The sequence below is a fragment of the Akkermansia muciniphila genome, from assembly GCF_018709685.1.
Taxonomy (GTDB): domain Bacteria; phylum Verrucomicrobiota; class Verrucomicrobiia; order Verrucomicrobiales; family Akkermansiaceae; genus Akkermansia; species Akkermansia muciniphila_E.
This window is the reverse complement of record NZ_JABDHQ010000004.1, coordinates 173015-227509: the sequence shown is the minus strand read 5'-3', so window position 1 is coordinate 227509 and position 54495 is coordinate 173015. Positions and strand designations below refer to the sequence as shown.

The following is a 54495-nucleotide window of genomic DNA, read 5'->3' as shown; positions in this document are numbered from 1 at the left end:
GAAGGGGGAAGGTGAGTCCATAAAGTTCATCCTGTCCATTCCGTCCACTGCTCCACTCTGAACTCTCAACATTTCTCTCTTGAAAGGAGGACTTCCCTTTTCCGGCGGATTAAAAATCCGCGATTGATGCCGGAAACCGCCAATATACCAGAGCAGTGATGCCTGGATGTTCATACTGTACCGTATAACACGATTCCGGCAGGAAAATACAGACCAGATTTTAGCAAAAACTGTCTCCTCCGGGAATGCGCAACACATACGTATTCAACGTTTAATGTTGACGGCGGATTTTTAATTCGATAGTAGTGATAAAAAGGCCTCTGTCTAGGATTAACAGGGTTTTTGTTTTCAACATACATCACTATTATGAAGCTGCATCTTCCCCTTGGCTTGCTTTCCGCCGTTCTTTCATGCATGGCTGCCGTTTTCTCTCCGCATGCTGTTGCGGAAACCTATACATGGCTGGGAGGAACGGTGGACGTTCATTTGAATACCAACTGGACTCCGGATTACGGCGGCGGCAATAACTGGTCGGCAATATGGGCCAATGCGGCGGTAAACACCATGCGTTTTGATACGGCCAGCATGACGGGAACGAATAAAGCGCTTCAGGCTTCCTTCAATACGCTTTCACTTGGGGGAATAACCGTTACGGATGGTTCCGATGGATTCAGCGTTTCCAAAAGCAACGGTTCCAACCGCACCGTTAATTTGCGCGATGGAGGAGAGGGATATACCCTGTTTGACATAGGCGGGGATTTTTCCCTGGGAGTTGCCGCCCAGGCATGGAACGGAATAGTTTTAAACTCCAGCGCCCTGTTCAAAATTGCTACCGGCAAGACCATGAACATTTACGGCGCTTTGGGGACGGCCGGAGCAGATGCCAAGACAATGACCGTGGGTGCGGACGGACTTGCGGGCACCCTCATCCTGAATACGGCGGCCCAGGCCTCCATGACGGCGGATTGGGCTATTTCCAATGGTGCGACCGTTCAGTTGAACAATGCCACGGCTTTGGGTTCCGGCGCGGTAAGCCTGAATGGGGGCAATTTGACGGCCCAGCACGACGCTACCTACAATAATGTGCTGACCGTGAGCGGTTCATCCGGCATGACCGTGAATGCAGCCACGCAGTTTTCCAATGTAAGCCTTTCCAACGCCGCCGCCCTGAACATGAATTCCGGAACGCTTGCAATTGCGAGTGGAGGAAGTCTGTCCCTGGGGGCCTCGGGAACCATTACGGGCAATCTGACGCTGGGAAACTCGTCTCTTCTGAATTTCTCCGCCCTCCCGGCTTCCGGCGCGTACCTGCTGAATGTAACCGGAACGCTGACGGTGAACAGTGAATTGCTTCTGGGGCAGGGAACGATAGAAGGCGTGGCCTGGACGGAGGGTTCCCATGACCTGATCAATGCGGGCTCCATCACCGGAGTTCCGGCCAGTTCCTTTGTTCTGGGAGATAATCTTCTGGGTTCATGGAGCACGCAGAACGGCAAGCTTACCCTGGTGGTGGAGCAGGTGGCTTTGCTTGAGTGGAAGGGCGGTGATGGAATCTGGTCCGCTACTGCTCCGGCCTCTTCCCCGTGGAAGAACGACAGCGTGTACAATAATAATTCCGGAGTCGTCATGGGAGACATTGACGGCAACGCCCTGCAGACGGTGACCATTGACGGCGCCGTCTCTCCCACGATTATTATGGTGCAGGCGAATACGACGGATTACGTATGGAATGCCGCGGAAGGCGGCGGGGCCCTGGAAGGCAACAGTAATCTGGAAAAGACCGGCAACGCCAAACTGACCATTAATACGGCCAATACCAACTATACCGGAAAAGTGATCCTTGGTGCCGGAACGCTTGAAATAGGCGATGACGCCGCTCTTGGAGCCGGCAGCCTGGCGTTTGACGGAGGTACCCTCCAGTATGGGACAGGCGTAACTGCGGATATTTCCGGACAGATTTCCGCCGCGAGCAAGAGCTCAATCAAGGTGGACACCAACGGAAATGCCGTAACATGGGCTTCCGTGGATAATTATAAAGCGCTGGCCATGGAAAAATCCGGAGACGGCACGTTGACGCTGGGCGCCGCCGTATATGCGGGTGCGCTGACGGTGGACGGAGGCTCCGTATCCATTACCTCTGAAAATGTTCAAACGAGGTTTTCCGCGGGAGTCTCGGTAAGTGCGGATGCGACCCTTGCCATTTCCAGCACTATCAACGGAATGTCAGCCGGGAACAGCGCTAACATCGTCATCAACGGCATGAGCGGAGCGGGCCGGATTGAGCTGGACAACCAGGCGGCCAAATCCCGTTTTTACATTTCCGGAGACAATTCCTCCTTTACTGGGGAACTGGTTGCCTCCGGATTGAACAATGATCCGGGCAATACGAATGATGCCCGCGACATCCAGTTTGCCACCGCTGCCAGCATGGGGAGGGGTACGGTAACCCTGAACGGACGCGGTTTCTGGCTGGAGGCTGCCAACACGGCGGATACCGCCGCCATGGCAACGATCAATGTGCTGGAGAAAGGAACCTACCTGAATGGAGGGAGCGGCAATTCCTATTATTTTGGCGGAGCGTTCACCGGAAGCGGGGAGATTACCACGGCCATGGGCGGGGCCAGCGCGTTTGGCTATCTCCTGGGAGATATGACCGGATTTACAGGAAGCTTTAATCACAGCAATACCAATAGCGTCTACACCTGGGTATTCGGCAACGGAACTGCTGCCACCCTGAATGACGGGAAACTTTTTGGAGAAGGCGCGATGCTGAAAGGTTCCAGCGGCACGGCCCAGTATAAGTTCTCCTACACGAATGACCTCGTTCTGATGAACGCCACCGTAGGCGCGGAAGGCGCCCTGAACGCCGGAGTGGAACAGGCGGGAACCGGAACGCTGGTGCTGACGCAGGACAATACCGCTACGGGGACGCTTGCCATTACCAGCGGCACGGTTCAGTTGGGCAATGGAGAGGCCACAGGCTCATGGGCCGGGCAGATCACCGGGGCAGGGACTCTGGTGGTGAACAGGGCCGGCGGCTCTCCGGTCCTGGAACTGAATGCCGCCAACGATTACCAGGGGGGAACTACCCTGAACGGCGGCACGGTGAAGACGCTGGGCGCCGGTTCCCTGGGGACCGGGAATGTTTCCGTGAACGGCGGTTCCGTTCTGGACATGAACAACCAGGCGATTGCCAACAATGTCACCATTACCAAGGGTGGTTTGCAGAATGCCGGAGCGTACGCCACTGCCGGCGGAGTAACCGTGAACGCGGAGGCCAATTCCGGGGATATTAACCTGGGCGGCCTGTCCGGTGACAAGGTGGGCGGCATTAATACCACCACGGCGGGAACGGCCATTACCGGGCTGGCAGGGAACCTGACGCTGACGGGGAATAATTCCCTGCATGTGGCGGCGAACAATACCACGTATGCCGCCGACGGGGACCAGAAGAGCCTGCTCCAGTTCAATGACACGGCCACGGGCACCGTTTCCTTCGGCGGGGACGCTTCAGACCTCACGCTGCACCTGGACATTGATACGGATATCCTGATCGCCATGCGCGAGATGGAATCCGTAGGCATTCTGCTGACCGACGGAACGATTTCCGGCCTGCCTTCCAGCGACCTGGTTGCGTGGCTCAACCAGCACCTTACGTTCAATGCCACGCTGGAAAGCCTGGGATTCGGCATTAAGGGCGTGGAGGGCGGCAGCATCATCATTTCCGGCAGGACGGACCAGATTTACATTGCGTCCGTGGACGGCTCCACCGTCACGGAGATTCCTGCCCTGAATTCCTATGCCCAGGTAATCGTGGACACGAACCTGACCCTGAACTTTGACGTGCCTGCGGCTAATACGGACAAGACCGTCATCCGCCATCTTTCCTCCGGCACCAATACCACGGGCAACCTGGTGGTCAATGCCACGGGGGACGGTTCCCTGGATATTGAACTGGCGAACGATCTGGACAATTCCGTCTTCAACGGCAGCCTGACCGTCAACGGAGACGGCGTGGACCTGATCAAGACGGGAGAAAAGACGCTGGTGCTTAATGGGAATGTCAACACCTCCAATGCGGTGGTTGCCCGGGAAGGCACGCTGGCCCTGAACGGGAGCGCCAACAATATCGGCACGCTGACGCTGGGCTCCGCCTCTGCGGATGAAGCCGCCCGCGTCGTGATCGGCGGGACAACGACGGCCACCCTGGCGGATGAAGCGGAGGGCGGGACCCTGCAAATCGCTGCGGGCGGAACGCTCAAGACGGCCGGGGATTCCACCCTGGACCAGGCGACCACCATTTCCGGAACGGGGCGCCTGAATGTTCAGGAAGGTTCCAGCCTTGCCATGGCGGGGGAAGCCGGCCTGACCGGAACCTCCGTGACGCTGAACGGAACGCTGAGCCTGTCCGGGACCGGGGAGAAGTCCATTCTGGCCCTCTCCGGCGCCGGAACGCTGGCGCTGAACGGCAACACTTTGTCCATCACCTCCGCATCTGCCGTGAACGGCTCGTTCTCCGGCACACTGGATGGAGAAGGAAGCATTGACGTTTCCGGCAAGGTGACCCAGGTAATGCAGGCCGGAAGCGCCACGTATGACCTGGGTGTGAGCGGAGGCGCCACGCTGGTGCTGAAAGGCACGGCGGCTTCCCCCACGCTGGATTACCGGAATGTTACGGTGGGTTCCTCCGGGACCCTGCGCATTGAGGCTGCCGGCAACGGAGCCGGGGATTACAATACTGCCTTGAATGCGGGGAGCGTTGATTTCCGGAGCGGCTCCATGACGGAGTTCGTTTACAACCTGAGCCAGGCGGACCCCTTCGGCTCCGCCATGCTGACGGCGGATTCCATCACCATCGGGGATGGGGCCAAATTCACGCTTGCCAACATGGCCGGCAACACGGGTCTGGGAACGTATGAAAACCTGGACGGCGTAGTGCTGATGACGGCGGGCGCCATTGACGGCCTGGCGGACGGAGAATCCATGTCCGTGGGCACTTCCGGGCTTTTTGCCGTATATTACAAGGATGCGACCATGGCCCGGGAAGGCAATAACATCGTGTTGAATGCCACGGTGCAGCAGGATAATATTTTTACTCCCGCGGCGGGTTCCCATAACTCTGCGGCCGGCTCCCAGCTATTGTGGGAGGCCAGGAGCAATTTGGACGCCACTTCCCAGCTGGGGCAGGTGATGAATGCCATCAGCACCATGATTACGGGGGATAATCCTGATCTGTCCGGTGCGTCCAGGGCGCTGGCCGCCGTAGCGGGCAGTACGGTCAACGCTCTGGGAACGGCCCAGAAGGACGCCCTGCGCGACCAGATGGGCTGGATCAGGAACCGCACCACCCTCATGGGCGTCAACCCGGCCTACATCAACGAAGACCTCCCCTACTTCCACATGTGGATGGAAGGAACGGGCTCCTACAGCAAGCTGGACACCAAGGGGGATGAAAGCGGCTACCAGCTCACCACCTGGGGCGGAACGGTCGGCATGGACGTGGACCTCAGCGACCACTTCACCATGGGGGCGGCCTTCACGGCCAACTACGGCGACCTGACGGCCAGCGCGGCGGACACGGCTGACGGCCACCTGGACAGCTACTACGCCAACCTCTTCGGACGCTACCAGAGCAAGAGATGGGCCCACACGCTCATCCTGACGGGCGGGTGGAACGACGCCAGGCTCAACCGGACGGTCAACTACGGAGAAGGCAGCTACAGCACGCAGGGCAGCACCAACGGGTGGGGCTTTGGAGCGATGTACGAACTCACCTACGACGTCTACCTCAATGAAGACAAGAGCAGCATCCTGCAGCCTTTGGCCAACGTCTCGGTGGTAACCACCCGTATGGACGGTTACACGGAAACGGGAGCCGGAAATGCGGGGCTGAATGTAGGCAAGCAGGAATGGACGACGGGAACGGTGGCGCTTGGCGGCCGCTGGATGGGGCTGGCGGGCAGCAACCTCTTCGGACGCGAGGCGCTGGTGGAATTCCGAGCCAACGTGGCCCAGGACATGGGAGACCGCCGCGGCGAGACGGGCGTGGGCTTCCTGGCCAACCCCGGCTACACGCAAACGGTGAGGGGTGCCAAGGTAGGAACGACCGCGCTTCAAATCGGAGCGGGGCTCAGTGTGCCTGTGGGAACACAGGGAACGGTGTTTGTCAACGGCAACGCGGACTTCCGGGACGGAGTCAACTCAGTGAACGGAAGCGTGGGCTACCGCTATGACTTTTAAGGAGAGTTGAAGTTTTAGAGTGGAGAGTGGAGCGGAGAGGCACCGCTCTCCATCCCTCCAGGGCCGTTCCGGGGTTATCCGGAACGGCCCTGTTGCGTTGATGAAGGGGTTTCTCCCGGAGAAGGAAGACGGAATGGACCAAGTGGACTTCATGGACGGAATAAAAGAGAAAAGGTGTTCATTTTGTCCATCAAGTCTATTCTGTCAACTATTTCCCCGGCTCAACTCTCAAACCTCAACTCTCCTCACTAGAGGCTCTTGGTCAAATATGGGCGCTGCTGTTTGCTGTTTTCCATTCCAGCACCACTTCCGCGCGCAGTTCGTCTCCCTGCATGAGGTGGTGGCAGGTGGTAGATTCCTGGCGGAACAGCAGGGATTTCATGGATTCTCCCGCATGGGTTTCCTTCTTGAAATGGAGGTGCATGCCCGTTAATTCGTGTTCCTCCTGCCAGGAGCCCGGGAGGTCTTCCAGAGCCCAGACCAGGTAGGCCGCATTGTTGATGTGGCGGTTGAAGTCCGTATCACGGCGTTCAGCCGTCCATTCCCGTATTTCCGGCTGAAGCCCGGACGTATCCACGGAAACCGGGGCGACGGTTTTTTTGCACGGCGTATCAGGGAAGGCATTAATGTGCCTGTTCAATGGCACCGGGCGTCTGCGGCGCACGTCAATGACCGCCCACAGGCAGCTCGCCGTGATGAGGCTGTTTCCCTGGGCGTCCCTTATTTCCAGATTGCGGCGGGCCAGCAGGGGCGTTTCCTGTGCGGTCCAGGTGCGGAGCTCCACCGTTTCCTTCCATCCGGGGCGGCGGCTGATGGCCGCATCCAGGCGCACTTCCACCCACGCCAGCCCGCGGGACATCACGAAGTCATAACCGAAGCCAAGGGAAGAGGCGTGGGCTTCCGCTATTTCCTGGAACCAGTGCAGAACCGTTTCCGGCTTCATCAGGCCGTCCGCCCCGCATTCATAACTGCGGACGGCGGCTTGAGTGGAATAAATTCCCTGGGCGGCGGCGTGTTCCATAACGCCTTATTTTAACTGAACCGTTTTCCGTAACCAGCCAAAAACGGGTAATGGGGCACCGGGCATGCCGGAGTTACGGGCTTGCATAAGAACAGAGCCCGGAATTTCCGGATGGTTTTTCTGGAGCACTATAGAATGCTCCGGAAGTAGGCGATAGTTTTTTCAAGGCCTTTTTCCAGGGGAATGCCCGGCTTCCAGCCAAGCTTTTCACCTGCCAGCCGGATATCCGGCTTACGCTGGGCCGGGTCGTCCTGCGGCAGGGGGCAGAAAACCGTTTTGGACGTGGACCTTGTCATTTCAATGACTTTCTCCGCCAGTTCAAGCATGGTGAATTCGCCCGGATTACCCAGGTTGACGGGGCCTGGGAAGCCTTCCGTATTCATCATGCGGACCATGCCTTCCACCAAGTCGTCCACGTACTGGAAACTGCGGGTCTGCCTGCCCGTTCCGTAAATGGTGATGTCCTCACCCTTCAGCGCCTGAACGATGAAGTTGGAGACCACGCGGCCGTCGCCAGGGTTCATGCGCGGGCCGTAGGTGTTGAAAATGCGGATGATGCGGACGTCCACCCCATGCGTCCGGTGGTAGTCCATGAACAGGGTTTCCGCGCATCTTTTGCCTTCGTCATAGCAGGAGCGCACGCCGATGGGATTTACGTTGCCCCAGTACGTTTCCGGCTGGGGATGAACGGCGGGGTCTCCGTACACCTCGCTGGTGGACGCCTGGAGGATTCTGGCCTTGCAGCGTTTGGCGAGGCCCAGCATGTTCAGGGCGCCCAGCACGGAGGTTTTAACGGTGTGGACGGGGTCAAACTGGTAGTGGGGGGGGGAAGCGGGGCATGCCAGATTGTAGATTTCATCCACTTCCATCATGCAGGGAACGGTGACGTCGTGGCGGATTAATTCAAATCCGGGGTGGTTCATCAGGTGCAGCACGTTTTGCTTGCTGCCCGTGAAGAAGTTGTCCATGCAGATGACTTCATGGCCTTCTTTCAGCAGCCGTTCGCTGAGGTGGGAGCCGATGAAGCCGGCGCCTCCGGTGATTAAAATCCTTTTACTCATGATAGCATGTCCATGCGTTTTTTACGCTCCGCCGTGCCGGGATGGAGGCGGATATTCCTGTCAGGAACGGGAGCTTTGTCCCGCCGTGCGCTGTAATTTAATGTCACATATCGGTCATATGAAGGCAAGCGCATAGCGGGATGCAGAGGATTTTCCGGGATGGAATGGCAAAGGGAGAAAGAATCCTGCCGTGAAGAGAGAAAAGTCTCCGCCGCATTCCATCCAATCGCCAGGCGAATTCCCTCTTCTTATAAAAACGCCTCCGCTCCCATCCGGCCGTTTTCCGTTCATGCCGCGGGAAATGTCTTTCCACCGTGTCCTTTGATGGCCGCGCTGCCGGGAGCAAGGGCCTCCCGTCCCTTGTAAGAAGAGTCCTTCCGCTTCAAGTATGATGGAATAGCCTGTTTCCGGCAAAGCTCTTCCGGGGAATCTCCCTTGCGGGAAAAAGCAGGGTTACTCTTTAAAAAATCATGATTTGGGAATGGTCAGCAGGAAGCTGGCGCCGCCCAGGGTGCCGAATTCCAGTTTCAGGTCTCCGCCCAGGGAGCGGGCGGTGTCCTTGGCCAGCGCCAGCCCCAGGCCTACGCCGGGTTTCCGGCTGTTGGTGGCGTCCCTCGTTCTCCGGAAGGGCTTGAAGACCAGCTTGCGGTTTTTCGGAGAGATGCCCGGGCCATTATCCCGGAAGCGGATGACGATGTTGTGACGGTCGGCATGGACGGTGAGCTGGACTTTCGCGTTTTCCCCCTTGGCATATTTAATGGCGTTGGAGGTCAGGTTGTCCATGATCTGTTCCACGGAAACGGCGTCCGTATGAATGGGGAGGATGCGGATGGGCTGGGCCAGGGCGAAGGAGAAGCTGATGCCGGCCTCCCGGAGGCGGCGTTCTATCTTCTCCGCAATGGGTTCAAAAAGCTCCTGGCAGGTGAGGGTGTCCCGCGTGCGGCGGATGGCGTTGCGCTGGAGCTTGGAGTACGCCAGCACGTTGTCAATCAGGTGTTCCAGGCGGCGGCATTCCCGCTGCATGTTGGCATAGTATTCCGGTTTTTTCTGTTCCGGGACCATGCCGTCTTCTAGCATTTCCGTGTACAGGGAAAAGGAGGTGAGGGGCGTTCTGAGTTCATGGGTAACGGCGGAGACGAAGTCCCCGCGGCGCTGTTCCAGGCGGAAGGTGCCCAGCATGAGCCAGATGACCCCTGCCGCGCCCAGCAGCACCATGCTCCAGATGAGCGTGAGCGTCCAGGTCAGCATTTTCTTGTGGTCCTGCAAGGGAACGGCTCCGGTGTCCCCGGGCTGGAAGACCAGAGGAGCGTTGGCAAAGCGGAGCGTGCCCGGCTGCCGCGCTTCTTCCGGAGCCGGGGCGGCGGGGTCAAAGGTGGACAGCCGGCTATGGGGCAGCAGCTCCGTGACCTGGGCGGGCAGCCGCCTGTTCAGGCTGTCCATGTTCATCAGGGCTCCCTGCAGGTATACGCCGCGGCTGGTATGCACCTGGCGCAGGATGTAAAAGTTCCCCTCATCTTCCACGGGAACGAAGGAGGTGACGGTTTCCACCTGGGCGGGCGTTCCTGCTTCCGCTGGCTCCGGTTCCGGGGATTCATGCAGGATTTCATTCCGGATGTCAGACCACAGGTTGCCGGTGGACGGCACGGAGGTGAGGGCGGATACCTTGGCGTTCAGGCGTTTGTAAAGGTCTTTCTGCCTGTTCAGCCGTTCGGCAAGCTGCGGGGCTAGCGCGGGGCCGCTTACATGGCCGGAGGGGGAAATCTGGAGGTAGGCCGTAACGTAGTCCGGCAGATAGGAGGTGAGGTTGGATCCCCGGGCGGCTTCCCCCGCTTCCGGCATGCCCATGCGCTGGTCATAGGGGCGCTTGTAGGCGTAGAAGGGCTGGTATTCAAAGTAGCCGCGCGCCTGTTCAAAGGTGATGAAAGAGGTCAGCAGGCGGTCCATTTCCAGCTTGGCTTCATGGGCCAGGGCCTCCACCTTGATGTTCTGTTCGGAATGGCCCGTTTCATCCGCCTGCACCAGCAGGACGCGGGTGAGCCATCCCAGCGTGCCGATGACCAGCAGCAGGCTGATTGCCAGCAGAATGATGCGTATGCGCCGGTTCACGGGTCAGGAGACGAAGGATGAATTCCAGCGGTAGCCCTGGCTTCTGAGCGTTTCCAGCGGTGCGGCGCCTGTGGCTCCCAGCTTGTCCCGCAGGCGCATGACGGTCATTTCCACGGAGCGCGTGTCCGTCAGCCGCGGGTCCACGTCCCAGACGCGCCGGAGCAGTTCGTCCCGCGTGATGACGCGGTTGGGGTGGGTGGCCATGTAGGTGAGGAATTCGAATTCACGGGCAGTCAGGGAGGTTTCCTTTCCATCTTCAAAGGTAAGCACCCGGTTGGCGCTGTCCAGGGAAGCTCCTGGAATGCGGATTTCCCGAAGCTGGCGGGGCCGTTCCGGAGACCTGCGCAGCACGGCTTCAATGCGGGCCAGCAGTTCCCGGATGCTGAACGGTTTGACGATGTAGTCGTCCGCTCCCAGCTTGAGCCCCTGCACGCGGTCTTCCTCTTCTCCGCGGGCCGTCAGCATGATGGCGGGCGTGCCGGGGCGCTCCGCAGACATGACCTGGAGTACCTGGAAGCCGTCCGCTCCCGGCATGGCTACGTCCAGCAGGGCCAGGTCAAAGTTGCGTTCCCGCACGGCGCGGATGGCGGCCAGGCCTTCCTCCACCGCCAGCACTTCATAGCCGGAGGCGGCCAGCACGTCCGTCAGGGCATGCCGGATGCTGTCGTCATCCTCCGCAATCAGAATGGTATATGCTGAATCACTCATTGTTTGATTCTATAAAACCACAATGATTCCCCTTTTGTATAGGGAAACCTGCGCCCTTTCAGTAACAATGCCATAACAGGGCCGTTCCGGGCCGGAGGTTTTTCCGGTGCGGGCCGTTTCAGTTCTGCTGCATCGGCTGGAACGGAGCCGGAAGACTGCCGGAGGGAATTTCTATGGCTTCCATGGGGCCGGGGACGATGCCTTCAAAGAATGGCGTGCCCTTGTAAGTGAGGATGATTTTTTCATGAACCATGCCTCCCGTGGTCTGGCGCAGGAAGTCCGTGTTCCGGAAAACGAGAAGGGTTTTCCCGTTTTCACCGGCTACCGGGCGGCACTGGAAGCTTCCCAGCGGGGTTCCGTCCGCGGTGGTCATTTGCACGGGCAGTACATAGGCTTCCGAGAAGGTGGGGGCGTAAACGCCCCAGAAGGAGGTGAGCCCCATGACGACGACGATTACGATGCCGACAATGATTTTCGTGGAGGTGGACATGCGGAGAGTTGTTGTCCTGAACCGCACGTCCGCCTCCTGTGCGGAAGCCGTGCGGCGTCAGCGTTGTTGTTTAAGCCATTCGGCCGCCTGGGGGGCATAATACGTAAGGATCATGTCCGCCCCGGCGCGCCGGATGGAAGTTAGAGTCTCCAGAACGGTTTCTCGTTCATCCAGCCAGCCGGAGGACACGGCGGACTTAATCATCAGATATTCTCCGCTAACGTGGTAGGCGGCTACGGGGAGCGTGACATGTTTCCGCATGGCGGCCATGACGTCCAGGTACAGCGTGGCGGGCTTCACCATCAGGATGTCGGCGCCTTCCGCTTCATCCAGCTGCGCTTCCCGCAGGGCCTCCCGGATGTTGCCGGGGTCCATCTGGTACGTTTTCTTGTCCCCCTCCTTCGGTTCGCTTTCCAGAGCGCCGCGGAACGGCCCGTACAGGGCGCTGGCGTATTTGGCGGTATAAGCCATGATGGAGACGTCATCCAGGGCTTCAGAGTCCAGCGTGGCGCGTATGGCGGCCACGCGGCCGTCCATCATGTCGCTGGGGGAGACGATGTCCGCCCCGGCGTCCGCATGGCACAAGGCCTGGCGGCAGAGAACCTCCACGGAGTCGTCATTAAGGATTTCCATGGTGCCGTCGGAGCGGAATTCCACCAGGCCGTCATGGCCGTCTGAATTGTAGGGGTCCAGCGCCACATCCGTCATGACGGTGATGCCGGGCACTTCGCTCTTGAGCGCGTAAATAGTGCGCGGAATGAGTCCGTCCGGGTTGCAGGCCTCGCAGGCGTCCGGGGTTTTCTTCCCGTCCGGAATGGCCGGGAAAAGGTCCAGCGTGCGGATGCCCAGGTCCATCAGGCGCTTGGCTTCCTCCACCAGTCCCTTGACGCTCCAGCGCGTGCAGCCGGGCAGGGAGGTGATGGGCTGGTTGGCGGACCCTTCATGGACAAAGACCGGGTAAATGAGGTGCTCCGGGGAGAGTGAGGTTTCCCGGATGAGGCCCCGGATGTTGGCGGATTTTCTGTTGCGGCGCGGCCGTATCGGTAGATTCATCATGGTATGGTAAGAAAAAGGATTGTTTGCATGCGGGATATTCCGGAGCCTGTTCCTAGGATTGCTTTGGTTCGTCCAGTTCCAGCGGCTGCTCCGTGTCCGCTCCGGTGATCATCCATCCGCTGTCCGTTTTGGTAAAATACAGGTTGTTGACGGAGAATCCGTTTTTGGGAGCAGGCCTGACGCCGATGGTGGCCTTGACGGCGGGGCTTCCGTCCCTGGTGACGGGAACGTATGCCGCCTTGATGACGGGGACGCTTTTTTCGTTCACCTCGGTGCGTGGGGCGGGAATCCGGTTCATGACCGTTTTCAACTGGGAGAGCGCATCTTCAAATTCCTTCACGGAGGCGAATTTGGCCGGGGCCAGCATGCGTACCATGGTCAGGCTGTCCCGGTTGGCCAGGGCGCGTCCGGCGGCGGTTACGGCTTCTTCCGGCGTGGGGAAGGCCAGGGAAGGATAAGTCTGGTGGAAGTCCGCGATGATGCGGGCGGTGGTGGATTCATCCGCTTTAAGGTTCCATGAGGTGAACGCGTCCGTCAGGTACATCTTGAAGACGGGGAAGCCGTCCGTGGGGTCCTTGATTTTTTCCAGGGCGTAGCGGTAGATGAGAGCGGGCTTGTCCATGTCCGGCATGCTCATGCGCGGCGGCAGAATGGTCATGGCCGCAATGCTGTGGATGTCCTTGCCGTTCTTCTTCGCGTTATTCTTATTGGCGGCTTCCTGTTCGTCCTCATCCGTTTTGTTCGGGTCTGTCTGGTCGTCCGGATGGGGCCGGAGAGGAACCAGGATGGTGTTCGGGAAAGCCATGAAACTGAGGTTGGTGGGCTGGATATAGCGGTTCTCCTCATTTCTGTCCTGAAGGCGCATGGCCTTGACCACCGGGGTGAGCCGTGCGCTCTGGGTGATGGCGGATTCCATGTAGTACGGGGAAACCAGCAGGGCCGCGATGCGGGCCGGGTCATCCCCCTTCACGGTCCGGATAAGCAGGCTCTTGATCTCATCATCGGATTTTCCCTTCACGGCTTCCACCCGGAAGCGCTTGATGTGCTCCAGGGCTCCCTTGACGGCGGCCACGGAGTATTGATGGGCCAGTCCGAATATCTTTTTCTTGGCTTCCGCGGATATTTTTTTCGCTTCCTGCCGGATACCTTCGTCAAAGGGAAGGAACGTGTTGTCAAAACTTCCGGGAGTCAGGGAGGCTTTCCACTGGCCGCCCTTTTTCACCAGGGCCACGGCGGTGGCGGCATAGACATACGGGTTGGTCCTGTCCGGCAGCATGATGTAGGCCATGGCCAGGTCTCCCTGGGTGATGATGGAGGCTTCGTCCACAAAAGGGGGGCGTTCCGGAGCGGCTGCGGTTACATAAGCCTGGACCGCCGCCATGCGGGAAAGGATGCTCTTCAGCTTGAGCGGTCCCACAAAGGGGGAGGTGGCGGGGAGGGATTTGTACGGTTCATTTTTCCAGTCCGTTTTTTCCTGAAGGGCGCGGAGCAGCAGTTTGGCCGCATTAAACGGCGTGCTCTGGTCCGGCAGGGGGCCGGCGTCCGGAGCCTTGTTTTCCGCGGGCCGGTCCATGCTGACCGGGAAGCGGACAGGCGGGGAGCCGGGCGGCGGCTGGTCGCCCCGGGAGAGGCCGCAGGGCAGGCAGAGGCAGAGAAGGGAGAGGGGAAGGATGTTCATAACCGCTAGGCGCCACTATGGCATAAAGGGGCGCGGGTGTAAATCATTCGTTGGGAGTCCCGCCGCGTCCTTGCAGTGGAAATTTGCCACCCTCTGAAAGGACAGTGAGAGGGATACGGAATGATGCCCTCGCAGGAAAGGGCTGCCGGGGCCGGGCAACGGAATGCGGCAGCGGCCTTTTTCCTGCATTTTCCGCCGCCCCATGCCTTGATTTTTTGGAGAGAGGGGGTTTTTGCATTTGCCAACAGTGCCTAAGGGAGGTTAACTAATGCGCGTATGTCCGAACACAAGGAAAGAAAGACTCTTGAAGAACGCCATCAGATGTCTGATCTGGAACGGCTGCGCCACTCCTGCGCGCACGTTCTGGCTACGGCCATTTGCCGCCTCTGGCCGGACGCCCAGCTTGCCGGCGGTCCTGCCGTGGATAACGGTTTTTATTACGATGTGGAACTGGACCACCGCATCAGCACAGAAGATTTTGAGCGCATTGAGGCGGAAATGAAGAAGGTGGTGAAGGAAAACCAGCCTTTCCAGAAGGAAATCATCTCCCGTGCGGAGGCCATGAAGATGGCTGAATCCGGGGAACTGGGCGCCCTGGGGCCCCGCAGCGAGCCTTCCCGCTTCAAGATTGACCTGCTGAACGACATCCCGGAAGACGAGGAGATTTCCCTGTTCCGCAACGGTGATTTTACGGACCTGTGCGCCGGACCCCACGTTGGCCGCACGGGGAACTGCAAGGCGTTCAAGGTCATGAGCGTGGCGAGCGCCTTCTACAAGGGGGACAAGAACCGCCCCATGCTCCAGCGCATTTACGGCACCTGCTTCCCGAACCGCACCCAGCTTGACGAACATCTGGAACGGCTGGAGGAAGCGCGCCGCCGGGACCACCGCAAGCTGGGCCGTGAACTGGGCCTGTTCTGCATTGACGAGGCCGTGGGCCAGGGCCTGATTCTCTGGAAGCCCAAGGGCGCCCTCATCCGCCGCTCCCTTCAGGATTTCATCACGCAGGAGCTGGACAAGCTGGGTTATTCCCAGGTGTACACGCCCAACATCGGCAAGCTGGACCTGTACCGCACCTCCGGCCACTTCCCGTATTACCAGGAAAGCCAGTACGCCCCCATCCCGGAGCGTGACGCCATGGAAAAGCTCAGCCAGGAAGGCGCTTCCTGCGCGGAACTGTTCAACGGTCTGGCAACCGGCACTATTGAGGGCTACATGCTCAAGCCGATGAACTGCCCGCACCACATCAAGATTTACGCGAATGACGCCCATTCCTACCGGGACCTTCCCGTGAGGCTGGCGGAATTCGGCACCGTGTACCGCTGGGAGCAGAGCGGGGAGCTGGGCGGCATGACGCGCGTGCGCGGCTTCACGCAGGACGACGCCCACATTTTCTGCACGCCGGACCAGCTGGCCGGGGAAATCCGCCAGTGCCTGGGCATCGTGAAAACCATCTTCGGCACCCTGGGTATGACGGACTACCGCGTGCGCCTCTCCATGCGCGACCCGGAAAGCGACAAGTACGTAGGTTCCCCGGAGAACTGGGACAAGGCGGAACAGGCTCTGCGGGAAGCCGCGGAATGGCTGGGCGCGGATTACAGCGAGGAAGCCGGGGAAGCCGCGTTCTACGGCCCCAAGATCGACTTCATCGTGCGTGACGCCATTGGCCGTGAATGGCAGCTTGGCACCGTGCAGGTGGACTACAACCTGCCGGAACGTTTTGACCTCCATTACACCGGAGCGGACAACAAGCCGCACCGCCCCGTCATGGTGCACCGCGCGCCCTTCGGCTCCATGGAGCGTTTCACGGGCCTGCTGATTGAACACTTTGAAGGGAAATTCCCCACCTGGCTTTCCCCGGAACAGGTGCGCGTGCTTCCCATCTCCGACAAGGTGATGGAGGTTGCCCGCGCGCACCGGGAAGCGCTGGCCGCCAGAGGCGTGCGCGTGACGGTGGATGAAACGCCGGACAAGATCGGCGCCAAGATCCGCAACGCCCGTCTGGACCGCGTTCCGTACATGCTGGTGCTGGGCCAGCGGGAGGCGGAGGAAGGCACCGTTTCCGTCCGCCACAGGGACAAGGAAGACCTGGGGCCGATGCCCTTTGAACAGTTTGCTGACATTGTGGTCAGGGAAATTGCGGAACGTCATATTTCCCCCATGATTTGAGTTGCCAAGTTATTTTATTTAGTTTAGTAGTATCCGGACGTGCCAATCAAGCCAACGAAGAATAATGACAATCGCCGCCGTGAGCGCGGAGATCAAACCCGTGTGAATGAACGCATTCGCGCTCCACGCGTGCGCGTGGTGACCGCCAATGGCGACCAGCTCGGGGTAATGAATACGCGCGACGCGCTGGAAAAGGCCAAAGCCGTTGGCCTGGACCTGGTGGAAGTAGCAGGCAATGCCGATCCGCCCGTGTGCCGCGTGGTGGACTATGGACGGTACAAGTACCAGCAGTCCAAGCTCCAGAAAAACAACAAGAGCCGCACGATCAGGCTCAAGGAAATCAAGCTCCGCATCGGGACGGACACGAACGATTACAACGTGAAGCTGGCCCGTACGGAAAGCTTCCTGGACCACGGGCATAAAGTCCGGTTCCAGCTCCGCTTCCGCGGTCGTGAAAACGCCCACCAGGAGCTTGGCTATGACGTGTTCAACAAGGTCATTGCGGACATGAAGACCATGGCGCAGGTGGACCAGCCTCCGCGCCTGGCCGGCAACACCATGCACATGGTGCTTTCCCCGCTCCCCGCCCAGCAGCGCGTGAAGAAATTCACCGCCCACCTGGATGCTGACTTTGATTCGGAAGATTCCGCCTTTGACGCGGAAGACGACGAATAAAGCGCCGTCCTCCTCTTTTTTCCAGGCTTTCCGCCCTTTCAAGGCGGAAAGCCTTTTTTACATCTGAATGCTTTTTCCCATGGCCTTTTCCTACCGTGACACCAAGGAATTCTCTCCGGCAGAACTGGAGGAGTTGTTTCTCTCCGTCCAGTGGGAGTCCGGACGGCATCCGGAACGCCTGGCGGAGGCTTTGCGCCATTACGGGGCCGTGTTTTCTGCCTGGGATGGCGACAGGCTGGCAGGACTGGCCGCCGCCATGGATGACGGGACCATGACGGCATATGTCCATTACCTGCTGGTGCATCCTCGGTACCAGGGGCGTGGAATCGGCAGCAGCCTGCTGGATTTATGCAAGAAGCATTATGCCGGGTACTTGTGCGTGGTGCTTACTTCCTACCGGGAAGGAATACCCTTTTATGAGCGCAACGGCTTTATCCCGGACAGGGCGCAGGAGGCCATGCGCTTCATTCCTCCCCCTTCCGGGGAAAAGCCTCTTTAACGGGCACGGAGCACAGACGGCACGGGGTTATGAAGTACGCTTGCGGAACGGCTGCATCCGGCACATGGTGGCGGTGCGCCAGAGCCATTCCAGGGGGCCGTACAGGAAATAGCTTAGCCACAGGCGGCAGGCCCAGGCTTGAAGCAGGAAGACGGCTACCGCCGCGCAGAGACAGGCCCACGGCCCCATGTCCTGCGCCAGACCGAGACCCCACCCGAAGAAGAGGAACGTGAATACCAGCGTTTGGGAGACGTAGCACGTCAGCGTGCATTTGCCGGCGCTGCTGAGCAGTCTGGAGGGCAGGGTAAGTCCGGGATGGATGAAGAGCAGGACGGCGGCGGAGACAAAGGCCGCGGCGTAGGCGAGGTTTTCCCATTGGACGAGAAGATGCCGCAGGTCCGCTCCCAGCGGGTAGTCCAGCCGGGTGGGGAGGAACAGCCGCGCGAGCAGAAGCGCCAGAAACAGCGTTCCGGAGATTCCCAGCATCCGCAGGAACAGGCGGCGTTTGTTGGCGGCGTCCACAAAGACATGCCATCTCCCCGCCAGCATCCCCAGGATGAAGAGGCCCAGCGTTTGCCAGATGCGGCCGCTGAGCAGGAGGAACTGCCATTTGCCTGTCTGTCCCTGCGTCAGGTTCCAGAGGGCGGCTTCACTCCAGCTCCCGTGTTCATACAGGAATTCCCGCGAAGGGCCTGCCGCCGGGGATGCGGGCTGGAACCAGCCGGAGGAATGGGGCCATATATCCGCCATCCCGGCGCGGGACAGCGTGTCCATGAAGGAGATGGGCTGCATCAGGCACAGCAGGCAGAGGATGACGAGAAGAGGCGTGCCGCGTTTATACAGGGCAACCAGGGCAAAGCCCAGCACGCCGAAGATGGTGAGGATGTCTCCGTCGTAAAAAAGGGTGTGCGCCAGCCCAAACAGAAACAGGAGCGCCAGACGCCACATGAAGCGTTTCCGGAAGTCGACGCCCTTCTGTTCCTGCCTGTCCAGCTGGATGAAGAAGCTGAGGCCGAATAGGAAGGAGAAGAGAAGGAAGGATTTGCTGACAAAGAGGTATTCATAAACCCAGTCCGCCGCGCTGTTGGCCGCGGCCTGCCATCCCTCCGCCGGAGGAATGGGAAGGTACAGGTTGAAGTGGTCGTGCGCATGCACGATGACGATGCCCAGCAGGGCCAGCGCCCGGAGGATGTCCAGAATGGTGATGCGCGCCGCCTGAGGGGGCGTTCCGGCGGGAGTCCGGGCGGTCATGGGTCAGGAAGGGCGGGGAATGGATGGAATCAGTTCCGCGGCGCGGCGCCTAGCCCACTGGTCCGCTTCCAGGATGGGGGCCAGCTCACCGCGGGGGTCCGCCGGGGAATGGTCGTTCATGACGGATTCCACCAGCTTCCAGATGCCGGGGAAGGTGATTTTTCCCCGGATGAAGGCATCTACCGCCACTTCATTGGCGGCATTGTATACGGCGGCCATGGTGCTGCTGCTGGCTCCGGCCCTGCGGGCCAGGTCCAGCGCGGGGAAGGCGTCCGGGCGCGGCGCCTCAAACACCAGCTGGCCTATTTCCGCAAAATTGAGCTGCCTGAGGGAGTTGGGAACGCGGTCCGGCCACGTGACGGCGTACTGGATGGGGAAGCACATGTCCGAGCTGCTCATCTGGGCCAGCACGGTTCCGTCCCGGTATTCCACCATGGAATGCACGATGCTCTGCGGGTGGACGATCACGTCCACTTTTTCCATGGGAACGTCAAAGAGCCAGCGGGCCTCAATCATTTCCAGCCCCTTGTTGAACAGGGTGGCGGAGTCAATGGTGATTTTCCTGCCCATGCTCCACGTGGGGTGCTTGAGGGCCTGCTCCAGCGTGACGTGTTCCAGGTCCTCCTTCCTCCAGGTGCGGAAGGGACCGCCGGACGCCGTCAAAATCAGGCGGGAGACGGCTTCCGGGCCGCCGTGGTTGCCGTTCAGGCACTGGAAGATGGCGTTATGTTCGCTGTCCACCGGGAGTACTTGCACGCCGGCCCTGCGCGCCTTTTCCATGACGATTTGCCCGGCCATGACCAGGATTTCTTTGCTGGCGATGGCGAGGTCCTTGCCTGCCTCAATGGCGGCTAATGCGGGCTTGAGCCCGGCGGTGCCCACGATGGAGATCAGCACCATGTCCGCCTCCGGAAGCTGCGCCAGGCGGCACAGGCCTTCCTCTCCCGTTTCCACCCGTGCGCCGGGAAGGGCGCGGGCCAGTTCGTCCGCTCCGGACGGGTCAAAAATGCATACGTTGCGGACACTGAATTCCCGTGCCTGGAGCGCCAGGGCCTTCGCGCTGGTGCCGGCGGCCAGCCCCACGATTTCCATTCTGTCCGGAATGTCCCGGGCGACTTTCAGGGCGCTGGTTCCGATGGAACCCGTGGAACCCAGGATGACGACGCGTCGTTTCTGCATAACGGAAAAGAATGATGCAAAAAATACGGCTCCTTGACAAGCCGGGGGATGAAAATCTTCCCCGTGCCGTACAAAACGGCTTTCCTGGCTGTCCGCCCTCATTCAGGCGGGACGGGGGAAGGGGCGCTGCGCCTGTTGCCGCAGCAGTTGTTACGGCAGGCGTACCCCGTGTGCAGATGTCCGGAAAAGAACGGGCCTGGGCGGAAAGGGTGGGCCGCGGGATGGAAAAGGATTGTATTTTCTGCAGGAGGGCGTATAGCATGGCACGAATGAAGCGCATCGCCGTGTATGCCGGTAGTTTCGACCCTCTGACCAATGGTCACTTATGGATGATCAAGCAGGGGGCGAGGATGTTTGATGAGCTGATTGTGGCCATAGGCGACAATCCGGACAAGCACTATACGTTTTCCCATGAGGAACGCATGACCATGCTCCGGGTGGCGCTCTCCGACATGCCGGACGTGCGCATTGCGGAGTTCCACAACCGCTTTCTGGTGGACTTTGCCAACGAGCACGGGGCCACGTTCATGCTGCGCGGCATCCGTTCCACCCAGGATTATGAATATGAACGCGTGATGCGCCATATCAATGCGGACATGGCCCCCAAGGTGTGCACGGTGTTCCTGATGCCTCCGCGGGATACGGCGGAATTGTCCTCCAGCATGATCAAGGGGCTGATCGGCCCGGAAGGCTGGGAAGGGCAGGTGAGCCGTTATGTTCCCCACAATGTCTTCTCCATGCTGAAGGAGAAGTACCGGGAGATTTTCCCGCATTCCTAGGGGCGGTTGTGATTTAAAAAGCATTCATCCGTTTCACTTCGGAAGAAATTCATTTGCGAAGGCCGGATGCCTCCGCTCCCGGCTGGATGCTTTCGTCAAAGGCCGCGGGAAAGGGTTCTTCCTCCGTTCGGCTGCCGCAAAGGCTTGCGGCGCTTCCTGACGGTTTTCCATTTATTCCGGAGAAGAGCTGGGAGGGCCGGACCGCCTGCGCCTTCTTCTGTCCTTTTGCCTGCGCATGCGCTGGATGACGCGCGCCCTGGCGGCGCATTGGCCCGTTTGTGCCTGTTCCACGGCATCGCACAGTTCCCGCCGCGCCAGAAAACGGTTGAGTTCCCGGGAGCGGTCCACATGGCATTTGACGGCGATGCCCGTGGGAAGGTGCTTGAGATAAACGCAGTTGTTGGTTTTATTCACCTTCTGGCCCCCGTGCCCGCTGCCGCGGACAAAGCTTTCCTCCAGGTCCTGTTCACGGATGCCCAGGGCTTCCATCCGCTCCTTGAGAGCGGCCAGTTTTTCAGGCCTTACCATGACCGGAGCATTGCAGGGCGTTGACGCGCTGCCGGACCGCATGGACCAGCAGGTTACGGCTGGCGGGGGTCATGGAGCGCAGGCTGATGGAGACGGCGGCGCCGTCAGTCAAATGCAGATTCAGGCGTTTGCCCTTCCGGTCCACGGAATCCATTTGCTGCCAGAGGTACCACCGCATGGTGCGGCGGGGCCGCAGGAAAGGCAGGACCTCCACACCCAGCGGGGTAACGAGGACGGCAGCGTATTTCAGGCAGCGGCTCCCCAGATACAGGCAAAAAACGGCGGGGACGAGGGCTGCGGCCTGCATAGTCCACAGGGGGGCGGGAAGGTACGGGGTGATGGTATCATACCCAGTGAGCTGGAGGAAGGCGGCAATGACGACCAGCAGGAGTCCAGCCGCCACCAGGGTGGCGCCCGCACGGTTGCGGGTGAAGCGCAGTTCCCTTTCCCGCACGGGAATGTGCCGTATATCCTCCACGCCCAGGCCGGGCAGAACCGGGCCGGGTGTGGAGGCGGGGGAATGGAGGTCAGGCTCCGGCATAGATGCCCGGGAGAATTTCCTTTGTTTCTTCGGAACCGTTTTCCATCAGCAATGTGCCTTGGAGAATGGCTCCATCCTGGAAGTGGAAGCGGCCGCGCAGGGTCAGTTTGTCCAGGCCGATCAGGGAGGGCAGGCCCAAGCTGTCCAGGGAGTCCACCAGCTTGTACAGCTTGGAGTCTAGGTCCACAATGGGAGTTTTTCCTTCCCGTTCCGGAGCCAGGGCTACCTTGCCGCTTTCATCCACGGCGATGGCGTCCGAACGCAGCAGGAACAGGTCGGACGTGGTCTTGACCGGGAAGAAGCGGGAACGCGGGACGTTGACGGCCCGTGCGCCCGGGAAGCATTCCATGCCGGCACCCATGGCCGTCTCCAGCTGGTACACGGGGGCTGATTCCGGGTCGCGGGGATTGAGCGTCTTGCTGTTCCGGATCATGGGCAGGGGGAGTACGCCGCCGTTGGCGTCCAGGATTTCCTTCAGGGCATCCAGGCGTATCCAGAGGGTATTGGTATTGAAGTAGCGGTGTTTGGAGATGTTCTGGAATTCGGGGATGTCCGCTTCCGGGCACTGGGCCACTTCCCGCAGGATCAACTGGCCGTCCTTCTTCCTGACGGCCAGGTGGCCGCCTTTCTTGTCCGCCTCCGTGCGGCGGGTGACTTCCATGACGAAGGGGGCGCCGCTTTCCGCAAACCAGCGCAGGAAGTTCATGTCAAGCTGCGCGCCCAGGTTGTCGGAGTTGGAGACAAAGGCGTATTTGACGCCGTCCGCCAGCAGGCGGTCCAGCCAGCCGGAGCCCAGCAGGGCCGGGTACAGGTCTCCGTGGCCGGGCGGGCACCATTCCAGTTCCGGCTGTTCCGGACACGCGGCGGGGGTAAGGCCGTCCGCCAGGATTTTGGGCACGCGGTTCTGCATCAGCTCCACCTGGGAGGGGTCCGCAAAGCCGTCGTCCGCGTATTTTTCCAGGTAGGCCAGCGTGTCCGCGCTGGTGGAGAAGGAGTTCATCAGCAGAAGGCGCACAGGCGTGCCGGAGACGGAGCGGAGGTGTTTCACCTGCCTGACGATCAAGTCCAGGAACGTGTCCTCGCCCTTCACCTTCAATAGGCTTTTTGCCTTCTGGAGGCCCATGCTCGTACCAAGGCCGCCGTTGAGCTTGATGCAGACGCACTGGGAGATCAGGTCCTTGTCCGCCGCGGGGGTGGAGGCCGTGATTTCCTGCCAGTCAGCCACTTGGTCCGCGGGGAGGATATCCGTTTCCGGAATCATGCCGGAGTGGTTGGAGACGAGGGCTTCGTAACAGCGGGAGAAAGCTTTGATGGCCGCGGCCGGAATGCCGGCGGACTCCATCTTTTCTTCAAAAGGAGTGAACGTACTCATTGGCGGCTTTTGTACAAAATGCCCGGTGGAGGCTCAAGCATTATATAAGCGGCCCCTGCACGGGCGGGAGCTCCCGTGCAGGAGGCGGCTGTTTCATTTGACGGCAGTCACCCGTATGCGGCGGTAGTCCGCCACCCATTGGGCGCCGTCCCACAGCTCATTCCGCAGGGCCGCTTCCATTTCCTCAAAAATCCGGATACGCCTTTTTTCATGCAGGTTCTTCAAATCCGCCTGGAAAAACTGGCGCGCCCAGTTGCGCAAGCCGTCCGGGCCGTCTTTCAGCGGGGTGGGGCGATCAAAGTCCATGACCGTTTCCGGGTGCAGTCCCGCCTGTTCCAGCAGACAGCGGTATTCCTCCACAGTGGGGAAGTAAAAACGGGTTTTGACGGGAAGCTCCCTCTCCAGGAGGCTGGCCTGGAACGCCTCCCGGATGCGGAGAATGTTGCGGTGGGCTCCGAATTCACAGATCAGCCTGCCTTGCGGCTTCAGGACGCGGAAGACGGCTTTCAGAAGGGCCCCCTGGTCCGGTATCCAGTGAAAGGCGGCGTTGGAAAAGACAATGTCAAACCAGCCGTTCCAGGGCATGCGGCAGGCGTCCATCACGCGGAAGTCCATTCCGGGGTAAAGCTGCCGGGCCTTGGCGATCATTTCCGGGGAAGCGTCCATGCCTGTGACGAAGGGCGATTTTTCCAGCAGGGCATGCGTAAGGGTCCCGGTTCCGCAGCCCAGGTCCAGAATGGACAAGCCAGGATTTTCCGGCACGTTGGAGAGCAGGTCCTTGCCGTATTTCGCAACAAAATCATGCTTGTTTTCGTATAGCTCAGCGTTCCAGTCCATCACCTCCCCATGATAGGGTAAAAGGTATCTTTTTCAAGAAGACCCTGTCTTTTTCAGTGGAATTTTTCCGGAATGCCCCGGAGGACCGTTTCTCCCCGCCGCTCCGGGATTCTGCTTGCGTTCACGGGGATGAAATGATTAAGTTAAGCTCATTATGAAAGCAACAGCCCTGTTCATGGCGGCCTCAGCCCTGGCCGCAGTTTCCGCCGGCGCCTATGACGGATACGGTTATGATCCCCGGCCCGCAAGTTCCTATAATGATACGCTCAGCGGAGCGGCCCATATCGGTTATGATTCCCGGTATGCCTATAAGGACGTGGTGGCTTCTTCCCTGCTCAACCGCAGCGGCGTTTTCAACATCGGCGGTGAGCTGGACCTCAACCTGATCAAGGACTGGAAGCAGGAAATAGGCGCGGAATACATGGCCTTCTGCGACGGCCTGCTGAGCGACAAGGAGGCCTTTGACGCCAATTGGAAAGCCGTCAAGGAGCTGTTTCCCAACCTGTCTTTCCGGGGCGGGTATGAATTCAATTACGGCGGCCTGCCGGGTTATTTGAGCAAGCACATGGGAAAGGCCCCCCATTCCGTGGCCCAGTCCGTAACCGCCGGTCTGGCGTATGACGATCCCGGCCACGGCTATTTCGGCTCCCTGGACGTGCAGTACGGCTTTTACGGCATGATAGGCTGGCGCATTGACCTGAACGCGGGCAAGCGCTGGAGCGGCCTGATCCATGAAAAGGTGGATTTGGAATTGAGCGCCGGCACCAGCTATTCTTCCAGCTACTGGGGCGCGGGCGTTGACGGGTTTGACCAGTTCAACGTCAAGCTGGCGGCTCCCGTCCGCGTGACCGGGGTGGACGCCAGCCGCGGCTTCCGCATCATTCCCTTCATCCAGCTTGACTGGGCCGGAAACACGCGCTCCGATATACGGCGCTATACCGGCATGAGCACGATTGAGGATTTCCGCATCCGCGTGGGCGTGGAAGCCGTCTATCACTTTTAAGCGGAAGCCTCCGCGGCTCTTTCCCCCGGGAGGGCCGCGGAGACGTTCCCTCTTCTCCGGCGCTGCCCGGACTCTTTCTCCCCTTCTGGAAAAACCGCCATGTTGAAAATGATCCTGCTGCTGGCGCGGCGCACGTTTATACGGCTGCTGCTGGCAATGCTGCCTCTGGGGCTCTTTGCCGTTCTGGCGCAGGCCCTTGACCTTTCCCCCCTCCAGTCCCTGGTCACGCTGATTCCGGTGATTGCCTTTGAAGTATGGCTGGTGGTCAAGTATGTGCTGCCCGTCATGGGGGACCTGGTGACCAAGACGCTGTATTCCTCGAACATCACCACGGATGAGGAAGTGCTGGTGGAGGCCTCCCGGCGCATGCTGAATTCCGGAGACGCGCAGGGAGCCCTGGAGCTGCTGGAACGCTACCGGAAGGAGAATCCGGGGCTGGTGCGGTCCTGGCTCATGGAATCCGGCCTGCTGAATGACATGCGCAGGTATGCTGATTCCGTAAAAATCCTCCAGGAAGGCCTGGAATCCAGAAGATGGCGCAAGGAGGACCGGGCGCTGTTCCTGTACAAGATAGGGGTGATTTACGATTCCATGCTCAACAATCCGGACAAGGCGCGGAAATATTGGGAAGAGGCCGCGGACCGCTACCCCAATACGGCTTACGGACGCTCCGCCCTGGACAAGCTGTAAGGCTTGCTGATGCGCATGAAACATTCTGCTGGGATGGATTCCCTGAATGAAAGGCCCTTTCAAGCTTTTCCTTGAAAAAGGGAAGGACTTTTCTCCTGTGGCGGGAAAAGGAATAAACGTTGCATAGTTCGGGGGGTATATTATACTGCATTCTCTCCAAGGGAATAAGGCCGCTGCGGTTGCAGATGAGTGAAGAATCTTTCAGAACGGATTGAATATGGAAAAATTAGACCATATAAAATATATGGTGCTCTGTAAGTTGCCTTATCGTGTGCGGAAAATGATCAACTGGTTCGCGGAAAGGTTCAGGAAAGAGGAAGACCTGTCCCTTGTCGCAAGGTTGGAGGATATCCGCAACCTTCTTATTTACAACCATCCCGTTTCCCAGGTTCCTCCGGCCACGGGCAAGCTGCGGCTGCTTCAGGATGGCAATACCGTTCTGCTGGCCCTTTTTGCGCGGAAATGCCGGGAAAACGGCCTGAGGTACTGGCTGGATTACGGCACTCTGCTGGGCGCCGTGCGTCACCGGGGATTTATTCCGTGGGATGACGATCTGGACGCAAGCATGATGAGGCCGGAGTATGACCGCCTGTTGGAATTGCTTCCCTCCCTGTTTCCCCGGGAGGAAGGGTTTACCTGGAAGCGGCATGCCTTTTTACAGATAGGGTATGAGGGTACTCCGCTCAACATAGACGTGTATCCCTATCATTTTTATTCCGAGCCCCTTGTAAATGATGAGCAGCACGACAGCCTGGACAGGCGGCTTTCCGGCTTCAAGAAGGACGTCGTCCTGGTCAAGGACAGGATGAATCTGACGGATGAGGAGGTGCAGCAGAAAATCCGCCGGGAGATTCTGGAGGGAAGGGAACCGGGAGAGGAGAAGGACTGCCCCGGAATTTTTCTGTCCCCCGCCATCACTTTTACGAAAAACACCCATCTTTCCTATGAAACGTTCTTCCCCCTGGGCTCCATGGATTTTGAGGGATTGAAGTTTTCCGTGCCCAATCACGCGCGCCAGTACCTGCAGTTTTTTTATGGCGACTACCTGTCCTATCCGGACCGTATCCAGTTCAAGCATCCTTCCGTGAAGCATATGATGGAACACGTTCCCTTTGAAGCGGCGGTCAACCGTTTCATAGACGTTTACGGAAAGCAGATTGACACGTCCCAGCCATGAAAACGGTTATTACCTACGGTACGTTTGACCTGCTTCATACGGGGCACGTCAATCTTCTCAGGAGAGCCAGGGCGCTGGGGGACCGCCTCATCGTCGGTGTGACCACGGCCAGCTATGACCAGAGCCGCGGCAAGCTGAATGTGATGGAAAGCCTGGCGGAGCGCGTGGAAAACGTCCGGAAGACCGGACTGGCGGACCTCATTATCACGGAGGAGCTGGAAGGGCAGAAGCTCCATGACATCCAGAAGTATGGGGCGGATATTTTCGTGATCGGTTCCGACTGGACGGGGAAGTTCGACTATCTCCGCGAACACTGCGAGGTGGTTTACCTGGAGCGCACCAAGGGCGTTTCTTCAACGGACCTCCGTTCCGCCCGGAATTTCATTGTCCACATGGGGATAGCAGGCCACGGACGCATAGCGGGCCGTTTTCTTCAGGAGTCCAAGTACGTCAGCGGCATTGAAGTAACGGCCGTTTACGGTCGCGACGAGGAAAAAGTGCGCCGGTTTGCGGAGTCGTATGAACTGCTGGAATATGATACGGAGTATGAACGGTTCCTGGACAAGGTGGACGCCGCTTACATCGCCGTGCCGCATCACCTGCATTATGAGCTCGCCAAAAGGGCCCTCCTGAAAGGAAGGCATGTGCTGTGCGAGAAGCCCCTGGCGCTTTCCCGGGAGGAGGTAGAAGAGCTGTTCCTGCTGGCCGCGGAAAAGGGCTGCGTTTTACTTGAAGCGTTGAAGACGGCGTTTTTTCCGGCTTTCCAGCAGTTGACAGGCGTGGCGGAAAGCGGGGTCATCGGTTCCATCAAGGCGGTGGACGCAGCGTTCACTAAATTGATTGAAGATGATTCCAGCAGGGAGTTTGATCCCGCGCAGGCGGGGGGAGCGTGGACGGAGCTGGGGGCCTACCCCGTTTTCGTGATCGGGAAACTGCTGGGTACGGAAAGCCGGAGCCTCCGCTTCACGACTTGCAGGAAGCCGGAAACGGGGGTGGACCTTTTTACACGGGCGGATTTTCTTTATCCCAATGCGGCGGCCTCCGCCACAGTCGCCATCGGGGCCAAGAGGGAAGGGGACTTGTGCATTACGGGAACGCGCGGCTACATTTATGTTCCCTCTCCGTGGTGGAAAACGGAGATGTTTGAAGTGCGTTTTGAAGACCCACGGAAGAACAGGAAATATTTTGTCAGGTTTGAGGGCGACGGCCTCCGCTATGAGCTCGCCGCGTTTCTGCGCCTGGTTCACGGCTGCCGCCATGAGCTGAATCTCATGTCCCGGGATGATTCCCTGTTCATCGCTGGCGTCACCCGGCAGTTCCTGGATGGGGAAAACGTGGATGAGATCGGGTAAGGAACTCCTCCTGTTTGGGGACGGTTGGGGATGATTGTCTTTCTCCTTGACCCTGCTGATTGCGGCGGAGTATCATTGGATAATGAGAAGACCCCCTATTCCCGGTTTGGTGATGGCGGACGGATGGCTGCAGCCTTATTCCCGCCAGATACGCGACCGCCAGCGCTTGTTTGACCTGAAGATGAAAAGGATCAACCAGCATGCGGGCTCCCTGGAGGGGTATGCGCAGGGTTACCGCTATTACGGCCTCAACCGTGATCCGGAGACGGGCGCGTGGACGTACCGGGAATGGGCCCCTGCCGCCCGCGCCCTGTTCCTTACGGGGGATTTCAACGGCTGGGACCGGGAGAGCCACCCGCTGGTGCGGAATGAGCGCGGCGTGTGGGAGATTACACTGCCGCCTGATGCGCTGGCCCACGGGCAGAAGGTGAAGGTTCATGTGATCGGCGCGGACGGAACGGGGAAGGACCGTATTCCCGCCTGGATTACCAGGGCCGTGCAGGACCCCTCCACTTATGATTTTGCCGGAGAGGTGTGGATGCCGGAACACCCCTATGAGTGGCGGAATAACGGTTTTGACCCTTCCCGGATAGAGGTGCCGTTCGTTTATGAGGCGCATGTGGGCATGGGCGGGGAAGAGGGGCGCGTGCATACGTACCGTGAGTTTGCGGACGAGGTTCTCCCCCGCATCGCCAGCCTGGGTTATAATACCGTGCAGCTCATGGCCGTGCAGGAGCATCCCTATTACGGCTCCTTCGGTTACCATGTCTCCTCCTTCTTTGCTCCTTCCTCACGCTTCGGCACGCCAGAGGACCTGAAGTACCTGATTGACCAGGCGCACGGCCTGAACATCGCCGTGTTGCTGGACGTGGTGCATTCCCACGCCGTGAAGAATGAGGCGGAGGGACTGAACAATTTTGACGGTTCCGGCGGCATGTATTTCCTGCCGGGAGAGCGCGGGCATCATCCGGACTGGGATTCCTGCTGTTTTGACTATGGCCGGGACGAGGTGATCGAGTTCCTGCTGTCCAACGTCCGCTGGTGGCTGGAGGAGTTCCGCTTTGACGGCTTCCGCTTTGACGGCGTGACGTCCATGCTGTATTTCCACCGCGGGCATGAACCGTTCGGGGATTTGGGCGCGTACTTCGGGCCGTCCGTGGACCTGGACGCCGTGGCTTATTTGCAGCTGGCCTCCACGCTGATTCAGCGGGTGAAGCCGGGCGCGATCGCCATTGCGGAGGACATGTCCGGCATGCCGGGGCTGTGCCGCCCGGTGGATGAGGGGGGCCTGGGCTTTTCCCACAGGCTGGCCATGGGCATTCCCGATTACTGGATCAAGCTCCTCAAGGAGAAGAAGGATGAGGAGTGGAGCATGGGGGACATGTGGTATACGCTGACCAACCGGCGCTACGGAGAACCCCACGTGGCTTACTGCGAGAGCCATGACCAGGCCCTGGTGGGGGACAAGACGCTGGCGTTCCGCCTGATGGATGCGGAAATGTACTGGAAGATGGCCGTGGACCAGCAGAGCGTGGTCGTTGACCGCGGCATGGCGCTACACAAGATGATCCGCCTGGTAACCATGGCGACGGGCGGGGAAGGCTGGCTGAATTTCATGGGCAACGAGTTCGGCCATCCGGAGTGGATTGATTTTCCGCGTGAAGGCAACGGCTGGTCCTATGAGCACTGCCGCCGCCAATGGTCCCTGGTGGACAATCCCTCCCTCAGGTTCAAGTTCCTGAATGCCTTTGACCAGGCGATGGTCCGCATGGCCCTGGATGCCCGCCTGCTGAATAATCCGCCGCCGTTCCCGCTGAATATTGATGAGGGGAACCAGGTCATGGCGTTCCACCGCGGAGGCCTGCTGTTTGTGTTCAACTGGTCGGGGGACCGCGCGATCATGGATTACGTGCTGCCCGCGCCCCAGAAGGGGGAATGGAGGGTGGTGCTGGATACGGACAGCGCCCGCTTCGGTGGCTTTGGCCGGCAGGACGGCTCCATTCCGCATTTCACGGATGAAGACGGGAATCTTTCCCTATACCTGCTGCCGCGCACGGCCCTGGTCCTGAAAAGGGTGGGCTCCGCCGTCATGACCCGGCACGCCGGGCAGGAGGAAGGGTAACAGGGAATGGGGCGAACCAGCCTGCCAGATCCAGAGGATTTCCGGCGCATTAAGAAAAAAGCGGGACAGGGTCGCGCGTGATGCGCGGGCGGGACAGTCGCTACCACTGCGCGGGCAGCTCCCGCAGGGGCGGAGCTCCGGATTCCGCTTTTTTCAGGCGGATGGTCAGGGTATCCGTCTTGAAGTCCTTGGACTTTTCGTTATTGCTCCCCCACAGAATGGCTCCCTGCGTGGTCATCTCCGGATAAAACGTTTTTTCCGTGGAAAGGCAGCCGGGCTTGTCCGCCGCCACGTGAATGGGCTTGTGCCTGTTCAGGGAGAGGGTGACGGGGGCCTGCCCCACATAATCCCCGTTCACGCGCAGGCTGGCCCCGGAAGGGACGCTGCGGATGGTCATGTCCCTGGGGGCGCTGGTGCATGAGATGCACGCGCAGCACGCCGCGGAAAGGAGGAAGAGGTGCGGGAGAAGGCCGTGGGTCATCGTGACGGGGATCAGGGGTGTTCCACCATGTTCATGGCGGCCTGCTTGATCTGGGCGGCCATGGAGTTGAGGGCGTTCGCCCTGGTGGGTGCCAGGTGGTCCTTCAGCCCTGTTTTGTCCAGCTTGGACATGTCCGCCTTCAGGATTTCCTCCGGCGGCAGCCCGGAGAGGAGCCGGACGAATACGGCAATGAGTCCCTTGGTGATGAGGGAGTCACTGTCCGCGGAGAGTTTCAGCACGCCTTTGTCCGGCTGCGTATGCAGCCACACGCGGGACTGGCAGCCCTTGATGAGGGAGTCGTCCGTTTTCTGGGATTCATCCATCTTCGGCAGCTTCTTGCCCAGGCTGATGATGTATTCATACCGTTCCGTCCAGTCCTGGAACAGGTCCAGTTCATCCAGCAGGTCTTGCAGGCGTTCTTCGTAGTTCATGGCTTGGGATGAGGGAAAGGCAGGTTATGCCCGGTTTGCTTCCGCCAGCGTGGCGAGAACGGCCTTCTGGGCGTGGACGCGGTTTTCCGCCTCCCGGAAGATAACGGGCGCGAAGTGCTCCAGCACGTCTTCCGTGATTTCCTTGCCGCGGTAGGCGGGCAGGCAGTGGAAGGCGGAGTGGTTGGGCGCGGCATGCGCCAGAAGCTCCTTGTTCACCTGGTAGGGGTAGAAGTGCTTTTCCTTGGACAGGCCTTCCGCTTCCTGGCCCATGGAGAGCCACACGTCCGTGTTGATGACGGAAGCCCCCCTGACGGCTTCCACGGGGTCCGTGGTGAAGATGACGTTGTCGCAGTCCAGATGCCTGCGGAAGTCTTCCAGAGGCAGGTAGTTGGTCGGCGCGCCGATGGCGAGCGTGAAGCCCAGCCGCTTGGCCGCCCACATCCAGGAGCGGGACATGTTGTTGTCCCCGTCCCCCACGAAGGCGATCTTCATATCCTTCCAGGAACCGGGGCCGTAGATTTCCTCAATGGTGAGCAGGTCCGCCAGAATCTGGCAGGGGTGTTCCTCATCCGTCAGGGCGTTGATGGTGGGAATGCCGGAGAAGCTGGCGAATTCCTCCACTTCCTGCTGGCCGTAGGTCCGGATGGCAGCACCGTGGATCATGCGGCCCAGCACGCGGGCCGTGTCCTTGATGGGTTCTCCGCGCCCCAGCTGGATGTCATGGACGGAAAGGAACATGGGGCGTCCGCCCAGTTCGCTGATGCCCACTTCAAAGGAGACGCGGGTGCGGGTGGAGGATTTGGAGAAAATGAGCGCCCAGGTCTGGCCTTTCAGGGGCAGATGTTCGTGATGGCCGCGTTCCGCCTTGAGCCTGTGGCCCAGCGCGAGCAGGTCCTTGATTTCGTCTCCGGTAAGCTGTTCTATGGAAAGAAGGTTCTTCATGGCGTTGTAAAGAGAATAGAGAAAGGGAATAAAAACAGGAAAGCCGCACCATACTCCCTGTTTCCTTAAAAGAAAAGGGAATAATGCGGCTTTCCGGGGAGGGGTGGAGATGCCTTTACAGCCTGGCCGCCGCCTGGTCCGGCCACGGCACGGGGGAGCCTTCCCGGGCTCCGGCGGGGTTGTCCTTCTTGTACGTGGGCATCTGGGCCTTGCGGTCCTTGAGCAGGGCGGTCATGGTCTTGGCCATGGCTTTCACGCGTTCCGGGTGCTGTTTCGCCAGGTTGTGCTCCTCGCTGATGTCTTCCTTGATGTTGAAGAGTTCAAACTTCTGGTCGGGATGCCAGTAGATCAGCTTCCAGTCCCCCTGGCGCATGGCCGTGCTGGGGGAGTAAAGGGAGTTGTTCCCGTTTCCTTCCCCCCACACGTTGGGCGTATGGAAGAGCAGGGGGCGGTTGGGGTTCATTTTGCCGCCTTTCAGCAGGGTGACGAAGCTTTTGCCGTCAATGGCCTGGGGGGCCTGTATCTTTTTGGCTCCCGCCATTTCCAGAATGGTGGGGAAGAAGTCTTCAATGATGACGGGAGTGGTGCAGACGGTTTCCGGCTTGGTGACGCCGGGCCAGTAAACGATCATCGGTTCCCGGATGCCGCCTTCCCGGTTGGAGCCCTTGCCGAAGCTCAGCGGGTAGTTGGATTCCTTGTTCCCCATGCGTCCGCTGATGGCCAGGCCGCCGTTGTCCGCCATGAAGATGATGACGGTGTTTTTATCCAGATTGTTCTTTTTCAGATATTCCCGGATGTCCCCCAGGCTCTTGTCCATCCCCTGGATCAGGGCGGAGTACCTCTTCTCGTTGTCGGACCATTTGTGGCCGTCATTCGGGTTGGAGTATTCTTCCGCAAAGCGCTTGTCATACCCGCGCGCGTCAAAGGGGGCATGGATGGCGTAATGGGACATGTACAGGTAGAAGGGCTTGTCCGCTTCCTTGGGGTCCTTCCGGATGGCGTCCAGCCGTTTCAGCGCTTCCTGCGTCAGGGCTTCTGTCAGGAACACGTCGTTTTCATAATAATTGTTCTCGTCCAGGCCGCGGACGTGGAAATTCCCCGTGCCGTATTTCTGGGAGCCCCGGTAGTCCGCCGGACCGCCTATTTCCGTGCCGGCGATGTTGTAGTCAAAGCCAAAGAGTTTGGGATTGGCCCCCGGAGTGTTTTTGGAGCCGAAGTGGGCCTTTCCGCAGTGGACGGTGGTGTATCCCTGTTTTTTGAGTAGTGCGGGCAGGCCCAGCACCGGGGTGAAGGGCTTCTCCATCTTGTACTGGATTTTCTCTTCCGTCAGGGGAAGGCTGGTGGTGCCGGAGGCCTTGGTGCCCACCGGCTGGACGCCATTGATGCTCCAGTCCGCAGGGGCCTTCAGCGCCTTGTGGCCGGCGTCCGTGGTCTGGTCCCGGAGGAGCGTCCAGTTGGTGACGCGGTGGCGGGCGGAGTTCATGCCGGAGATGAGGCTGCACCGGCTGGGGGAGCAGATAGGCTGCGCGTAGGCGTTAGTGAATACCATGCCTTGCTTGCCCAGGGCCTCCATGTTGGGCGTGCGGTAGCGCTTGTTCAGGAAAGTGGGCTTCGGAGTGCCGTCCGCTTCCCGCCAGAAGGGCAGGGAGGTATCCTGCCAGCCCATGTCGTCCACCAGGAAGAGGATGATGTTGGGGCGCTTCTGGGCTGCCGCGCGGGATGCAGGTGAAGGAGCTGCGGAAGCGAAGAAGGCGCTTCCCGAGAGGAACATGGCAAGAAAGACGGCTGTTTTGGGAATATGCATAACAGAAGGGTTAACGTTAATATAACGCACCAAATGCCGGATTCTGTCAAGGATTCGTATTCCGGCGGCAGTTTGCCGGGATGGAATCTTACGTTTTTCCTGTAGAGCCCCCCGGAGGTGCGGCCCTTATTCAAACAGGGCCGGATAGGATTTCCTGGCGAGGGCCGTGCTCAGGTCCACGATGGTTCTGCTGTTGGGGGCGTTCAGGGCCTGCCGGGCCATTTCCCGGCATTTCCCATAGTCCAGATTGCGGATGGCGTACCGGATGATGGGGACCAGGTGGACGCCCACGGAGATGGAAGTGGCGCCCAGCCCTATCAGCAGGGGGAGCAGGGTGATGTCCCCTGCCATTTCCCCGCAGATGGCCGTGGGGACGCAGGCTTTTTCCCCGGCGGTGATCGTCATGCCGATGATGCGCACCACGGCGGGGTGCGTGGGTCGGAACATGTTGGCTACGCGGTTGTTCACCCTGTCCACGGCAATGGTGTACTGCGTCAGGTCATTGGTGCCCACGGAGAAGAAGTCTACTTCCCTGGCGAGCACGTCCGTCATGATGGCCGCGCTGGGCACTTCAATCATGATGCCCACTTTCAGGTCCCGCGCATAGGGGATGTTTTGCTCTTCCAGTTCCTCCCGGCATTCCTGAAGGAGATGCTTGGCCGTGATCACCTCGGTATAACCGGAGATCATCGGGAACATGATGCCGCAGCCGGGCGTGTCCGCGCAGGCGCGGAGGATGGCGCGGAGCTGCTGCTTGAAGAGTTCCGGGCGGCTGAGGGAGACGCGGATGCCGCGCCAGCCCAGGAAAGGATTCGGTTCCGGCGTGCGGAGCCGCTCGCACGGCAGTTTGTCCCCTCCGGCGTCCAGCGTGCGGAAGATCACGCCGTGAGGAGCGCAGCCTTCCGCCAGTTTTTTGTAATAGCGCGTCTGTTCCTCTTCATCCGGCATGCCCGCGGGGTTTCCCAGCAGGAAGAATTCCGTGCGGAACAGGCCCACGCCTTCCGCCCCCACTTCCTTGATGCCGGAGTATTCATGCGGGAATTCCACATTGACGGAAAGGCGGATGTTGCGGCCGTCCCTGGTGATGGTGGGGAGGTCCCGCAGGGCTTCCAGCGCCTTGTAGGCCTTTTCCTTTTCCACCTGGAGGCGGTTGTAGTATTCCACCGTCTCCTGCGTGGGCTTCAGGATGAGCACGCCCTTGTACCCGTCCAGGATGGCGGGGGCGTGGCTTTCCACCTTCAGAAGGGCCTGGTCCAGCCCCACCACGGCGGGAATGCCCATGGAGCGGGCGAGAATGGCGGTGTGGGAGACGGAGGAGCCTATTTCCGTGGCGAACCCGTGGATCAGGCTGGCGTCCATCGCCGCCGTGTCGGACGGGGTCAGATCGTAGGCCACCAGCACCTGGGCCTCTTCCTCCTCTTCCTCGTCTTCCAGGGGTTCCGTGCTGCGGAGGTTGTTGATGACCCGCTGCATGACGTCCTCCATGTCCGCGGTCTTGGCGCGCAGATAGGGATCGTCCACGCGGCGCAGCACTTCCATGTAGTTCTGCATGACCACATAAAAGATGTGCTCCACGTTCTGGTGGCGCCGGAGCAGCTCCGTCTGAACCTGCTGGAGAATGACCTTGTCCTGAAGCAGAAGGATATGGGCGTCAAAGATGGAGGCGTCCTTTTCCCCCGAGATTTGAATCATGCGCTCGCGCAGGGCCCGGATCTGCTCCGCAGTGGCCTGCAGCGCCTGGTGGAAGCGCACCAGCTCGGCGTCCACCTCCTCCGGGGAAATTTCATAAGCCACGGGTTCCTTGGAACCGCTGATCTGAATTTTGATTTTTCCCAGGGCGATGCCGGGGGAAACGGGAATGCCCTGAAGCCAGGTTTCTTCCGTGGAAATGGGTTCCTGAATCATCTGCGGGCTAATGGCCCGGTCTCATATGGCTGTGAGCCGGAGTTGTTCAATCTTCTTCAAACTTGCGGGAAATCAGGTCTTCCAGCGCGTTCAACGCTTCCTGTTCATCTTTCCCTTCCGCCGTGATGGTGACCTTGGAGCCGTGGCCCACGGCCAGCATCATCAGTCCCAGAATACTCTTTCCATCAACTTCTTCGCCATCCTTCTCCACGACAATGTCTGCATCAAATTTACTGGCCAGTTTGACGAATTGAGCAGCCGGACGTGCGTGAATGCCGAGTTTATTGATGATAGTGAGTTCCTTGGTAACCATGGAATTTGAAGTAAGGGGTGATAACGGTTGCTACAACCGTAAGTACACTAATTGAAGCTTTTTTCCAAGAGTTTTTTGTCAGTCCTGGTTTTCAGGAGGCTGGAAGTTTGACATGAGGCGCCGGTTGAACTCCCCGGCCATGTCAATGCCCATGTCCTTGAGATGGTAGTCCATGGCGGCCACTTCCACCAGGCGGGCAATGTCCCTGCCGGGGGCCACGGAGAGCTGCACGTGGAGCACTTTTTCCCCCAGGACGTCCAGGCCCTCCCGCTCCAGCCCCAGCCTGTCCAGGGCCTCCTGGTCCTTGGCGGGAATGAGGGTGACGATGAGGTCCAGCCGCTTGTTGTGGCGGATGGATTTGAGGCCGAAGAGGGTGGTGATGTTGACGATGCCCAGGCCGCGCACCTCCATGAAGCCGCGGCTCATTTCCGGGGCGCTGGCCACCAGCTCTCCGCCCACGTTGCGCACGTACACCATGTCGTCCGCCACCAGGGCCGCGCCGCGTTCAATCAGGCCCAGGGCCGTTTCACTTTTTCCCACCCCGCTTTTCCCGCGGATGAGGACTCCCACGCCGCGGACGTCCACCATGCAGCCGTGCAGGGTAAGGCTTTCCGCGAATTCGTTTTCCAGAATGATGGTGGCGGAGTTGACGAACTTCATGGTGACCAGGCTGGTGCGGAAGACGCAGACCCCGGCCTCGTCCGCCAGCTCCACGATTTCCTGGGGCGGGTCCTGGTCACGGGAGAAGACGATGCCCGGCACCTCGCACCGGAACATGCGCTGGATGCGGGATTTGCGCATGCCTTCCGGCAGTTTCTGGAGGTAGGCCAGCTCCGCGGAGCCGAAGACCTGGATGCGCTTGTTGGCAAAGTAGGAGTAGAAGCCGGCAATCGCCAGGCCGGGGCGGTTGAGGGCCGGCTCGCAAATATGGCGGCTGAGTCCGGCCGGGCTGTTGATCAGCTCCAGTTGGAGGGCTTCCTTGTATTTGCCGTAAAATTTGGACAGGGTGACGAAATCCACTTTCTTCACTTTGGATTTGCTGAACATAATCCTATATAAAGAAACAAATCCCGCTTGAGAGCAATCAAATATTGTTCCCGAATCCGTACCGGAGCCTCATTTTTTTGAAAAAAGGCCTGTTCCGGCACGGAATGCCACACTTTACCGATTGATTTGAGGCCGCAGGCATGGTCTGATGGTGCCATGAACAGACTGGATCAATTGGCCACCTTGTTGAGATTTCCCAGCATTTCCGCCCAGAAGGAACACGCCCAGGACGTGAGCGACTGCGCGGACTGGCTGGTGGACAAGCTGTCCGGCATGGGACTGGAAGCCGCGGCCCACAAGACGCACCTCCACCCCATTGTAACGGCGCGCAGCCCGCGGGAGGAAGGCAAGCCGACCGTGCTGATTTACGGCCACTATGACGTGCAGCCCGTGGATCCGGTTGAGCTGTGGGAATCCGACCCTTTTGAACCGGAGGTGCGGGACGGGAAGATTTACGCCCGCGGCGCCACGGATAACAAGGGCCAGTTGTTCGCCCATATCCTGGGCGTGGAGGAACTGCTCCGCCAGAACGGCGGCCACCTTCCCGTGAACGTGATCTTCCTGCTGGAAGGGGAGGAGGAGGTGGGCAGCGGCAGCCTTTCCCAATTCATCAAGGACCACAGGGAAGAACTGGCCTGTGACGTGATTGTGGTTTCCGATACCGGCATGGCCGCTCCGGACGCCCCCACGTTTTCCTATGGCCTGCGCGGCCTGGCCGGGGCGGAAATTATCGTGAAGGGCCCTTCCGCGGACCTTCATTCCGGCGTCTTCGGCGGCGCGGTGGCCAACCCCATCACGGCCCTTGCGGAGATCATCGCCTCCTTCCATGATGAGGACGGCCGCGTGGCCGTGAGAGGTTTTTACGACGGCGTGGAACCCATCGCCACCTGGGAACGCAGCATGTGGGCCACGGTGCCCGGCATGAGCAATGAGGAACTGGCGGCGCTGACGGGCGTGGAAACCGTGGTGACGGAGTCCGGATTCACCGGAGCGGAGTGCATCTTCGCCCGTCCCACGCTGGAACTGAACGGCATTGGCGGCGGCTACCAGGGAGAGGGCAGCAAAACCATCATTCCCAGCCATGCCTTCGCCAAGATTTCCTGCCGCCTGGTACCGGGCCAGCATCCGGACAAAATTGAAACCCTGCTGGAAGAGCATGTGAAGAGCCATGCCCCCAAGGGCGTCACGGTGGAATTCAAGCGCGGCCACGGCGGGAACGCCTACGTGTGCGACCCGAATTCCGAGTACGGCCTGGCCGCCCAGCAGGCGCTGGAAGAGGCCTTCGGCAGCAAGCCCGTGCTGGTGAGGGAAGGCGGAAGCATCCCGATTATTGAGGAAATGAAGCGCGTGCTGGGGGCGGACGCCCTGATGCTGGGCATGTGCCTGCCGGATGCGCGCATCCACTCGCCCAATGAAAACTTCCCGGTGGACCTCTTCTCCAAGGGAATCGACATGAGCCAGATTCTTCTGCGCCGCCTGGGGCAGATCAAGCATTGACCGAGTTCTTATGGACCAGCCCGCCGCCGCAGAAATAGTCAACCTGCACAAGACCTTCAAGACGGGTCTTGGCAAGCCCGTGGTGCGTGCCGTGCGGGGGATAGACATGAGCATCCGGCAGGGCGAGGTGTACGGCCTCATTGGCCCGAACGGCTCCGGCAAGTCCACCCTGATGAAGGCGCTGCTGGGGCTGGTGAGGCCTACGGAGGGGTTCTGCACCATCTTCGGCAAATCCAGCCTGTCCCCGGACAGCAAGGAGGAGGTGGGCTTTCTGCCGGAAAACCCCTACTTTTACAAGTTCCTGACCGGGGCGGAAACCGTCTCCTTTTACGGGAAGCTCTGCGGCCTCAGCGGAAAATCCCTGAAGGAGAAAGTCCGGGAACTGCTGGACCTGGTGGGGCTGGCGGATGCGGCTGACAGGAGGCTGGGCGGGTATTCCAAGGGAATGCTCCAGCGCATCGGCATGGCGCAGGCCCTGGTCCAGTCCCCCCGGCTGCTGGTGCTGGATGAACCCACCGCAGGCGTGGACCCCCTGGGTTCCCGGGACATCCGGAACATCATAGAAAACCTGAAGGGCCGCGGCATGACCGTTTTCCTGTGCTCCCACCTGCTGGAACAGGTTCAGGAGGTGTGCGACCGGGTGGGCGTCATCTTCAAGGGGCTGCTTATTGCGGAAGGTTCCATGAACGAGCTGACGCGCGATTCCGACAAGCAGGAAATTCTGCTGGAACACGCCTCTCCGGAACTGCTGGAACGGCTGAAGAAGACCGTGGAGGAGGACGGTGCCGCATGGCTGGAATCCGGACACCCGCGCAATTCCCTGGAAAGCGTATTTTTAAAGAGCCTGCTGGAATGGAAGGAAAAACACCCCAACCCGGAACCGTAGGCGGCCACGCGGCTGCCAAGCGGGAAGTGCGCCGCATGATACGCGCCAGAATAGGCGCGCTGGACGCCTCTTCCCTGGAAGCCATGTCCCGTTCCATCTGCCGGAGGATAGCGTCCCTGGCGCGGGAGAGGGATTTTTACCGCATCGCCATTTTTGCCGCCAGGCCGGGGGAGGTGGACCTGCTGCCCCTGCTGGACATGCTGCCGGACCGGGAATGGTATTTCCCGCTGGTGCATGAGGGCAGGATGCTGAGTTTTCACCGCGTGTGCCACCACGGAGAGTTTGTGACGGGGTGCTGGGACATCCGCGAGCCGGGCCCGGCGTGTCCGGAACTGCATCCCGGGGAAATGGATTTAATCGTGCTGCCGGGAGCCGCCTTCACGCGGAACGGCAAGCGGCTGGGGTACGGCGGAGGATTTTATGATACCCTGCTGGCCGGTCCGGCCGCGGGAGTGCCGCTGGCGGGAGTTTGCTTCCCGTGCCAGCTTCTGGACGACCTGCCCATGGAAGCCCATGACAGGCATGTGGACATGGTGATCACGCCGGATGCGGAATGATTGCCGGCCCTCGCCTTCCCGCAGGAGGAAAAGGGTTAAATGCGGAACCGGTGCTTCTGGACCGTCAGCTTGTAGAACAAATCGTAGCGGGCGTTCAGCAGGGGCTGGAGATGTTCCACGCCGCCGGCCACCTGCCCGCGGATGTCCGCGTACAGCTTGCGGTAGTCGGAAAGGCCGCTGATCATGGCTTCATACAGGGGCGTGCGCAGCCCGCATTCCACGGCAACGTGCATTTCCGCCGCTGCGGCCACGATCTGGCGTGACAGGCGGAACTGCATCCAGGCCAGCCCCACGTTTCCGCCCACCCAGACAGCCAGGGCTGCGGCCAGGCAGGCGAACCCCGCCGCGTGCTCGCCGAAGCAGCCCAGCAGGGCCCCCAGAATCACCATGATGAGCATCAGTTTGAGTTCCGTTCTCATCACATCCTCCTGGTCCAGAAACAGCTTGCTGAGGCAAGGCTTGATGCCGAAATCCTTCAGGGGCATGTAAATGGAGCGGCCCAGGCGCTCCTTGTACACCTCCAGGTCCGCCTGGAGCCTGGCAGCGGGGAAATCGCCTATGTCGCAGTCCCACTGCTCCTTCACGCGGGGGCGCACATGATTCCAGTGCGTCTGGCAGATGTTGAGGAATTCCTTGTTGTAATACGCGTGCCGTTCCTCAATGCCGCCCTTGACCAGCTCATAAAACCATTCGTCAATAACGGGAGGGAGCTTATGCAGGATCATCGTGCGCCGGATGGACAGGAAGCGGCCCATCTGCCGGGCCGACTTTTTCCCCAGCCGCGGCACGCAGTCCTGCACGTACTGGGCGTATGCCTTGAGCCTGGCAGGCATTTCATCCTCCATCTGGAGCTGGATGCGGTCAATCTCCCGGTCAATGGCGGTCAGGAAGCCGGAATCCATCTTGGAAAGGCGGTGCAATTCATTGAGCACCTTCCCCTGTTCTTCCAGAAGGCTGTCCGTGGCCAGCAGGAGGCGCTCCACGCGCTTGTCCGTCAGCGGGCTGCGTTTCAGGACCTCCTGCACGCAGGTTCTCAGCGCTTCCACGCCTTCCCCCGCCCGGTCTCCGGCGGTGGTGACGGGGTACAGGGGAAGCTGCACGCCCAGGCGCTCGCGGGATGTGGCGCGCAGCTCCTCTTTCAGGGACTGGAGCTGGTCAAAGGAGAGCAGTTCCGCATGCGTGATGACGAGGACCATGCGGGAACGGAGCCGTTCCTCCAGCGTCCGGAGATAGTCCCACAGGACGTCCTGGCTGCCCACCCTGGCGGAAATGACCACGAGGATGGCGTCTGATTTGGGGACGATGTGCTTCAGCTTACGCGGGGCGTCCTCCTGCTCCAGGCCGATGGTGTCCCAGAACTCAAGGTTCAGCAGGGCATCCGACGGGTAAAAAAGGTCCAGCACCCATTCATGGGTGTGCGGGGCCGGGTGGGGCCTGTACTGCCAGCGCACCAGCGTGGCCTCACTGGAAACGCGGGAGCAGAAGCGTTCCCCGGCCAGGGCATCCAGCGTGGAGGATTTGCCGGAACCCGTCATGCCGATGACGGTGACGTTCTGCGGAGAGCAGCATTCCGCCAGGGCTTCCTCCACGGCTTCCTGGGAATCAAAATGGCGGTCCGGGCCAATGCGGGCGGAAAATGCCGCGGCGGCATCCGCTACATCCCGCACCGCATGCGGAATCACATTTTTTCCTCCTGTCAGCATGGGTTGATGAGATCAGTAAACCGTCCGGGCCCTCCCGTTCTTCCGGAACAAACCTACACGCCACCTTTCCTTCTGTCCAACTAAATCACGGGGCCGGAGCATAGGACCGCCCGCCGAAGATGGCGGTGCCCACGCGGACGAGGGTGGCGCCCTCTTCCACGGCCGTTTCAAAGTCATGGCTCATGCCCATGGAAAGCTCCGTCAGCGGGGCTCCCCCCTTGCTGGAAAGCGTCTCCCTAAGATCCCTCAGGCGGCGGAAATAAGGGCGCGCGTCCTCCGGATTTTCCACCGGGGGAGGGATGCACATGAGGCCTGCGATTTCAAGATGGTCCAGGGCGGCCAGCTCCGGCCATTCCCGTTCCAGGGTCTCCGGGGAAAAGCCGAATTTGCTGTTTTCATCCCCCACGTTCACCTCCAACAGGATGCGTGGGCGCTTGCCCGTTTCCTGCGCCACGGTGTCCATGAACTGCGCCAGGCGCAGGGAATCCACGGCGTGGATCAGCGTGAAATGCTCCATGGCCTTGCGCACCTTGTTGCGCTGCAGGGGGCCAATGAGATGCCATTCCGTATCCGGGGGAAGGGCGGGGATTTTTCCCAGGGCCTCCTGGACCCTGTTTTCCCCAAAAACGCGCTGGCCCGCATCATGGCAGGCCCTGACGTCCCCGGCGGGAAATGTCTTGCTGACGGCGACCAGGCGTGCGGACCCTTCCGGACGCCCGGCGCGGCGTTCCGCGGCGCGGATGCAGGAGAGAATGTGTTCCAGATTCTGTTGGATGCTCATGATGGATGGTTCAATTCAGGGAGGGCTGTGCGGGGGCGTGGCTCATGATGTGGTGCAGCGGGGAAAGGCGCCGCATGGCCATGGCCCAGACCTTGGAAGAATCCGGCTCCAGGCAGATGTCCGGCACCATGGGGGATACGTACCAGGCCCGGTCATTCAGTTCCCGGCGCAGCTGGGACGGCGTCCATCCGCTGTGACCCACGTACGCGCGCAGGGTCACATGGGGGTCCCCGGCGTATTCCAGAGCCTGTTCTTCCTGAAGATGGAACTGGACGCGCAGTTTATCCTCCGTACGGGCAAAGGCGGCGAAAATGAGCTGGTTGCGTTCCACGGGCCCCCCCTTGAAAATGGGAACGGTGTAAAGGGATTCCGGAATGTCCGTATGGCGCGCCACTTCCCCCACGTTCATGCCGGCGGGATGGTTCAGGATGTGGCCGATGACGAATTCCTCCTCCACCCGGCTCAGAAAGATTACGGAGTGGTAAAAACCGCCGCCTTCCAGGTAGGGGGCGGAGACCAGGAGGTGGCCCGCCAGGTTTTCATTGCTGATATCTTCATGTTCCATCATCGCCATAAGTGTACGTTAACAAATGTGACGGATGCAGGCAACCATGCGTTCAAACAGCCATGTCAGGAGGCGCCGGAACGGGAAAGCCGGAAGAACGGCAGGAAAGGAAGGTTCAACCGAGGGTGTAACGGGCCCCCCCGGCGGAACGGGCCGCGGCTTTGGGACTCTTCGCCGTTTTGCGGACCGTTGTCCGCCGGGCGGAGGCAGCCTTTTTCCCGGCGGAGGCCGGGTGTTTGCGGGAGAGCGCTACGGCAGGCGGACGGGACGCGCGGCGGCGGTGGGAAATGACGGAAGCCGTGTTGATTTCTTCTACGGGAGCCGGGGCCATGACCAGCAGGGAGGAATCCTGCGTTTTTTCAGACTGGGCCAGGGCTTTCAGGGAGGCATCAATGGAGCAGCGTTCAATCACGACGGGGTCCCCGGTCCGGAGCAGGTTGAAGGCCTCGTACACATCATTGCTCTTCATCCGTACGCAGCCGTAGGAGGCGGGCGTGCCGATAGTGCGTTCCTCCGCCGTGCCATGGATGTAAATCAGGCGGGAGTGGGCGTTCCGGTTCCGGGTTTCCATACCCGCCAGCCACATGATGCGGGTGACGATGGGGTCGCGCCCCGGAGAATTGGGGGCCACGCATTCCCCGGTGGGCTTGCGGCTTTTAAACACCATGCCCTTGGGTTGCCCGGTGCCGATCTTGGACGCGATGCGGTGGGCGCCCAGCGGGGTGCGGCAGCTTCCCTTCTTATCCCCCAGACCGAATTTGGAGGTGCTGATGGGGTAGGTTTTTACAACGCGGCCGTTACGCATGACGGCCATTTTCTGGTCCCTGACGCTAACGACCGCGCCATCTTTGACGATGGCGGTGGGCTGGTAATCCGGCCGGGAGCAGGATACCAGGGCGCCGAACACCGCTAAGGCGGCGCCGGCGAGTTGAATCAGGCGTGCTGCTTGCGAGAGAGGCGCAGGCATGGGGAAGGTGTCAGTTTTTGGCTTTGGCAGTTTGTCTGGCGGGCAGCAGGTTGGAGATCATGCGGCCCAGGGAACAGAATCCCGTGTAGTAGAAGCCCAGGAAGGGAATCATCAGGATGGGGGAAAGGTAATGGCCCTGGCTGATCATGATGATGATCAGGTTCAGGAAGAAGGTGCCGCAGGCGATTTCCAGCACGGGAATGACGACGGACTTGATGGCTTTATAGCCGTTGCGCTTGAGCTGGGAGACGTGCTGCCTGTCTTCCTTCCGGTCCACGCCGTACTTGGGCGTGCGGACAAAGGCGGACTGATGGCCGAAAATGGCTTCCAGAACGGCCTTGGCGTTGTTCACGGCCATGCCCACGCTCAGCGTCAGAAGGAGCGGCAGGTACGGAAGTTCCTTCCACCAGGATTTGGGACGCACCACGATCTGGGCGCTCATGTAGAAGATGCAGACGGCCACGCTGGTCATGAAGAACAGGGCCACGTTCACGAACCACATGAACACCGTTTCATTTTCCGGGATGCGCTGCGTGCAGATGGGGTATACCAGGAAGCAGAGCAGGGCGAGAAGGAGGTAGGAGTAATTGCAGGTGAGGTGCGTGGTGGCTTCCACCTTGGCCTTGAGGGGGGCCTTGGAGCGCCAGATGTCCAGCAGGATTTTCTGGCAGACCTGGATGGAACCCTTGGTCCAGCGGTGCTGCTGGGACTTGAAGCCGTCCATGTCCACGGGAAGTTCCGCCGGGGTAACGACGTCGTTCAGGTAGATGAAACGCCATCCCTTGAGCTGGACACGGTAGGAAAGGTCCATGTCCTCCGTCAGGGTGTCATGGGACCAGCCGCCTGCGTCTCCGATGACGCATTTGCGCCACATGCCGGCGGTGCCGTTGAAGGTGAAGAAACGGCCGGAGCGGTTGCGCGCCGTCTGTTCCATGGCGAAATGGCCGTCCAGGTACATGCCCTGGACGCGGGTGAGGAGGTTGTATTCCCGGTTGATGTGGCCCCAGCGGGTCTGGACGAGGCCCACGCCTTCATCCGTAAAGAAGTGGATGGTCTTCTGCAGGAGGTCCGGTTCCGGAACGAAGTCGGCGTCCAGAATCAGCAGGAACTCCCCTTTGGCCACCTTGGTGGCCGCTTCCAGCGCGCCGGCCTTGAAGCCCGTGCGGTCCGTGCGGTGGATGCATACGGCGTCAAAGCCGCGGGCCTTCAGTTCCTCCACCTTGCGGTAGCACTGCTCCGTGGTGTCATCCGTGGAATCGTCCAGAATCTGGATTTCCAGCTTGTCCTGCGGATAATCCAGGGCCGCTACCGATTCCAGAAGGCGGTCCACGACGAATTTTTCATTGAACATGGGAAGCTGGACCGTAACGACGGGCAGTTCCTGGAAATGGGACTTGGGCTGGGGCTTGTTGTTGCGGTTCTTCCAGTACAGGTAAACGATGCTTAGGCGGTGGAAGCCGTATCCGGCCAGACCGACAAGGACCAGAAGATAGCACAAGAGCCAGATAAAATTGTAATTTAAGGACATGCTGGGGCGTACAAGGGTGTTTGGTATCTTTCTGCGTCAGGGGCTGGGGATTTCCTTGACGTGACGCCCGTATAAGACACCATAGGGCGAGAGTCAAGACATATTCCGTTTTGCTTAACCTTTTTGAGTGTTGTTATGAAGAGATTGTATCTGATGGCCGTAGCCGTATCCGTCACGGGAGGAATGGCATTTGCCGTTCCGGAGCAGGAAGCCCCGGAGAAGGCGTATGCCGTGCTGGACGTTCAGACGCCGCCGTCCGGCAAGGAGTGCCAGCCGGCCATTCCGGAACGCCTGCTGGATGATTCCCACATGAACGAGGAACTGGGCATCAATGAATTTACCGCGCCCTCCATCCGCAAGATTTTTGAAGACCTGGAAGGACTTCCGGAGATTCCGGAAAATGTGGCGCTGCGCGCCCGCCCGGAACGGCCGCCCATGGACCGCTGCTCCCTGGCTCTTCAGTTGGGCGGCATGATGGCGGACGGCTTCGTGATTGTGCAGTGCGGCAAGATGAACGAAGTAAAGCCCATTGCGCTGGACCTGTCCAGTTACGCGAAGGCGATCGGCGCCGGGGAGCGGGTGAACCGCCACGCCGCCAGCCTGCTGAAAAACGCGGAGGACGGGGATTTGAGCAGTTTCAAGAATAACCTGGCCCTCATCCAGTCCGACGTGGAACAGGAGCTTGCCTCCCTGCGGGATTCCGATATGGCGAACCTGATCGGCCTGGGCGGGTGGATTCGCGCGCTGGACGCCGCCACCGCCGCGCTGGACAACAAGTTTGCGGAGGATAAGGCGAAGGTCATTTTCCAGCCGGACGTACCGGAATATTTCCATTACATTCTGGACGGAGTGGAACCGGAAATGAAGGAGCGCCGGGACATTGCGAAAATCATGGACCTGCTCACGACCTTGCAGGAACAGATGACGCTGGCCCCGGATGCCAAACCTACCCGGGCGGGCGTGGAAGCCATCCGCAAGACAACGCTGGAGCTGATGAAGGCGGCTCTGGCTCCCGTGGAATCATAATATCCGTATTCCGATGGTTCTTCCCCTCCTGACCAGTCTGGAAGTGCGTCTTACGCCGCGCAGCCTGTATGCGCGGGATGAAAAGCTGGAGCGGATGGTAAGGGAGGACGGGCGCATTCCCGTGCCTTATAACGTGAGCATCCGCAACACGGGGGACGGCGCCGTGCGCATCATCGGCAAGAAGTGGACTGTCCGTTCCCATGAAGACGGCACGCAGGTGATTGAAGGGGACGAATTGTTCGGTTCCCGTCCGTTGCTGTGCCAGGGACAGATTTTTGCGTTTAACGGCCTCCAGATGCTGCGCCTGCCGGCGCGCATCCAGTTGACCCTCCTTGTACGGGACGAGGCCGGGATTCTCTACCATACGGACCCCGTCAGCCTTAAATGGTGAAATAAAAAAGCCCCGCAACTGATTGCGGGGCTTTTTTATAGTGTTTAATGATTAGAGATAAGAGAGTAGGGAAAGAGTGAATGGAACAATGTCCGGAAGTTGAAATAACTATTCTCTACTCGATACTCTCCAATCACTGACTCCGGCCTAGCCTTCTTCGTCATCCCCGTGGTTGAGGATGAAGTTGAGGTCGTCAATGCCCAGGCTGGAGGTGAAGCCTTCGTCACCTAGCACGTTGGCGACGAGCTGGTTTTTCTGGTGCTGGAGGATGCGGATTTTTTCTTCCACGGAATCCTTCGTCAGCAGGCGGTAGGCGATCACCTTGTTCTTCTGGCCGATGCGGTGCGTACGGTCAATGGCCTGGCTTTCCACGGCCGGGTTCCACCACGGGTCATAAAGGACCACGTAGGAGGCGGAGGTAAGGTTGAGGCCGGCGCCCCCCGCTTTCAGGGAGAGCAGGAAGACGGACGGGTCCTTGGTGGTCTGGAATTTTTCAATTTCCCCGCGGCGGTCCTTCGTCTGCCCGGTGAGGTAGTTAAGCGGCCTGTTTTCCGCCTCCAGGCGGTTCTTGATGATTTCCAGCATGGAGACGAACTGGGAGAAGACGAGCACCTTGTGCCCTTCTTCCCGAAGCTGGTCCAGCAGGTAGAACAGGGCGGTCATCTTGGCGCTGTCTTCCTTGGCGTATTTGGGGTCCACCAGGCCGGGGTGGCAGCAGATCTGGCGCAGGCGCATGAGTCCTTGCAGAATGGCGAAGCTGTTCTTCTTGACGGATTCATCAGAGTCCAGGCCAAGGAGGGCCTGCTGGATGCGGCGGAGTTCCGCCTTGTACAGCTGGCTCTGGATGCCTTCCATCTTGGCGTACACTTCTTCTTCCGTCCTGGGGGGCAGGTCCTTGGCCACCTGGGATTTGGTACGGCGGAGCAGGAAGGGCTTCAGACGCGCGGCCAGGCGGTTCTGGCTCTGCGGGTCCTTGCGCTTGTCAAAGCGTTTCTTGAAGTAGGAGCGGGAACCGAGGACGCCGGGCATGGAGAAGGCCATGAGGGACCACATGTCCAGCAGGCGGTTTTCAATGGGCGTGCCGGAAAGGACGAGGCGGTTGTAGGAAACGATTTCACGCGCGGCTTTGGCGGCCTTGGAATCCGGATTCTTGATCTGCTGGCCTTCATCCAGGATGACCGTGAGCCACTTGATCTGGTTGAGGGTTTCACCGCAGACGCGGAGCTGGGCGTAGTTGACCACGACCATGTCGTAATTCTTCCGGATGTCGTCCAGATTGGCCTGGTCCTTGCTGCGGATGACGAGCACGCGCACGCCGGGAGCGAATTTCTCCGTTTCCCCGGCCCAGACGTCCAGCACGGACTTGGGGCAGACGATGAGCACCGGAGGAACGGCGACCTTCTTCTTGGATTTGTTTTTGCGAGCGAATTCCTCACGCAGCCAGAGGACGTACGTAATGGACTGGATGGTTTTGCCCAAACCCATGTCGTCCGCCAGGATGCCGCCGAAGCCGTTCGTAGCCAGATAAGCCAGGAAGTGGAAGCCATCCACCTGGTACGGGCGCAGGGTGGCCTGAAGCTGGGAGGGGACGTCCGGCTTGACGTCGATCTTGATTTCCGCCGTGCGGTCCTTGATGCGTTTCCAGGCCTTCGGGTCGAACACTTCCGCGGCCTTCGGGTCCGCCAGCTGCATGGCGTGCATGCGGTGGGTTTCCCCGGAGAGGTCGAAGGGGTCCAGGCCCAGGCGGGTGACGGCGTCGCGCTGGTCGTTGTCCAGCTTGATTTCCAGGCGCATCCAGCCTCCGTCGTCCATGCGGACGTAGCCGCCTCTGGCGGCCACCAGGGCGCGGATTTGTTCCTTGGAAAGCTGCACGCCTTCCACGTCAATGACGATGCGGAGATCAAACCAGTCAATTTCCTGGTTGACCACTTCAAACCGAACGGCGGCGGCCACCGGGTCCGCCAGCAATGTCTTGAGCTTCTCGTCCATGTTGACGGTCAGCTCTTCCGGGAGCTGCTTGGCCCATTCCGCAAATTTTTCAGGGAACTGCCGGGTAACGCGGGCCTTGAAGGCGCCTACCTGGGGGTCATAGGAGAAGCCCATTTCCTCCAGCAGGCCGGGAATGGGATAAAGATGTTCACGGATGAAGCGCAGCAGGGCCTTGTTCTTCATGGGCTCCTGGTGGGCCACGTCCCAGCCGTCCTTGCCGAGCTTTTCCGTGCGGTAGCCGGAAGCGTCCCTGGCGCTTACTTCACACAGGACGTGCTCCGTTTCCGCGGAGGTGAGGCCGCGGACAATCTTCATGTCAAAGGTGCCGCGAAGGTCAATGTCCACCACGCGGTCTTCCATGCTGGGGGGAAGGGAAGCGCCTATCTTGCGCAGGAATTCCACCCCTTCAAGGCTGTCGATGACCTGTTTGGGAATGGAATAACGGGGTTCCACTTCCGTGCTTTCCAGCCAGCGGGGAGGGCCGGGGAACACGGTTTCATCAGACTGGTAAAGTTCCTGCTGGCCCGGAAGCTGGCGGACGGAGTGGGAAACGTTGATGCCGGTGGACGTGGCGAGCTGGAGGGCGTAGCAATCCGGCTCAATGGGGTCGTCCTGGCAAATCCACTTGAGCGGTTCGTCCACCACCTTGAAGTAATTTTCATCCAGGTTCACCAGGTAGCCTTTCAGGGCGGGCTGGTGGAAAAGCTTGTTCATCAGGGCGCACGCGGCTTCCTGGTCCAGGTCCAGCGTCAGGGCGTCTTCCGCACGGGCATAGTCGGACAGGGCCACAAGGAGGATTTCCGTCTGGGCGTCCATGCGCACGGCGGCGCGTTCATGCAGGTTTTCCAGATGGTCCAGGTCCTGTTTTTCCCGGACGGGAATCCAGTCCTGCTTCAGGGAATGGCGGTATTCAAAGTGGCCCTCGTTAATGGTGGAGACGAGCCTCATGAACAGCTCTCCGCGGGGCGGTTGCGGGGGGCGTTCATTCACGGACTGGATGCGGTCATACCAGGTGCCCACTTCACGGGAACGCTCCCATTCATGAATCTTGCGCTGGATTTTTTCCAGGTCCGTGATGGACTCCATGAATTCCGGGTAGGGCAGGCGCCTCTTGTTAAAGGCGTACGCGATGTAGTTCCAGAACTCCAGGATGTTGGTGGGGGGCACGGGCCACAGCTCCAGCGGGTCATAGCTGACGATTTCCCACCGGGGATTCAGGCGCACCATGTCATGGTCATGGATTTCCTGCTCAATGGCGAAGCGGCGGTAGCGCTTTTCCAGCTTGCTGACGTAATCCGCCTCCTTGTCGTCCAGTTCACGGCCCAGCTTCTCTTCCAAAATATCCAGCAGGGGGACGTCGTTCAGTTCATTGGGTGATTCCGGCAGGTCCTGGCCGCGGTACATGCGTTCCAGCATGGCGGCGTACATGGCCGCCCCGGCCAGATCCTCGTCCTCCGTGGAGCATGCCCCGAACCACCTGTTGCCCTGGAGGCGCAGATTCACGCGGTGCACGCCGTGGGCGTCTTCCACACGGCCCTGAATATACAAATGATTGCCAAAGATCTGTGTAACCGCTCCATCCTTTTGGAGCTTCTCGCCGCGCAGACGGATTTCTTCCGGAAAGGCGTTGAGAAAGTTCAGGGTAGCCCTATCCGGGTTAAGTGCCATGCTCATAATATCAGACTGTCATATAAAAATTGGAAACAAGCGTTCCTTGAGAAAAGGACGCTACAGGTCTATGCACTTTACTATGGCACAAAGGGCGGATTAGAGCAACTATTCTCTGAAAATAATTCCAACGAATGTTTGAAATAATACTTAAATTTATGAATTTAATCATGTTATGTTTTTGTGCCGAAGGCTGTTTTTTGAAGAAAAAGAGCATATTTTATCATGCTGGAAAGAATGAATGTCAGGCTTGCGTAACATGTGTTCTTGACACGTCCGCTATAAAAGGGTCTTTTATGCCTGAAATTTTATGTCCTCCGCAACACTTCTACAGTTACTGGCGACTCAAGCCCGCTTGAGCGATGGCGAATTGGCCGAACGTCTTGACATGACTGAAGAAGCCGTGCGAGCCCAGCGGGAGCAATGGGAAAAGGAAGGCGTGATCCTGGGCTACCAGGCGGTGGTGAATGAAGAATACGAACACGACAGCCGTGTGGCGGCCTTCATTGAGGTGAAGATGACGCCGGAACGTGACGGCGGCTTTGACCGCCTGGCGATGCGTATCTCCCGTTTTGACGAAGTCTCCTCCTGCTATCTGGCGAGCGGCGGCTTTGACCTGCTGGTGCTGGTGGAGGGGAAAAGCATGCGGGACATCGCCCGGTTTGTGGCGGAAAAACTGTCCACGCTGGAAGGGGTTCTGTCTACTTCCACGCACTTCCATCTGAAAACCTACAAGAAAAACGGCTGCGTGTTTGAGGCCCCCGTGCAGGCCGAACGCCTGGTTGTCGCTCCGTAATCCCCTGCCGTCAGAAAGGAACCATTAATGAACTGGCAGAACAAAATAGCGGAGCAGGTAGACTCCATTCCCCGTTCCGGCATCCGGGAATTCTTTGACCTGGTCACAGGCCGGACGGACATCATCTCCCTGGGCGTGGGGGAACCGGACTTCGTCACGCCGTGGAACATCCGTGAGGCAGCCATTTACTCCCTGGAAAAAGGGCATACCTCCTACACCTCCAACTACGGGCTGGAATCCCTGCGCCGTTCCATCGCCAAATATGTGGAAGGCTTCTTCCATGTAAAATACGACCCCCTGCATGAAGTGCTGGTGACGGTGGGCGTAAGCGAAGCCATTGACCTGGCTCTGCGCGCCGTGCTGAACCCGGGGGACGAGGTTCTCTACCATGAACCCTGCTACGTTTCCTACGCTCCCAGCGTGAAAATGGCCTATGGCGTGGCTACCGCCGTGCCTACGAGCAAGCAGGACCTGTTTGCCCTGAATCCGGCCGTGCTGGAGACCGCCATCACGCCCCGGACCAAGGTGCTGATGCTCAACTTCCCCACCAATCCGACCGGAGCGGTGGCCCCTGTGGAAACGCTCAAGGAAATTGCCCGCATCTGCATCAAGCACGACCTGATTGTATTGACGGATGAAATTTACAGCGAGCTGCGTTACGACGGCAAGCCGCATGTCTCCATCGCCTCCCTGCCGGGAATGAAGGAACGCACGCTGCTACTGCACGGTTTTTCCAAGGCCTTTGCCATGACGGGCTTCCGCCTGGGCTATGCCTGCGGGCCGGAACCGCTCATCTCCGCCATGATGAAAATCCACCAGTACTCCATGCTCTGCGCGCCTATCACCTCCCAGGAGGCGGCCATTGAAGCACTGGAAAACGGAACCTCCGCCATGCTGAAAATGCGGGAAAGCTACCGCCAGCGCCGGGACTTCCTGGTGAAGCGGTTCAATGAAATCGGCATAGACTGCCATTTGCCCGGAGGCGCATTCTACGCCTTCCCGGACATCTCCAAATTCGGCCTTTCCAGCAAGGAATTCGCTACGCGCCTGCTGATGGAAGAGCAGGTGGCCGCCGTGCCCGGTACCGCTTTCGGTGCAAGCGGGGAAGGCTACCTGCGCTGCTGCTATGCGACTGCCTTTGACCAGATCAAGGAAGCCTGCAACCGCATGGAGCGTTTTGTGAAAACCCTCTCCTGACCTCTCCGCGTCCATGAGCTCCGTCCCGGAGGCCCTGAAAACAAGGGCGTACGTAGCGCCCTTTGCGGTGTTCATGGGCTTTACCCTGCTGTGGCAGTTTGGCGGCCCGTTTCTGGAATGGGACCACCCTGCCGCGGCCTGGTGGAGAAGGGCGCCGGAGCAATGGTTGTACCCCGTGCAGGCCATCGTCTGCTTTGCCCTGGTCATCTGGTGGAGAAAGGCCGTTGACTGGGACTGGAAATGGAAACCTGCCGTGTGGGGCGTCCTCTTCGGCGTGCTGGGCATCCTGTGCTGGCTGGCCCCTGCGATGGTGGCGGACCGTCTGCCGGGCGGGCCGGACGCGTGGTTCGGCCACCCCTCCTGGCCATGGTACCGGTACCTGCTGGGAATTGACGCGCGCCCGGAAGGATTTGATCCCGGCATTGTCTTTGCTCCGGACTCCTGGAGCTGGCTGGCGGCGCTGGCCCTGCGCTTCTTCCGGGCCGTGGTGGTAGTGGCTCTGGTGGAAGAACTCTTCTGGCGCGGGTACCTGATGCGCCTGATGGTGAACCTGGACCACCCGTGGAAAGTGCCCTTCGGCACGAACACCTGGAAAGCGTACTGGGTAACTACCCTGTGCTTCATGGCCGTGCACCAGCCGGTGGACTACTGCGGCGCCTTCATCTACGGCTCTCTGGCGTACCTCCTTGCCGTGTGGCAGAAAAACCTGTGCGCCGTCATCATCATGCACGCAGTGGCGAATGCGCTGCTGGGATGGGCCGCCCTGGAATGGGGCAAATACGGCCTGTGGTGAATCCGGCGTTTACAGGGAGGGGCTTCTTAAGTACATAAGACTGATGACTCCGGAAGAAGCAATAGAAATTTTATGGGACTACCACCATGTGAAGCAGGAGCTGCGCCCGGCGGACCTCATCTTCATCCTTGGCAGCAATGACGTGCGGGTGGCGGAATATGCGGCGGAACTTTATGCGAGGAAGCTGGCGCCCCTGCTCCTGTTTTCCGGCGGGGTCGGGCGGTTCACCGGGGAATGGGCTGTGACGGAGGCGGAACTTTTTGCGGCGGCAGCCGTGAAGGCGGGAGTGCCGGAAGACCGGATACTCATTGAAAATAAGTCCGCCAACACCGGGGAAAACGTCCGTTTTTCCCGGGAAATCCTGAAACAGGCCGGCATTCCGGAGCCTGTCAGCCTCATAGCCCTGCAAAAACCGTATATGGAACGGCGTACCCTGGCTACGCTCCAGGCCCAGTGGCCGGAACCCGGGGTAACGGTCAGCTCCCCTCCCGTAAGCTTCCGGGAATACTTGACTCCGGAACTGCCGCAGGAGCTGGTCGTCTCCGCCATGGTGGGGGACTTTCAACGGATACTGGAATACCCCCGGCAGGGATTCTCCACGGAACAGCCCGTAACTCCGGAGGCGATGGAAGCCTTCCGCACGCTGGTGGAAGCCGGATATGACTCCCAGTTGCTCAAGGGGGTGGCTCTCCCC

At 59.8% G+C, this 54495-nt stretch carries 46 protein-coding genes (1 of these 46 running past the window's edge); 19 read left to right on the top strand and 27 right to left on the bottom strand.

Going from position 1 to position 54495, the window contains the following annotated elements; all coding sequences use genetic code 11:
- The first annotated feature begins 366 nt into the window (after positions 1 to 366).
- A complete protein-coding gene (locus HHJ06_RS04575) occupies positions 367 to 6240 on the top strand; it encodes an autotransporter domain-containing protein (RefSeq protein WP_215428005.1) in 5874 nt (1957 codons plus the stop codon).
- Positions 6241 to 6502: 262 nt separating this feature from the next.
- On the opposite strand, the gene HHJ06_RS04570 is transcribed toward HHJ06_RS04575, so the two are convergent.
- The 7 genes from HHJ06_RS04570 to HHJ06_RS04540 form a co-directional block, all read right to left on the bottom strand.
- Positions 6503 to 7261: an acyl-[acyl-carrier-protein] thioesterase gene (locus HHJ06_RS04570; RefSeq protein ID WP_215428003.1), complete on the bottom strand. Its 759-nt coding sequence runs from the start codon at positions 7259 to 7261 to the stop codon at positions 6503 to 6505.
- A gap of 128 nt (positions 7262 to 7389) precedes the next feature.
- Positions 7390 to 8322, bottom strand: coding sequence for a UDP-glucuronic acid decarboxylase family protein (locus HHJ06_RS04565; protein WP_215428001.1), 933 nt, complete (start codon positions 8320 to 8322; stop codon positions 7390 to 7392).
- A 468-nt stretch (positions 8323 to 8790) separates the two neighbouring features.
- The gene (locus tag HHJ06_RS11920) at positions 8791 to 10428 is read right to left on the bottom strand and encodes a sensor histidine kinase (protein ID WP_215427999.1); all 1638 of its coding nucleotides are present in this window, start codon (positions 10426 to 10428) and stop codon (positions 8791 to 8793) included.
- Positions 10429 to 10431: 3 nt separating this feature from the next.
- Positions 10432 to 11136: a response regulator transcription factor gene (locus HHJ06_RS04555; RefSeq protein WP_215427997.1), complete on the bottom strand. Its 705-nt coding sequence runs from the start codon at positions 11134 to 11136 to the stop codon at positions 10432 to 10434.
- A gap of 118 nt (positions 11137 to 11254) precedes the next feature.
- Positions 11255 to 11626: a hypothetical protein gene (locus HHJ06_RS04550; protein WP_215427995.1), complete on the bottom strand. Its 372-nt coding sequence runs from the start codon at positions 11624 to 11626 to the stop codon at positions 11255 to 11257.
- A gap of 57 nt (positions 11627 to 11683) precedes the next feature.
- Positions 11684 to 12679 (bottom strand): porphobilinogen synthase, encoded by a 996-nt coding sequence (hemB, locus tag HHJ06_RS04545; protein ID WP_343206601.1) that lies wholly within the window; start codon positions 12677 to 12679, stop codon positions 11684 to 11686.
- A gap of 55 nt (positions 12680 to 12734) precedes the next feature.
- Positions 12735 to 14360: a hypothetical protein gene (locus HHJ06_RS04540; protein WP_215427991.1), complete on the bottom strand. Its 1626-nt coding sequence runs from the start codon at positions 14358 to 14360 to the stop codon at positions 12735 to 12737.
- Positions 14361 to 14636: 276 nt separating this feature from the next.
- On the opposite strand from HHJ06_RS04540, the gene thrS reads away from it, so the two are divergent.
- The 3 genes from thrS (at position 14637) to HHJ06_RS11720 (ending at position 17703) form a co-directional block, all read left to right on the top strand.
- On the top strand, positions 14637 to 16529 hold the full coding sequence (thrS, locus tag HHJ06_RS04535; RefSeq protein WP_215427987.1) for a threonine--tRNA ligase: 1893 nt from the start codon (positions 14637 to 14639) through the stop codon (positions 16527 to 16529).
- 102 nt (positions 16530 to 16631) lie between these two features.
- On the top strand, positions 16632 to 17204 hold the full coding sequence (infC, locus tag HHJ06_RS04530) for a translation initiation factor IF-3 (protein WP_343206598.1): 573 nt from the start codon (positions 16632 to 16634) through the stop codon (positions 17202 to 17204).
- 79 nt (positions 17205 to 17283) lie between these two features.
- Positions 17284 to 17703 (top strand): GNAT family N-acetyltransferase, encoded by a 420-nt coding sequence (locus HHJ06_RS11720; RefSeq protein WP_251841410.1) that lies wholly within the window; start codon positions 17284 to 17286, stop codon positions 17701 to 17703.
- 27 nt (positions 17704 to 17730) lie between these two features.
- Here HHJ06_RS11720 and HHJ06_RS04520 read toward each other — a convergent pair whose 3' ends face one another.
- Complete coding sequence (locus HHJ06_RS04520; protein WP_215427985.1) at positions 17731 to 18954, bottom strand: DUF418 domain-containing protein; 1224 nt, start codon at positions 18952 to 18954, stop codon at positions 17731 to 17733.
- A gap of 3 nt (positions 18955 to 18957) precedes the next feature.
- On the bottom strand, positions 18958 to 20133 hold the full coding sequence (locus HHJ06_RS04515; RefSeq protein ID WP_215427984.1) for a 1-deoxy-D-xylulose-5-phosphate reductoisomerase: 1176 nt from the start codon (positions 20131 to 20133) through the stop codon (positions 18958 to 18960).
- A gap of 269 nt (positions 20134 to 20402) precedes the next feature.
- Between HHJ06_RS04515 and coaD the strand changes: the two genes are divergently transcribed.
- The gene (gene coaD, locus HHJ06_RS04510) at positions 20403 to 20912 is read left to right on the top strand and encodes a pantetheine-phosphate adenylyltransferase (RefSeq protein ID WP_215428016.1); all 510 of its coding nucleotides are present in this window, start codon (positions 20403 to 20405) and stop codon (positions 20910 to 20912) included.
- Positions 20913 to 21083: 171 nt separating this feature from the next.
- Here coaD and HHJ06_RS04505 read toward each other — a convergent pair whose 3' ends face one another.
- The 4 genes from HHJ06_RS04505 to HHJ06_RS04490 all read right to left on the bottom strand — a co-directional run bounded on the left by HHJ06_RS04505 (position 21084) and on the right by HHJ06_RS04490 (position 24190).
- Positions 21084 to 21440 (bottom strand): peptide chain release factor family protein, encoded by a 357-nt coding sequence (locus HHJ06_RS04505; protein ID WP_215427983.1) that lies wholly within the window; start codon positions 21438 to 21440, stop codon positions 21084 to 21086.
- Positions 21427 to 21981, bottom strand: a complete 555-nt coding sequence (locus HHJ06_RS04500; protein ID WP_215427982.1) for a hypothetical protein — start codon at positions 21979 to 21981, stop codon at positions 21427 to 21429. The genes HHJ06_RS04505 and HHJ06_RS04500 overlap by 14 nt, the downstream gene beginning before the upstream one ends.
- Positions 21968 to 23353: a UTP--glucose-1-phosphate uridylyltransferase gene (locus tag HHJ06_RS04495; RefSeq protein ID WP_215427981.1), complete on the bottom strand. Its 1386-nt coding sequence runs from the start codon at positions 23351 to 23353 to the stop codon at positions 21968 to 21970. The genes HHJ06_RS04500 and HHJ06_RS04495 overlap by 14 nt, the downstream gene beginning before the upstream one ends.
- Positions 23354 to 23446: 93 nt before the next feature.
- Positions 23447 to 24190 carry a class I SAM-dependent methyltransferase gene (locus tag HHJ06_RS04490; RefSeq protein WP_215427980.1) on the bottom strand — a complete coding sequence of 248 codons (744 nt, stop codon included), beginning with the start codon at positions 24188 to 24190 and terminating at the stop codon, positions 23447 to 23449.
- Between the two features lie 154 nt (positions 24191 to 24344).
- Between HHJ06_RS04490 and HHJ06_RS04485 the strand changes: the two genes are divergently transcribed.
- From HHJ06_RS04485 to HHJ06_RS04465, 5 genes are all read left to right on the top strand, one after another.
- Positions 24345 to 25193 (top strand): hypothetical protein, encoded by an 849-nt coding sequence (locus HHJ06_RS04485; protein ID WP_215427979.1) that lies wholly within the window; start codon positions 24345 to 24347, stop codon positions 25191 to 25193.
- 99 nt (positions 25194 to 25292) lie between these two features.
- Positions 25293 to 25883, top strand: a complete 591-nt coding sequence (locus tag HHJ06_RS04480; RefSeq protein WP_215427978.1) for a tetratricopeptide repeat protein — start codon at positions 25293 to 25295, stop codon at positions 25881 to 25883.
- A gap of 280 nt (positions 25884 to 26163) precedes the next feature.
- Positions 26164 to 27060: a LicD family protein gene (locus HHJ06_RS04475; RefSeq protein WP_215427977.1), complete on the top strand. Its 897-nt coding sequence runs from the start codon at positions 26164 to 26166 to the stop codon at positions 27058 to 27060.
- A complete protein-coding gene (locus tag HHJ06_RS04470; RefSeq protein WP_215427975.1) occupies positions 27057 to 28412 on the top strand; it encodes a Gfo/Idh/MocA family oxidoreductase in 1356 nt (451 codons plus the stop codon). The genes HHJ06_RS04475 and HHJ06_RS04470 overlap by 4 nt, the downstream gene beginning before the upstream one ends.
- An 82-nt stretch (positions 28413 to 28494) precedes the next feature.
- Positions 28495 to 30534: an alpha amylase C-terminal domain-containing protein gene (locus HHJ06_RS04465; protein WP_215427973.1), complete on the top strand. Its 2040-nt coding sequence runs from the start codon at positions 28495 to 28497 to the stop codon at positions 30532 to 30534.
- 100 nt (positions 30535 to 30634) lie between these two features.
- Here HHJ06_RS04465 and HHJ06_RS04460 read toward each other — a convergent pair whose 3' ends face one another.
- From HHJ06_RS04460 to HHJ06_RS04425, 8 genes are all read right to left on the bottom strand, one after another.
- Complete coding sequence (locus HHJ06_RS04460) at positions 30635 to 31015, bottom strand: PEGA domain-containing protein (protein WP_215427971.1); 381 nt, start codon at positions 31013 to 31015, stop codon at positions 30635 to 30637.
- 11 nt (positions 31016 to 31026) lie between these two features.
- On the bottom strand, positions 31027 to 31446 hold the full coding sequence (locus tag HHJ06_RS04455) for a SufE family protein (RefSeq protein ID WP_215427969.1): 420 nt from the start codon (positions 31444 to 31446) through the stop codon (positions 31027 to 31029).
- 24 nt (positions 31447 to 31470) lie between these two features.
- Positions 31471 to 32388, bottom strand: a complete 918-nt coding sequence (gene argF, locus HHJ06_RS04450; protein WP_215427967.1) for an ornithine carbamoyltransferase — start codon at positions 32386 to 32388, stop codon at positions 31471 to 31473.
- Between the two features lie 115 nt (positions 32389 to 32503).
- The gene (locus tag HHJ06_RS04445; protein ID WP_215427965.1) at positions 32504 to 34192 is read right to left on the bottom strand and encodes a sulfatase; all 1689 of its coding nucleotides are present in this window, start codon (positions 34190 to 34192) and stop codon (positions 32504 to 32506) included.
- 126 nt (positions 34193 to 34318) lie between these two features.
- Complete coding sequence (gene ptsP, locus HHJ06_RS04440) at positions 34319 to 36097, bottom strand: phosphoenolpyruvate--protein phosphotransferase (protein ID WP_215427963.1); 1779 nt, start codon at positions 36095 to 36097, stop codon at positions 34319 to 34321.
- Between the two features lie 46 nt (positions 36098 to 36143).
- Positions 36144 to 36410, bottom strand: coding sequence for an HPr family phosphocarrier protein (locus tag HHJ06_RS04435; protein WP_102715619.1), 267 nt, complete (start codon positions 36408 to 36410; stop codon positions 36144 to 36146).
- Between the two features lie 78 nt (positions 36411 to 36488).
- A complete protein-coding gene (hprK, locus tag HHJ06_RS04430; protein WP_022398068.1) occupies positions 36489 to 37457 on the bottom strand; it encodes an HPr(Ser) kinase/phosphatase in 969 nt (322 codons plus the stop codon).
- Entirely contained in the window at positions 37436 to 37615 is a 180-nt protein-coding gene (locus tag HHJ06_RS04425) for a hypothetical protein (protein WP_215427961.1), read from the bottom strand. Before HHJ06_RS04425 ends, hprK begins: the two co-directional genes overlap by 22 nt.
- On the opposite strand from HHJ06_RS04425, the gene HHJ06_RS04420 reads away from it, so the two are divergent.
- Genes HHJ06_RS04420 through HHJ06_RS04410 form a run of 3 tightly spaced genes read left to right on the top strand, consistent with a single transcriptional unit; the run spans position 37614 to position 40397 of the window.
- Positions 37614 to 38954, top strand: coding sequence for a dipeptidase (locus HHJ06_RS04420; protein WP_215427959.1), 1341 nt, complete (start codon positions 37614 to 37616; stop codon positions 38952 to 38954). The two genes, HHJ06_RS04425 and HHJ06_RS04420, sit on opposite strands and share 2 nt — an antisense overlap.
- A 10-nt stretch (positions 38955 to 38964) precedes the next feature.
- Positions 38965 to 39840 carry an ABC transporter ATP-binding protein gene (locus HHJ06_RS04415; protein ID WP_215427957.1) on the top strand — a complete coding sequence of 292 codons (876 nt, stop codon included), beginning with the start codon at positions 38965 to 38967 and terminating at the stop codon, positions 39838 to 39840.
- Complete coding sequence (locus HHJ06_RS04410; protein WP_215427955.1) at positions 39807 to 40397, top strand: 5-formyltetrahydrofolate cyclo-ligase; 591 nt, start codon at positions 39807 to 39809, stop codon at positions 40395 to 40397. The genes HHJ06_RS04415 and HHJ06_RS04410 overlap by 34 nt, the downstream gene beginning before the upstream one ends.
- 35 nt (positions 40398 to 40432) lie before the next feature.
- Here the strand turns inward: HHJ06_RS04410 and HHJ06_RS04405 are convergent, their stop codons facing one another.
- The 5 genes from HHJ06_RS04405 to HHJ06_RS04385 all read right to left on the bottom strand — a co-directional run bounded on the left by HHJ06_RS04405 (position 40433) and on the right by HHJ06_RS04385 (position 45941).
- Positions 40433 to 42079, bottom strand: coding sequence for a GTPase family protein (locus tag HHJ06_RS04405; protein WP_215427953.1), 1647 nt, complete (start codon positions 42077 to 42079; stop codon positions 40433 to 40435).
- A gap of 106 nt (positions 42080 to 42185) precedes the next feature.
- Positions 42186 to 42881, bottom strand: coding sequence for a YggS family pyridoxal phosphate-dependent enzyme (locus HHJ06_RS04400; RefSeq protein WP_215427951.1), 696 nt, complete (start codon positions 42879 to 42881; stop codon positions 42186 to 42188).
- Positions 42882 to 42891: 10 nt separating this feature from the next.
- The gene (locus HHJ06_RS04395) at positions 42892 to 43455 is read right to left on the bottom strand and encodes a YqgE/AlgH family protein (RefSeq protein WP_215427949.1); all 564 of its coding nucleotides are present in this window, start codon (positions 43453 to 43455) and stop codon (positions 42892 to 42894) included.
- A 106-nt stretch (positions 43456 to 43561) separates the two neighbouring features.
- Positions 43562 to 44413 carry a L,D-transpeptidase gene (locus HHJ06_RS04390; protein WP_215427947.1) on the bottom strand — a complete coding sequence of 284 codons (852 nt, stop codon included), beginning with the start codon at positions 44411 to 44413 and terminating at the stop codon, positions 43562 to 43564.
- A gap of 10 nt (positions 44414 to 44423) precedes the next feature.
- The gene (locus tag HHJ06_RS04385; RefSeq protein WP_215427945.1) at positions 44424 to 45941 is read right to left on the bottom strand and encodes a cellulose synthase family protein; all 1518 of its coding nucleotides are present in this window, start codon (positions 45939 to 45941) and stop codon (positions 44424 to 44426) included.
- Positions 45942 to 46076: 135 nt separating this feature from the next.
- On the opposite strand from HHJ06_RS04385, the gene HHJ06_RS04380 reads away from it, so the two are divergent.
- Both HHJ06_RS04380 and HHJ06_RS04375 read left to right on the top strand, forming a co-directional pair.
- The gene (locus HHJ06_RS04380) at positions 46077 to 46967 is read left to right on the top strand and encodes a hypothetical protein (RefSeq protein WP_215427943.1); all 891 of its coding nucleotides are present in this window, start codon (positions 46077 to 46079) and stop codon (positions 46965 to 46967) included.
- Positions 46968 to 46980: 13 nt separating this feature from the next.
- Positions 46981 to 47358 carry an ApaG domain gene (locus HHJ06_RS04375; protein WP_215427941.1) on the top strand — a complete coding sequence of 126 codons (378 nt, stop codon included), beginning with the start codon at positions 46981 to 46983 and terminating at the stop codon, positions 47356 to 47358.
- Positions 47359 to 47505: 147 nt separating this feature from the next.
- On the opposite strand, the gene HHJ06_RS04370 is transcribed toward HHJ06_RS04375, so the two are convergent.
- Positions 47506 to 51021, bottom strand: a complete 3516-nt coding sequence (locus HHJ06_RS04370; protein WP_215427939.1) for a DEAD/DEAH box helicase — start codon at positions 51019 to 51021, stop codon at positions 47506 to 47508.
- 304 nt (positions 51022 to 51325) lie between these two features.
- On the opposite strand from HHJ06_RS04370, the gene HHJ06_RS04365 reads away from it, so the two are divergent.
- The 4 genes in view from HHJ06_RS04365 to HHJ06_RS04350 are tightly spaced (at most 43 nt apart) and all read left to right on the top strand, a layout consistent with a single transcriptional unit that may run on beyond the window.
- The gene (locus HHJ06_RS04365) at positions 51326 to 51811 is read left to right on the top strand and encodes an Lrp/AsnC family transcriptional regulator (RefSeq protein WP_102715641.1); all 486 of its coding nucleotides are present in this window, start codon (positions 51326 to 51328) and stop codon (positions 51809 to 51811) included.
- 27 nt (positions 51812 to 51838) lie between these two features.
- Positions 51839 to 53008: an aminotransferase class I/II-fold pyridoxal phosphate-dependent enzyme gene (locus tag HHJ06_RS04360; RefSeq protein WP_215427936.1), complete on the top strand. Its 1170-nt coding sequence runs from the start codon at positions 51839 to 51841 to the stop codon at positions 53006 to 53008.
- A gap of 13 nt (positions 53009 to 53021) precedes the next feature.
- Entirely contained in the window at positions 53022 to 53801 is a 780-nt protein-coding gene (locus HHJ06_RS04355; RefSeq protein ID WP_215427935.1) for a CPBP family glutamic-type intramembrane protease, read from the top strand.
- A 43-nt stretch (positions 53802 to 53844) separates the two neighbouring features.
- Positions 53845 to 54495: the 5' portion of a YdcF family protein gene (locus tag HHJ06_RS04350; RefSeq protein WP_215427933.1), read on the top strand. 12 nt of this gene lie beyond the right edge of the window; only the first 651 of its 663 coding nucleotides appear in the window; its start codon is at positions 53845 to 53847; its stop codon lies off the right edge, out of view.

Coding starts and splice junctions, on each gene's coding strand:
- HHJ06_RS04495 (WP_215427981.1), bottom strand. CDS start 23,353: ATGAGTACGTTCACTCCTTTTGAAGAAAAGATGGAGTCCGCCGGCATT.
- HHJ06_RS04540 (WP_215427991.1), bottom strand. CDS start 14,360: ATGAACATCCTTCCCCTCTCCCTTCTCTGCCTCTGCCTGCCCTGCGGC.
- hemB (WP_343206601.1), bottom strand. CDS start 12,679: ATGAATCTACCGATACGGCCGCGCCGCAACAGAAAATCCGCCAACATC.
- HHJ06_RS04410 (WP_215427955.1), top strand. CDS start 39,807: ATGGAAGGAAAAACACCCCAACCCGGAACCGTAGGCGGCCACGCGGCT.
- HHJ06_RS04455 (WP_215427969.1), bottom strand. CDS start 31,446: ATGAACTACGAAGAACGCCTGCAAGACCTGCTGGATGAACTGGACCTG.
- HHJ06_RS04480 (WP_215427978.1), top strand. CDS start 25,293: ATGTTGAAAATGATCCTGCTGCTGGCGCGGCGCACGTTTATACGGCTG.
- argF (WP_215427967.1), bottom strand. CDS start 32,388: ATGAAGAACCTTCTTTCCATAGAACAGCTTACCGGAGACGAAATCAAG.
- HHJ06_RS04380 (WP_215427943.1), top strand. CDS start 46,077: ATGAAGAGATTGTATCTGATGGCCGTAGCCGTATCCGTCACGGGAGGA.
- HHJ06_RS04360 (WP_215427936.1), top strand. CDS start 51,839: ATGAACTGGCAGAACAAAATAGCGGAGCAGGTAGACTCCATTCCCCGT.
- HHJ06_RS04390 (WP_215427947.1), bottom strand. CDS start 44,413: ATGCCTGCGCCTCTCTCGCAAGCAGCACGCCTGATTCAACTCGCCGGC.
- HHJ06_RS04565 (WP_215428001.1), bottom strand. CDS start 8,322: ATGAGTAAAAGGATTTTAATCACCGGAGGCGCCGGCTTCATCGGCTCC.
- thrS (WP_215427987.1), top strand. CDS start 14,637: ATGTCCGAACACAAGGAAAGAAAGACTCTTGAAGAACGCCATCAGATG.
- HHJ06_RS04415 (WP_215427957.1), top strand. CDS start 38,965: ATGGACCAGCCCGCCGCCGCAGAAATAGTCAACCTGCACAAGACCTTC.
- HHJ06_RS04555 (WP_215427997.1), bottom strand. CDS start 11,136: ATGAGTGATTCAGCATATACCATTCTGATTGCGGAGGATGACGACAGC.
- HHJ06_RS04515 (WP_215427984.1), bottom strand. CDS start 20,133: ATGCAGAAACGACGCGTCGTCATCCTGGGTTCCACGGGTTCCATCGGA.
- HHJ06_RS04520 (WP_215427985.1), bottom strand. CDS start 18,954: ATGACCGCCCGGACTCCCGCCGGAACGCCCCCTCAGGCGGCGCGCATC.
- ptsP (WP_215427963.1), bottom strand. CDS start 36,097: ATGATTCAGGAACCCATTTCCACGGAAGAAACCTGGCTTCAGGGCATT.
- HHJ06_RS04465 (WP_215427973.1), top strand. CDS start 28,495: ATGAGAAGACCCCCTATTCCCGGTTTGGTGATGGCGGACGGATGGCTG.
- HHJ06_RS04505 (WP_215427983.1), bottom strand. CDS start 21,440: ATGGTAAGGCCTGAAAAACTGGCCGCTCTCAAGGAGCGGATGGAAGCC.
- HHJ06_RS04575 (WP_215428005.1), top strand. CDS start 367: ATGAAGCTGCATCTTCCCCTTGGCTTGCTTTCCGCCGTTCTTTCATGC.
- HHJ06_RS04485 (WP_215427979.1), top strand. CDS start 24,345: ATGAAAGCAACAGCCCTGTTCATGGCGGCCTCAGCCCTGGCCGCAGTT.
- HHJ06_RS04550 (WP_215427995.1), bottom strand. CDS start 11,626: ATGTCCACCTCCACGAAAATCATTGTCGGCATCGTAATCGTCGTCGTC.
- HHJ06_RS04370 (WP_215427939.1), bottom strand. CDS start 51,021: ATGAGCATGGCACTTAACCCGGATAGGGCTACCCTGAACTTTCTCAAC.
- HHJ06_RS04490 (WP_215427980.1), bottom strand. CDS start 24,190: ATGGACTGGAACGCTGAGCTATACGAAAACAAGCATGATTTTGTTGCG.
- hprK (WP_022398068.1), bottom strand. CDS start 37,457: ATGTTCAGCAAATCCAAAGTGAAGAAAGTGGATTTCGTCACCCTGTCC.
- HHJ06_RS04425 (WP_215427961.1), bottom strand. CDS start 37,615: ATGGCACCATCAGACCATGCCTGCGGCCTCAAATCAATCGGTAAAGTG.
- HHJ06_RS04385 (WP_215427945.1), bottom strand. CDS start 45,941: ATGTCCTTAAATTACAATTTTATCTGGCTCTTGTGCTATCTTCTGGTC.
- HHJ06_RS04460 (WP_215427971.1), bottom strand. CDS start 31,015: ATGACCCACGGCCTTCTCCCGCACCTCTTCCTCCTTTCCGCGGCGTGC.
- HHJ06_RS04500 (WP_215427982.1), bottom strand. CDS start 21,981: ATGCCGGAGCCTGACCTCCATTCCCCCGCCTCCACACCCGGCCCGGTT.
- HHJ06_RS04470 (WP_215427975.1), top strand. CDS start 27,057: ATGAAAACGGTTATTACCTACGGTACGTTTGACCTGCTTCATACGGGG.
- HHJ06_RS04365 (WP_102715641.1), top strand. CDS start 51,326: ATGTCCTCCGCAACACTTCTACAGTTACTGGCGACTCAAGCCCGCTTG.
- HHJ06_RS04400 (WP_215427951.1), bottom strand. CDS start 42,881: ATGAGCATCCAACAGAATCTGGAACACATTCTCTCCTGCATCCGCGCC.
- HHJ06_RS04570 (WP_215428003.1), bottom strand. CDS start 7,261: ATGGAACACGCCGCCGCCCAGGGAATTTATTCCACTCAAGCCGCCGTC.
- HHJ06_RS04435 (WP_102715619.1), bottom strand. CDS start 36,410: ATGGTTACCAAGGAACTCACTATCATCAATAAACTCGGCATTCACGCA.
- HHJ06_RS11720 (WP_251841410.1), top strand. CDS start 17,284: ATGGCCTTTTCCTACCGTGACACCAAGGAATTCTCTCCGGCAGAACTG.
- coaD (WP_215428016.1), top strand. CDS start 20,403: ATGAAGCGCATCGCCGTGTATGCCGGTAGTTTCGACCCTCTGACCAAT.
- HHJ06_RS04375 (WP_215427941.1), top strand. CDS start 46,981: ATGGTTCTTCCCCTCCTGACCAGTCTGGAAGTGCGTCTTACGCCGCGC.
- HHJ06_RS04445 (WP_215427965.1), bottom strand. CDS start 34,192: ATGCATATTCCCAAAACAGCCGTCTTTCTTGCCATGTTCCTCTCGGGA.
- HHJ06_RS04355 (WP_215427935.1), top strand. CDS start 53,022: ATGAGCTCCGTCCCGGAGGCCCTGAAAACAAGGGCGTACGTAGCGCCC.
- HHJ06_RS04475 (WP_215427977.1), top strand. CDS start 26,164: ATGATCAACTGGTTCGCGGAAAGGTTCAGGAAAGAGGAAGACCTGTCC.
- HHJ06_RS04395 (WP_215427949.1), bottom strand. CDS start 43,455: ATGGCGATGATGGAACATGAAGATATCAGCAATGAAAACCTGGCGGGC.
- HHJ06_RS04420 (WP_215427959.1), top strand. CDS start 37,614: ATGAACAGACTGGATCAATTGGCCACCTTGTTGAGATTTCCCAGCATT.